The 54,804-nt window shown below is 64.4% G+C and carries 56 protein-coding genes and 2 tRNA genes (1 of these 58 running past the window's edge); 35 read left to right on the top strand and 23 right to left on the bottom strand.

The features are described 5' to 3' along the window. From ASC75_RS05270 to ASC75_RS05255, 4 genes are all read right to left on the bottom strand, one after another. On the bottom strand, nt 1-69 hold the 5' end (the start) of the coding sequence (locus tag ASC75_RS05270) for a hypothetical protein (RefSeq protein WP_055971693.1). Its footprint begins 876 nt before the window's first position; only the first 69 of its 945 coding nucleotides appear in the window; the start codon lies at nt 67-69; its stop codon lies off the left edge, out of view. Between the two features lie 207 nt (nt 70-276). Continuing rightward, nucleotides 277-981, bottom strand: a complete 705-nt coding sequence (locus tag ASC75_RS05265; RefSeq protein ID WP_162244892.1) for a GGDEF domain-containing protein — start codon at nt 979-981, stop codon at nt 277-279. Between the two features lie 288 nt (nt 982-1,269). Further along, nucleotides 1,270-3,687 (bottom strand): EAL domain-containing protein, encoded by a 2,418-nt coding sequence (locus ASC75_RS05260; protein ID WP_055971290.1) that lies wholly within the window; start codon nt 3,685-3,687, stop codon nt 1,270-1,272. A gap of 13 nt (nt 3,688-3,700) precedes the next feature. Then, nucleotides 3,701-4,171, bottom strand: coding sequence for a molybdopterin-dependent oxidoreductase (locus ASC75_RS05255; protein ID WP_082496409.1), 471 nt, complete (start codon nt 4,169-4,171; stop codon nt 3,701-3,703). Nucleotides 4,172-4,428: 257 nt separating this feature from the next. Here ASC75_RS05255 and ASC75_RS05250 point away from each other — a divergent pair, with 257 nt between their 5' ends. After that, the gene (locus ASC75_RS05250; protein ID WP_055971287.1) at nt 4,429-4,788 is read left to right on the top strand and encodes a 6-carboxytetrahydropterin synthase; all 360 of its coding nucleotides are present in this window, start codon (nt 4,429-4,431) and stop codon (nt 4,786-4,788) included. 289 nt (nt 4,789-5,077) lie between these two features. Here ASC75_RS05250 and ASC75_RS05245 read toward each other — a convergent pair. Continuing rightward, nucleotides 5,078-5,153 (bottom strand) — tRNA-Val (locus ASC75_RS05245). A 213-nt stretch (nt 5,154-5,366) separates the two neighbouring features. On the opposite strand from ASC75_RS05245, the gene ASC75_RS05240 reads away from it, so the two are divergent. Continuing rightward, nucleotides 5,367-5,443: transfer RNA gene (locus ASC75_RS05240), tRNA-Asp, on the top strand. Nucleotides 5,444-5,693: 250 nt separating this feature from the next. On the opposite strand, the gene ASC75_RS05235 is transcribed toward ASC75_RS05240, so the two are convergent. Further along, entirely contained in the window at nt 5,694-6,962 is a 1,269-nt protein-coding gene (locus ASC75_RS05235) for a M23 family metallopeptidase (RefSeq protein ID WP_055971284.1), read from the bottom strand. A 383-nt stretch (nt 6,963-7,345) separates the two neighbouring features. Continuing rightward, on the bottom strand, nt 7,346-7,813 hold the full coding sequence (gene bcp / locus ASC75_RS05230) for a thioredoxin-dependent thiol peroxidase (RefSeq protein WP_055971281.1): 468 nt from the start codon (nt 7,811-7,813) through the stop codon (nt 7,346-7,348). Nucleotides 7,814-7,915: 102 nt separating this feature from the next. Here bcp and ASC75_RS05225 point away from each other — a divergent pair, with 102 nt between their 5' ends. Continuing rightward, nucleotides 7,916-11,320, top strand: a complete 3,405-nt coding sequence (locus ASC75_RS05225) for a DUF3971 domain-containing protein (RefSeq protein WP_055971278.1) — start codon at nt 7,916-7,918, stop codon at nt 11,318-11,320. A gap of 63 nt (nt 11,321-11,383) precedes the next feature. Here the strand turns inward: ASC75_RS05225 and tyrS are convergent, their stop codons facing one another. Then, a complete protein-coding gene (tyrS, locus tag ASC75_RS05220; protein ID WP_055971275.1) occupies nt 11,384-12,637 on the bottom strand; it encodes a tyrosine--tRNA ligase in 1,254 nt (417 codons plus the stop codon). 106 nt (nt 12,638-12,743) lie between these two features. Here tyrS and ASC75_RS05215 point away from each other — a divergent pair, with 106 nt between their 5' ends. Both ASC75_RS05215 and ASC75_RS05210 read left to right on the top strand, forming a co-directional pair. Next, entirely contained in the window at nt 12,744-13,868 is a 1,125-nt protein-coding gene (locus ASC75_RS05215) for an anhydro-N-acetylmuramic acid kinase (RefSeq protein ID WP_055971272.1), read from the top strand. A gap of 97 nt (nt 13,869-13,965) precedes the next feature. Continuing rightward, the gene (locus tag ASC75_RS05210; RefSeq protein ID WP_055971269.1) at nt 13,966-15,324 is read left to right on the top strand and encodes an esterase-like activity of phytase family protein; all 1,359 of its coding nucleotides are present in this window, start codon (nt 13,966-13,968) and stop codon (nt 15,322-15,324) included. A 91-nt stretch (nt 15,325-15,415) separates the two neighbouring features. Here ASC75_RS05210 and ASC75_RS05205 read toward each other — a convergent pair whose 3' ends face one another. Continuing rightward, nucleotides 15,416-16,063 (bottom strand): FMN-binding negative transcriptional regulator, encoded by a 648-nt coding sequence (locus ASC75_RS05205; RefSeq protein WP_055971266.1) that lies wholly within the window; start codon nt 16,061-16,063, stop codon nt 15,416-15,418. Nucleotides 16,064-16,077: 14 nt separating this feature from the next. Continuing rightward, nucleotides 16,078-16,752, bottom strand: coding sequence for an alpha/beta hydrolase (locus ASC75_RS05200; RefSeq protein WP_055971263.1), 675 nt, complete (start codon nt 16,750-16,752; stop codon nt 16,078-16,080). Between the two features lie 217 nt (nt 16,753-16,969). Here ASC75_RS05200 and ASC75_RS05195 point away from each other — a divergent pair, with 217 nt between their 5' ends. From ASC75_RS05195 to ASC75_RS05155, 10 genes are all read left to right on the top strand, one after another. Beyond that, nucleotides 16,970-18,133: a cysteine desulfurase family protein gene (locus tag ASC75_RS05195; protein ID WP_055971260.1), complete on the top strand. Its 1,164-nt coding sequence runs from the start codon at nt 16,970-16,972 to the stop codon at nt 18,131-18,133. A 173-nt stretch (nt 18,134-18,306) separates the two neighbouring features. Continuing rightward, nucleotides 18,307-19,836, top strand: a complete 1,530-nt coding sequence (gene sufB, locus ASC75_RS05190) for a Fe-S cluster assembly protein SufB (protein ID WP_055971257.1) — start codon at nt 18,307-18,309, stop codon at nt 19,834-19,836. Further along, the gene (locus tag ASC75_RS26365) at nt 19,836-19,997 is read left to right on the top strand and encodes a hypothetical protein (RefSeq protein ID WP_184117326.1); all 162 of its coding nucleotides are present in this window, start codon (nt 19,836-19,838) and stop codon (nt 19,995-19,997) included. Before sufB ends, ASC75_RS26365 begins: the two co-directional genes overlap by 1 nt. 82 nt (nt 19,998-20,079) lie before the next feature. Then, entirely contained in the window at nt 20,080-20,835 is a 756-nt protein-coding gene (gene sufC, locus ASC75_RS05185) for a Fe-S cluster assembly ATPase SufC (RefSeq protein WP_055971255.1), read from the top strand. Nucleotides 20,836-20,845: 10 nt separating this feature from the next. Further along, nucleotides 20,846-22,111, top strand: a complete 1,266-nt coding sequence (sufD, locus tag ASC75_RS05180) for a Fe-S cluster assembly protein SufD (protein ID WP_055971687.1) — start codon at nt 20,846-20,848, stop codon at nt 22,109-22,111. A gap of 175 nt (nt 22,112-22,286) precedes the next feature. Further along, a complete protein-coding gene (locus ASC75_RS05175) occupies nt 22,287-23,528 on the top strand; it encodes a cysteine desulfurase (protein WP_055971252.1) in 1,242 nt (413 codons plus the stop codon). A gap of 5 nt (nt 23,529-23,533) precedes the next feature. Further along, nucleotides 23,534-23,932: an SUF system Fe-S cluster assembly protein gene (locus tag ASC75_RS05170; RefSeq protein WP_055971249.1), complete on the top strand. Its 399-nt coding sequence runs from the start codon at nt 23,534-23,536 to the stop codon at nt 23,930-23,932. A 103-nt stretch (nt 23,933-24,035) separates the two neighbouring features. Further along, entirely contained in the window at nt 24,036-24,422 is a 387-nt protein-coding gene (sufA, locus tag ASC75_RS05165; RefSeq protein WP_055971247.1) for a Fe-S cluster assembly scaffold SufA, read from the top strand. 10 nt (nt 24,423-24,432) lie between these two features. Then, nucleotides 24,433-24,972: a DUF2199 domain-containing protein gene (locus ASC75_RS05160; protein ID WP_082496401.1), complete on the top strand. Its 540-nt coding sequence runs from the start codon at nt 24,433-24,435 to the stop codon at nt 24,970-24,972. Beyond that, complete coding sequence (locus tag ASC75_RS05155) at nt 24,969-25,283, top strand: TfoX/Sxy family protein (RefSeq protein ID WP_055971242.1); 315 nt, start codon at nt 24,969-24,971, stop codon at nt 25,281-25,283. Before ASC75_RS05160 ends, ASC75_RS05155 begins: the two co-directional genes overlap by 4 nt. On the opposite strand, the gene ASC75_RS26620 is transcribed toward ASC75_RS05155, so the two are convergent. The 3 genes from ASC75_RS26620 to ASC75_RS05140 all read right to left on the bottom strand — a co-directional run bounded on the left by ASC75_RS26620 (nt 25,284) and on the right by ASC75_RS05140 (nt 27,682). After that, nucleotides 25,284-25,472 carry a hypothetical protein gene (locus ASC75_RS26620; protein ID WP_244487756.1) on the bottom strand — a complete coding sequence of 63 codons (189 nt, stop codon included), beginning with the start codon at nt 25,470-25,472 and terminating at the stop codon, nt 25,284-25,286. Between the two features lie 321 nt (nt 25,473-25,793). After that, the gene (locus tag ASC75_RS05145; protein ID WP_055971675.1) at nt 25,794-26,720 is read right to left on the bottom strand and encodes a pseudouridine-5'-phosphate glycosidase; all 927 of its coding nucleotides are present in this window, start codon (nt 26,718-26,720) and stop codon (nt 25,794-25,796) included. 20 nt (nt 26,721-26,740) lie between these two features. Then, nucleotides 26,741-27,682, bottom strand: coding sequence for a carbohydrate kinase family protein (locus tag ASC75_RS05140; protein ID WP_055971240.1), 942 nt, complete (start codon nt 27,680-27,682; stop codon nt 26,741-26,743). On the opposite strand from ASC75_RS05140, the gene ASC75_RS26255 reads away from it, so the two are divergent. From ASC75_RS26255 to ASC75_RS05125, 4 genes are all read left to right on the top strand, one after another. Next, a complete protein-coding gene (locus ASC75_RS26255) occupies nt 27,681-28,016 on the top strand; it encodes a hypothetical protein (protein ID WP_162244891.1) in 336 nt (111 codons plus the stop codon). The genes ASC75_RS05140 and ASC75_RS26255 overlap by 2 nt on opposite strands. After that, nucleotides 27,964-29,052, top strand: coding sequence for a recombinase RecA (gene recA / locus ASC75_RS05135; protein ID WP_055971237.1), 1,089 nt, complete (start codon nt 27,964-27,966; stop codon nt 29,050-29,052). Before ASC75_RS26255 ends, recA begins: the two co-directional genes overlap by 53 nt. Nucleotides 29,053-29,303: 251 nt before the next feature. Then, a complete protein-coding gene (gene alaS, locus ASC75_RS05130; protein WP_055971234.1) occupies nt 29,304-31,970 on the top strand; it encodes an alanine--tRNA ligase in 2,667 nt (888 codons plus the stop codon). Between the two features lie 139 nt (nt 31,971-32,109). After that, nucleotides 32,110-32,961: an AraC family transcriptional regulator gene (locus ASC75_RS05125; RefSeq protein WP_055971231.1), complete on the top strand. Its 852-nt coding sequence runs from the start codon at nt 32,110-32,112 to the stop codon at nt 32,959-32,961. Between the two features lie 161 nt (nt 32,962-33,122). On the opposite strand, the gene ASC75_RS05120 is transcribed toward ASC75_RS05125, so the two are convergent. After that, nucleotides 33,123-34,334, bottom strand: a complete 1,212-nt coding sequence (locus ASC75_RS05120; protein ID WP_055971228.1) for an NADP-dependent isocitrate dehydrogenase — start codon at nt 34,332-34,334, stop codon at nt 33,123-33,125. 328 nt (nt 34,335-34,662) lie between these two features. On the opposite strand from ASC75_RS05120, the gene ASC75_RS05115 reads away from it, so the two are divergent. Genes ASC75_RS05115 through ASC75_RS05105 form a run of 3 tightly spaced genes read left to right on the top strand, consistent with a single transcriptional unit; the run spans nt 34,663 to nt 36,563 of the window. Next, on the top strand, nt 34,663-35,538 hold the full coding sequence (locus tag ASC75_RS05115; protein ID WP_055971225.1) for an RNA methyltransferase: 876 nt from the start codon (nt 34,663-34,665) through the stop codon (nt 35,536-35,538). Next, nucleotides 35,531-36,316: a glutamate racemase gene (gene murI, locus ASC75_RS05110; protein WP_055971672.1), complete on the top strand. Its 786-nt coding sequence runs from the start codon at nt 35,531-35,533 to the stop codon at nt 36,314-36,316. The genes ASC75_RS05115 and murI overlap by 8 nt, the downstream gene beginning before the upstream one ends. A 58-nt stretch (nt 36,317-36,374) precedes the next feature. After that, nucleotides 36,375-36,563 carry a DUF3008 family protein gene (locus ASC75_RS05105; RefSeq protein WP_055971669.1) on the top strand — a complete coding sequence of 63 codons (189 nt, stop codon included), beginning with the start codon at nt 36,375-36,377 and terminating at the stop codon, nt 36,561-36,563. A gap of 20 nt (nt 36,564-36,583) precedes the next feature. On the opposite strand, the gene ASC75_RS05100 is transcribed toward ASC75_RS05105, so the two are convergent. Then, complete coding sequence (locus tag ASC75_RS05100) at nt 36,584-37,219, bottom strand: NAD(P)H-binding protein (RefSeq protein WP_055971222.1); 636 nt, start codon at nt 37,217-37,219, stop codon at nt 36,584-36,586. Nucleotides 37,220-37,368: 149 nt separating this feature from the next. Between ASC75_RS05100 and ASC75_RS05095 the strand changes: the two genes are divergently transcribed. From ASC75_RS05095 to rpsD, 3 genes are all read left to right on the top strand, one after another. Next, a complete protein-coding gene (locus ASC75_RS05095) occupies nt 37,369-37,779 on the top strand; it encodes a helix-turn-helix domain-containing protein (protein WP_055971219.1) in 411 nt (136 codons plus the stop codon). Nucleotides 37,780-37,854: 75 nt separating this feature from the next. Beyond that, nucleotides 37,855-38,562 (top strand): 2OG-Fe(II) oxygenase, encoded by a 708-nt coding sequence (locus ASC75_RS05090; RefSeq protein ID WP_055971216.1) that lies wholly within the window; start codon nt 37,855-37,857, stop codon nt 38,560-38,562. Nucleotides 38,563-38,776: 214 nt separating this feature from the next. Next, nucleotides 38,777-39,394 (top strand): 30S ribosomal protein S4, encoded by a 618-nt coding sequence (gene rpsD / locus ASC75_RS05085; protein ID WP_055971213.1) that lies wholly within the window; start codon nt 38,777-38,779, stop codon nt 39,392-39,394. Between the two features lie 198 nt (nt 39,395-39,592). Here the strand turns inward: rpsD and purB are convergent, their stop codons facing one another. From purB to ASC75_RS05060, 5 genes are all read right to left on the bottom strand, one after another. After that, nucleotides 39,593-40,891 carry an adenylosuccinate lyase gene (gene purB, locus ASC75_RS05080; RefSeq protein WP_055971210.1) on the bottom strand — a complete coding sequence of 433 codons (1,299 nt, stop codon included), beginning with the start codon at nt 40,889-40,891 and terminating at the stop codon, nt 39,593-39,595. Nucleotides 40,892-40,951: 60 nt separating this feature from the next. Continuing rightward, entirely contained in the window at nt 40,952-41,446 is a 495-nt protein-coding gene (locus ASC75_RS05075; protein WP_055971207.1) for a hypothetical protein, read from the bottom strand. A 53-nt stretch (nt 41,447-41,499) separates the two neighbouring features. Continuing rightward, nucleotides 41,500-42,222 carry a DUF2259 domain-containing protein gene (locus tag ASC75_RS05070; RefSeq protein ID WP_055971204.1) on the bottom strand — a complete coding sequence of 241 codons (723 nt, stop codon included), beginning with the start codon at nt 42,220-42,222 and terminating at the stop codon, nt 41,500-41,502. Between the two features lie 75 nt (nt 42,223-42,297). Continuing rightward, nucleotides 42,298-43,308, bottom strand: coding sequence for a P1 family peptidase (locus ASC75_RS05065; RefSeq protein WP_055971666.1), 1,011 nt, complete (start codon nt 43,306-43,308; stop codon nt 42,298-42,300). After that, nucleotides 43,308-44,381 carry a branched-chain amino acid ABC transporter substrate-binding protein gene (locus ASC75_RS05060; RefSeq protein WP_055971201.1) on the bottom strand — a complete coding sequence of 358 codons (1,074 nt, stop codon included), beginning with the start codon at nt 44,379-44,381 and terminating at the stop codon, nt 43,308-43,310. The genes ASC75_RS05065 and ASC75_RS05060 overlap by 1 nt, the downstream gene beginning before the upstream one ends. Before the next feature lie 153 nt (nt 44,382-44,534). On the opposite strand from ASC75_RS05060, the gene ASC75_RS05055 reads away from it, so the two are divergent. Both ASC75_RS05055 and ASC75_RS05050 read left to right on the top strand, forming a co-directional pair. Beyond that, entirely contained in the window at nt 44,535-45,029 is a 495-nt protein-coding gene (locus ASC75_RS05055; protein ID WP_055971198.1) for a flavin reductase family protein, read from the top strand. Between the two features lie 20 nt (nt 45,030-45,049). After that, a complete protein-coding gene (locus ASC75_RS05050; protein WP_055971196.1) occupies nt 45,050-45,979 on the top strand; it encodes a MoxR family ATPase in 930 nt (309 codons plus the stop codon). A 96-nt stretch (nt 45,980-46,075) separates the two neighbouring features. On the opposite strand, the gene ASC75_RS25865 is transcribed toward ASC75_RS05050, so the two are convergent. Beyond that, complete coding sequence (locus ASC75_RS25865; protein ID WP_156381111.1) at nt 46,076-46,219, bottom strand: hypothetical protein; 144 nt, start codon at nt 46,217-46,219, stop codon at nt 46,076-46,078. Nucleotides 46,220-46,405: 186 nt separating this feature from the next. Between ASC75_RS25865 and ASC75_RS05045 the strand changes: the two genes are divergently transcribed. The 5 genes from ASC75_RS05045 to ASC75_RS05025 all read left to right on the top strand — a co-directional run bounded on the left by ASC75_RS05045 (nt 46,406) and on the right by ASC75_RS05025 (nt 51,429). Continuing rightward, a complete protein-coding gene (locus ASC75_RS05045; protein ID WP_055971193.1) occupies nt 46,406-47,641 on the top strand; it encodes a VWA domain-containing protein in 1,236 nt (411 codons plus the stop codon). Nucleotides 47,642-47,659: 18 nt separating this feature from the next. Next, nucleotides 47,660-47,995 (top strand): XdhC family protein, encoded by a 336-nt coding sequence (locus ASC75_RS05040; RefSeq protein WP_055971191.1) that lies wholly within the window; start codon nt 47,660-47,662, stop codon nt 47,993-47,995. Between the two features lie 4 nt (nt 47,996-47,999). Continuing rightward, nucleotides 48,000-48,710, top strand: a complete 711-nt coding sequence (locus ASC75_RS05035) for an XdhC family protein (protein WP_055971188.1) — start codon at nt 48,000-48,002, stop codon at nt 48,708-48,710. After that, on the top strand, nt 48,707-50,317 hold the full coding sequence (locus ASC75_RS05030; protein ID WP_055971184.1) for a molybdopterin-binding/glycosyltransferase family 2 protein: 1,611 nt from the start codon (nt 48,707-48,709) through the stop codon (nt 50,315-50,317). Before ASC75_RS05035 ends, ASC75_RS05030 begins: the two co-directional genes overlap by 4 nt. A 269-nt stretch (nt 50,318-50,586) precedes the next feature. After that, nucleotides 50,587-51,429 carry an alpha/beta fold hydrolase gene (locus ASC75_RS05025; RefSeq protein ID WP_055971180.1) on the top strand — a complete coding sequence of 281 codons (843 nt, stop codon included), beginning with the start codon at nt 50,587-50,589 and terminating at the stop codon, nt 51,427-51,429. Nucleotide 51,430: 1 nt separating this feature from the next. On the opposite strand, the gene ASC75_RS05020 is transcribed toward ASC75_RS05025, so the two are convergent. Then, a complete protein-coding gene (locus ASC75_RS05020) occupies nt 51,431-52,471 on the bottom strand; it encodes a DUF1176 domain-containing protein (protein ID WP_055971177.1) in 1,041 nt (346 codons plus the stop codon). A gap of 66 nt (nt 52,472-52,537) precedes the next feature. Next, nucleotides 52,538-52,708 (bottom strand): hypothetical protein, encoded by a 171-nt coding sequence (locus tag ASC75_RS26360; protein WP_156381110.1) that lies wholly within the window; start codon nt 52,706-52,708, stop codon nt 52,538-52,540. A gap of 331 nt (nt 52,709-53,039) precedes the next feature. Here ASC75_RS26360 and ASC75_RS05015 point away from each other — a divergent pair, with 331 nt between their 5' ends. The 3 genes from ASC75_RS05015 to ASC75_RS05005 all read left to right on the top strand — a co-directional run bounded on the left by ASC75_RS05015 (nt 53,040) and on the right by ASC75_RS05005 (nt 54,423). Further along, complete coding sequence (locus tag ASC75_RS05015) at nt 53,040-53,519, top strand: hypothetical protein (protein ID WP_055971175.1); 480 nt, start codon at nt 53,040-53,042, stop codon at nt 53,517-53,519. Nucleotides 53,520-53,619: 100 nt separating this feature from the next. Then, on the top strand, nt 53,620-53,868 hold the full coding sequence (locus ASC75_RS05010; RefSeq protein WP_055971171.1) for a ParB N-terminal domain-containing protein: 249 nt from the start codon (nt 53,620-53,622) through the stop codon (nt 53,866-53,868). Between the two features lie 87 nt (nt 53,869-53,955). Then, the gene (locus ASC75_RS05005; protein WP_055971168.1) at nt 53,956-54,423 is read left to right on the top strand and encodes an SRPBCC family protein; all 468 of its coding nucleotides are present in this window, start codon (nt 53,956-53,958) and stop codon (nt 54,421-54,423) included. Nucleotides 54,424-54,804: the final 381 nt, after the last annotated feature.

Here is a 54,804-nt window from a genome sequence, read left to right as displayed (position 1 = left end):
GATCAGGTCTGCACTGATCGCGTGACGCTCCGCGGCACTTTCCCTGGTCAACCCTGATGTATTCCGCATTTCGCCCTGGTTGGATTCTTCTGGCGGTGATCGGAAGGCCAGACGGATCAAAGGTCAACACCCCATCGCCTGCAGCAGGCAATGTCATGCTCAACTATTGGCCTGCAGGAGCAAGAAAATCCACACCGCCTGCGAGATTCGCCGATGACGCTGGGGCAGGAGTGCTTTGTCTCAGGGGACAGAAAAAGCCGGCACTTCGGCGGGATGTCAGTGAAGCGAAGGTCGGGAGGGCCAACGACCGTCCGAGAGGCGGGTCGATTCGATGCGGTTGCGGCCTTTTTCCTTGGCGATCTGGATCTGGTGTTCGGCCGCAACAAGCAGGTCGTCGGCGGTAGCCTCCGTCTCGAACAGCACGGCGCCGACGCTGACCGTCAGCGGCCAGTTCGATCCGCTGGGTTCGAAGAGCACTTCGGATACGGCATGCCGGATGCGTTCGGCGACCTTCTCGGCGTTTTCCTTGCTTGCGCCAGGCAGGTAGACGCCGAATTCGTCGCCGCCGATGCGGCCGACCAGGTCACCGCTCCGGACCGTGCTGCGGATGATGCCCGCGATGACGCTGATCGCCTGGTTTCCCGCGCTGTAGCCGATGTGCTCGTTGATCCTTTTCAGATGGTCGATGTCGACCATCAGCAGCGCGCCCTTCCGCCGGCCGGTTCCCGTCGCGAAGACGTCGATCGCAGCCGAGAAAAGCGTTCCGTTGAGACAGGAGGTCAGGCTGTCATGCGCAAGCTCCTGCGCGTATTTCTGCTTCAGCAATGCATTCTCGTGCAGTTTCACGCCCAGCAGGGCAAGCAGCGGCGCGATGAACAGAAGCGGGAGGACGTAGCCGCTCAACAGGCCCGGTCGACCTGCATTGGCATCGCCGGCGAACAATGCCTGCACCGCCCAGGAAATGGCTATGAATGCGAGCATGCCGGCCACCGTCAGGAGTGTGACCTGGAACCACTTCTGGTTTGGAAATGCACTGAGTTTGCTGAACATCAGTCCCCGCGACTCAAGCTTCTGCTGCCCGATCTCTTCGGCATATCCGACCCGGCAACCCAGAGACAGGCGCATCGGTCATGCATCACAGCTAAGAAGCGGTAAGGTTAACGATTGGTCAATGCCAGCCTGTAACGCGTAGCAAGCACCACGATCGCGGCAGAAGGGTGGAGGCGAGGGAGGGACATAGCCGCCGTCCTCGCGGGCATGCCCTCCAGCCTAGGCCAGGGTCAGCCTGTCATGTGGCTTTTCGAGATATTTGCGGATCTGGGCTGCCGGCTTCGGCGCGCTGAAAAAGTGTCCCTGAACCGCGTCGCATCCGGTGGCCCGAACGATCAGGAGCTGCTCTTCGGTTTCGACGCCCTCGGCGATGGTGGTGATTTCCAGCGCATGAGCAAGGTTCACGATCGCACTGACGATGGCCATGTGATCCCTGTTGCCGGCGATCTCCGCGATGAACGATCGGTCGATCTTGACCTTGTCGACCGGAAAATTCCTGAGATAGCTGAGCGAGGAATAGCCGGTTCCGAAATCGTCGAGCGAGATCAGGACGCCCAGCGAATGCAGCCGGTTCAGTGCAAGCAGGGTTTCCTTGCTGTCGTCGAGCAACAGCGATTCCGTGATCTCGAGTTCGAGGCGCTCGGCCGGAAGGCCCGTCATCGCAAGCACGGTGGAAACGGTGTCGACGATGTTTCCCCTCCGGAACTGGCTCGGCGACAGATTGACGGCGACGTTCACATTGCCAGGCAGGCTCATGGCTTGCCGGCAGGCGCCCTCCAGCACCCAGGCGCCGAGCTGCACGATCAGGCCGGTGCTTTCGGCGATGGGGATGAATTCGTCCGGCGAGACGTGGCCGCGCTGGCAGCCGGGCCAGCGCAGCAGGGCTTCCACCGCGGTCACTGCCTTGCTTTGGAGATTGATGATCGGCTGGAAGGCGAGTTCGAACTCCTTGTCGAAATCGGCCGCTCTCAGGTCGAGTTCGAGCATGCGGCGGCGCTGCAGCCGGTCATCCATCTCCGGCTTGTAGAACTGATAGGTCCCGCGCCCGTCGCTCTTGGCGCGATAGAGCGCAAGGTCCGCGTTCTTCACCAAATCGTCGGGGCCGGTCTTGGTTTCCGATTCGAGCGCGATGCCGATGCTCGCGCCGACCACCACCAGATGCCCGTCGAGCTGGTAAGGCTGTTCGAGTGCCTCGATGAGCCGCCGCGCCACGCGGCCTGCCTCGTCGCGTCCGACCGCCGGCTGGACGATGAGGAACTCGTCGCCGCCAAGGCGGGCCACCACGTCGTCTTCGCGCACGAGGCCTGAAACGCGGGACGCGACCTCGCGCAGCAATGCGTCGCCGATCGGGTGGCCGAGCGTGTCGTTGACGTTCTTGAAATTGTCCAGATCGAGGCAGAGGACGGCAGTGTCCTTCTGGTGGCCATGACTTTGCATGAGGATTTGTTCGAGCCGCTCGCGCAGCAGCAGGCGGTTGGGGAGCCCGGTCAGCGGATCGTGGCGCGCCATGTGGGCGATGCGCTCTTCCGCCTGGTGGCGTTCGGTGATGTCCTCATATGTCGCAACCCAGCCGCCTCGCTCCATCGGCTGGTGGCTCACCGAGATGATGCGGCCATCGGTCAGCTTCTGCAGCAGGATGCCGGGCTTGCGGTTGTCGATCAGCTGCTGCTGCTTCCAATAGGCCAGTTCGGCGCTCTGTTGCGTCGAGCTTCCCGCCTTGATCGAGCTCAGCTTGAGCTCTTCCGGCGTCGTTCCGGGCGGCAGGCTTTCCGGCGGGACGCCATACATGGTGGCGAACTTGCCATTGCTGACGATCAGCCGCTGGTCGGCATCGAACATGCAAAGCCCGTGCGACATGTTGCTCAAGGCCGCGTCGAACAGGCCGTTCTGGGTCGCCAGCGCATGGTTGGCTTCAAGAACCGCGGCGTTCGCACCCTCCAGGTCCTTTGAAGTGCGGCGCAGGTCGGCGTTCACAGTGTTGAGCGCGTCGTAAGTATGGGTCAGCAGGCGATTGTGCCATCCGAGCAGGCCGATAAAGGCCAGGCTGCACAGGAAGAAGCCGACCGCGACGGCGGAGAAATTGCCGTGCAGCCGCAGCAGTTCGTTGTCGACTTTGGCCATCTGGATGGCGCTGTACTGGTTGGCCTCGGAGGCGAGGCCGATGAGGTCCGTTTCCAGCGGTGCCATCGAACGCACCGCCGATCGCGCGACCTCTGGCTCGCCGATGCGGGCCATCATGGCGTCCAGTTCCTTGAGCAATTCGGACAGCCGCCTGACCGTATCCTCCCGCTCGGGCGCCTCACTCACGAAGGTCTGGAATTGACCGCTGGTGAACAGGTTGAGCCGGCTCTTGAGGATGTCGAACCGAAGTTGCACGTCGGCTTTGAGAGGTTCGCCCCCGGACGCCGCGAGCGCGGTGAGGCGCTGCGACAGCCGCAGATATTCGTTCATCCCCTGGCTCGCGCTCCACGCCACATCATATCGCGAGATCTTGCCGATCGATGCCTGGCGTTCGTAGATCACGAGCGACAGATATGCTGCGGCAATGGCGAAGGCGGCGATGGTTCCGATCAGGAGTGTCTTGAGCAGGTGAAATGCGAACGCGCGGCGGGAACCAGGCGCAAACAAGGAACCCATGGCATTGGGTTCCCTACCGCACGATCAGGCGGGCAAGCTGCCATACCGAGCGCGAATAGAATTGCTGGCTCTGCAGCTCGGGATTGCTGTCGTAGGGGTAGACGATGAAGAGCGGGCCCTTGTCGCTGACGGGCATGTACTGACCGTCGCGCTTGAGCGCGAGCAGCACGCCATGTTCGGCGAAATCCTTGAGCGGCAGCGTCGTGCTGTAGTCGTTGAGCGCCACAGCGACGACCTCGTTGCCGTCGGCCCCGACCAGCTTCATGATCTTGTCGAGCGGCACGCCTTCGAATTTCACCTTGCCGGTAAACCACGGTGTCATCGTCTCGAATGACGTGACGCCGAGCTCCTCGAGCATTTCGCGGTCGAACTGGGCCTTGCCGTCGGCATTGGTCACGCTGATCTTGCCTTCGATGGTCAGGATCGGGGTGCCTTTGGGAGCGGCCAGTTTTCCGTCTTGGGCGAGGGCGGGCGAGAGCGCCATGAGCATGATCGACGACGCGACCGCCAGGGCGCGGATGAGTGAAGACGGAACGTGGTACATGGCGCGCTTTCCTTGGTGCTGTCGTGCTGTCCAGATGGTGCCTGAGCGCGCTGAACAACGTATTAATAGAATGCGAATTTCCTAATGTGCCGCAACCCGGAAGTCGAGGCATGCGCTTTATCCGGTTTGACCGGTAGGGCGTCCGGTGGCAGATTGCGCGCGAGCTTAAAATAGAATTCAGATGGATACGACTGCCAATGGTTGAGACGTTCAAGGAGTTTACTTTCGAGGCAGCGCATCAATTGCCGCCATTTTCAGGGCTCCACGGTCATTCGTTTCGGGTCAGCATCCATTTGGTTGGCGCTCCCGATCCGGTTTTCGGCTGGCCGGCCAATCTCTACGAGGTGGAAAAGCGAATCGAAATCGTTCGCAAGACCCTCGACCACACCTATCTCAATGACATCGAGGGGCTTGCCGTCCCGTCGATCGAGAACATAGCGCGCTGGATCTGGGAGCAGATGGAGAATCACTTCCCGCAGCTCGATCGCGTCGCCGTCGCGCGCGGCGCGGACGGCCAGGCCGAAGGCACCGTCTATCGCGGCAGGCTGGCGAACTAAGGATCGCGCATTGCGAAGCGCCGTCTTGCGGCGGCAGCCTTGATCAAGGCACACATGGCAGGCCGCTCCTTGTCGGCCTGCCATGGCTCTTTCCGGCCGTCGCACGGCGGTGGGTGCCATCAGGTGCTATTGCGGCTGCAGCGGCCGCCAATCGAACTCACCCTTGAACAGTATTGAACGTGTCTGGCGGATCGCGTCCGCGACCGCATCTTGCGCAGTATTGCCCATGGCAGTTTGCCGAACGTCTCGCTCGGCTGCTCCGAAAACAGCAGCAATTTCAGGGGAGGTATGGTGGGCGATGACGGGCTCGAACCGCCGACATCTTCGGTGTAAACGAAGCGCTCTACCAACTGAGCTAATCGCCCCAACCGCGCGGAGCAATAAGCGGTTCATCCTTGATCTGCAAGTTCAAATGCATGCCGCAAGGGCAGGCAAGTGCGTCCAGAAGCCGGGTTTCCGGTGTCTTGAAAAATAGACGGCGAAGATTGTCGATTATCTCTTCGATGTCGCTTGACACCTAACAGCGAACGCCGTAATTCACCGCCAACGACGCGGCGCCCAGCGCCAACGTCCAGAGCGCGGGTGTAGCTCAGTCGGTTAGAGTGCCGGCCTGTCACGCCGGAGGTCGCGGGTTCGAGCCCCGTCACTCGCGCCAGTTTTTCAAGGACTTCGGTCCTTTTCCTAATCCTCCGTATTGACCGACTTTGAGCCCTGGTGATGCAGGGCACGCATGGCGACGCAAGCTGCAAGGCGCCGCTTCTGGCGACCATTCAGCCGCGAATCGCAGCCACGAAAACCCATCCGATGGTTTTGTAAGAGAGCGCCGCCCGTTCGCGCAGGGTGCGACGCAGCTTGGTGCCTCAGGAGTCGGCTACCCTCGAATCGGATTCGATTCGCGCTCTCGATCAGAGATACTGGCCGAGCTTCTTGCCTGCCTTGATGAAACGCAGCGGATCGATGGCATCGCCGCCGCGGCGCACTTCATAATGCAGGTGCGGGCCGGTCGAGCGGCCGCTGCTGCCGACTTCGCCGATCTCGTCGCCGGCGACGACCTTCTGGTCGGGCGCCACCAGCACCTTGCTCAGATGCGCGTAGCGCGTGACGAAGCCGTCGCCATGGTCGATCTCGACCATGCGCCCGTAGCCGCCGTTCCAGCCGGCCTTGGTGACGACGCCGGCGGCCGTGGCGCGTGCCTGTGAGCCGTAGGGCGCGCGAAAGTCCATGCCCGAATGCAACGCCGGCGTGCCGATCAGCGGATCCTTGCGGACGCCGAAGCTGCTCGAGATCGAATAGCCGGGGGCGGGGTTGGCCAGCGGCAGCTTGCGCGCCTGCGTCTTGATCCGGTCGAGCGTATCGAGGGCTTCGTCGAGTTCCTTGACCTTGCTGTCGAACGCCATCGGATTGTCGAGCGCGACGAGCGGGCCTCCGACGCCCGATTGTCCAAGATCGGCATCGACCGGCAGTCCGGCCCCTTCCAGCGTTTCTGAAATGGCGTCGGCCGTCTGGTAGGCATTCTCGGCCAGCGTGCCGATGCGCTGGACCTGCTCGTCCTCGATGCTGCGCAGCGATTTGTTGATGGCGACGAACAGCTTGTCAGCCCGGTCGGCGCGGCTTTCGCTGTCGGGTGTGATCGACCTCGTCGACCAGAAAGAGAAGGGGCGCATCGCTTCGCTTGTGGCGGCGAGGGCCAACGTGTCGGCTGCTTCGATCGTCTTGCCGGTCAGGCTCGCCCGTTCGTCCGGTGTCTTGGCGGGCGCCACGGGCTCGGCCACCACGGATGCCCGATCCAGGACCTGTCCCAGCCGCCCGTTGCGCTCGCTGAGCTGCGACTGCCGCGCCATCAGTTCGCTGACCTTCGTTTCCATCAGTTGCTGGTCGAGCAACTGCCGGCTGGTGATGCGGTCGACCTGGGCGCGAAGCGCCGAGATTCGGTCCTCATAGGCATGCTGCATGCGCGCCTGGCGGGCCGTGGTGGCGCCGATGAGATCGTCGCGCAAGACGAGATAGGATGTCGCAAGGAGATAGCCGACCGCGACTGCGGCCAGCGCCGAGCCTGCGGCCGCGGCGACCCAGGGGCGCACCGTGAAATGCCGGATCTCGTTGCCGCGCGCGATGATGACCGTGTGCGGTTCCTTGCGCCGGCCAAAAACGGCGGCCTGATTTGCTGCTTTCACCGGACCGAACTCTCATTAAGAGACAGTGACGGTCTGATTACACATTATTAGGGTTAACAAAGCTTTGCGCGCATGGCGCCCGGTCGACCGCGTTCGCAGAAAGACAAATCAAGCCCGCCTGCAAATGCAGGCGGGCTTTCGAGATTTATCAAAGATAGAAGAGGCACATTGGCGCCGTCATGGCCGCGATACAAAGAATTGACACGTACTAACGCCGGATGTTCATTTGCTTTAGCGCAGGAAGAGCCAAAGCAGGATGATGATGGGGATCGGAATACCGATCATCCAGAGGATGATGCTGCGGAACATCTTGTTTCTCCCGTCGATTGCGTCCTGTCTGCAACGCCGGGAGAAGGGATCGGTTCCGCAGCAGGCGATATTCGCTAGAGCGCCTTCACCGCATCGAGAACCTCTGCGGCATGGCCCGGCACCTTCACCTTGCGCCAGATGCGCGCGATCTTGCCATCAGCACCAATCAGGAAGGTCGAGCGCTCGACGCCCATGTATTTGCGGCCATACATGCTCTTTTCGGTCCACACGCCATAGGCTTCGAGCGCCTTTCGCTCTTCGTCGGCCACCAGGTCGATGCCAATTTGGTGCTTGGCCTTGAATTTGTCGTGTTTCTTGGCGCTGTCGGGCGACATGCCGATGACGACCGCTCCGGCCTTCTCGAACTGCGGCTTGAGCTGGGTGAAATCGATGGCCTGGGCCGTGCAGCCGCTCGTATCGTCCTTGGGGTAGAAATAAAGGACAACCGGTTTGCCGGGGAAGTCGGAAAGCGTCAGAATACCGCCGCCGTCGCGCGGCAGAGCGAATTGCGGGGCGGTTTGGCCGGTCTCGAGTTCAGACATATCGATACCCTTGTTTGAAGTTACGGGTGAGCTCGCAAGGATGTCAGGTTATTAATGCCGGACGTGGATTCGTCCACGACCGAAACGACTACGGGACATCGCGTGGTTCAGGAAGTGCCCCGGCACGAGAAAATCCGGTTCAGGCGCGACGAGATCACCGATCTCGGCGCAATGCCTTCGGCTGCCGGCCAGGAGCTGGCTCGCGAGCGTCCTTCGTTGCGGCGCCGCGCCGGCCATTGCCTGTTTGCCGCGGTGGCCGTGCTTGGCTCGCTGATCCTGCTCGTCATCATTGCCATCGAAGCCCTCAGCTATTCCGGCGTCGGCCAGGATAGGATGCGGGCCGAGGCGGAGCGGGCGATCGAAGGTCTGGCCGGGGTCGATGTCGATGTCTCGATGGGCCAGGTGCGGCTGGCGCTCGACGGATTCAGGCTGATTGCGGTCGAGGTTCCCGATGTTCGCCTGAAGCGCGCCGACGGCAAGCCGATGGCCGAAGCCGGCATGATGCGGTTTGGCATACGGTTGTTGCCGCTGCTGTCGGGCGACGTGCGCCTCGGCAACGCCATGATCTCCGAGGCCCGCATCGTTGTCGACGCCATGCCGGAGACCGGCGGCACCGATTGGAGCGCCGTGCTGCGCAATCGGGACGGGCTGATCGATCCGCAGAAACTGTTGGACGAGACCTTCCACGGCGTGCGTCGCGGCTTCGAGGCGGTTCAGTACGACGCTATGCGCGAGATCGCGCTGGCCGATGTCGAATTCGTGCTGCCCTCGGGCGGGGAGGTCAATGTCGTTCGCGTCGTTGACGCCTCGCTCGCCAAGACGCGATCGGGCGAGCTGAGGATCGGCGCCAATTTTGACGTCGACGGTCGCGATGTCGCGCTTTCGGCGGCAGCCACGCGCGCAGCCGGCGCCGATCGCATCGCGGCCCTCGACGCCACCGTATCGATGATCGACCCCTATGCCGGAAAGACCGACATACCCGCTGCCAAGGCGAGCCGCATCGGCTCCGCCGATCTTGTCATCACCGGCAGCGAAGGGGCGGGCGACGACGTTTCCGAGCTGGTCGCCAAGGGCTCGATCGGCAAGTCGACGCTCGACCTCAAGGAGCGCGGCCAGCTTGTCGGCGACATTGCCATCGATCTGCGGCTGGCCGACGGACTGGACAAGCTCGACATTCGCCGCCTGCTCGTCACCACCGACCGCTCGACCTTCGATTTCAACGGCGGTCTCGGGCCGCGCCCGGCGACGGGCAAGGTCGGCGACAACCCTGCCTATCGCTTCGAACTGATGAGCCGGGAGTCGCGGCTGGCGCCGGGCGAATCGCCTGAGCCTGCCGTAAGCTTCCTGGCCCGCGTCGCCGGCAGCTATGACATCGTGACCAGGACGCTCGCTGCCGAGCAGATCGGTTTGAAGTCGGGTCCCGGCGGCGAGGCGATCGGCAAGGCGTCGGTGCAGTTCGTGGAGGGCAAGGCGCCGGGCATCTTCCTCGCATTCAATGTCCACGACATGTCGGTCGCCCATGTGAAGCAGCTTTGGCCGTGGTTTTCGGCGCGCAATGCCCGGCTTTGGGTGCTGCAGAACCTGTTCGGCGGGCGTGTCGTCGACGGTAACGTCCAGTTCAGCGTGCGGCCCGACCGTCTCGGCAATGGCGTGCCGCTCACTTCCCGGGAAGTCTTCGGCCGCTTCGAGATCGATGGCTCGCGTTTCGACACCGCAGGCCTCATTCCGCCGATCCGCGATGCGAAGGGCGTCGTCGAGTTCCATGGCAACGACGTCGACGTGGCGCTGTCCTCGGGCACGGTCTTCATGCCCAGCGGTCGCACGGTGGCGGCGAGCAATGGCACGCTGAAGGTCGTCAAGGCCAATGTCATGCCGGTGATCGGCTCGCTCGACATCGATGTCGCCGGCAGCGCGGATGCCGTTGCCGAACTCGCCTCTTACGAGCCGATAAACGCCATGCGCCATGTCGGCATCCTGCCGGAAGAACTGACGGGCGACGTCACCGGCAACGTCAAGGCCGACATTCCGCTGACCAAGGGCATCGACACCGACACGCTCGATTGGACCGTGGCGCTGGACTACGAGGACCTGTCGGTCGCCAAGCCGCTCGACGGCCAGAAGCTTTCGGACGCGAAGGGCACGATCACGGTCACGCCCAGCAAGGCCGTCATCGCCGCCGACGGCAAGCTCAATGGCATCCCTGCCGAACTGAATCTCGTCGAGCCGCTGCGCGACAAGGACATCGAGAAGGAGCGCAACGTCCAGTTCGTGCTCGACGACAAGGCGCGCAACGCGCTCGTTCCCGGCCTGTCGGACATGCTGTCGGGCACCATCAAGGTCGACGTCGAGCAACTGGACAAGGGCAGGCGCAACATCGATGCCGACCTGACCGCCGCGCGGCTGGACCTCCCCTGGGTCGGCTGGAGCAAGGGGCCGGGCATTCCGGCCAAGGTTTCGTTCACGATGGATACCGAGGGCGAGCGCTCGACGCTGTCCGACTTCCGCCTGACCGGAAAGACCTTCAGCATCAGCGGCGACGTCTCGCTCGCCAATGGCAGCTTGACCTCGGCGCGCTTCGGCCAGGCGCGGCTCAATCGCGGCGACGATGTCGACGTCAGCATCAAGCGGTCCGGCAAGGGTTTTGCGGTTCAGGTGAAGGGCAATTCGCTCGATGCGCGCGCCTTGATCAAGCAGTTCATGTCCGACACCGACTCGGCCACCAAATCGGCGGGAACGGGCGCCGTGTCGGTCACGGCGAATGTCGGAACGCTGGTCGGTTTCAGCGGCGAGAAGCTGTCCAACGTCACGCTCGAATATTCCGGCTCGGGGTCCAAGGTCGGTGGCCTGAAGGTCAATGCGACGGCAAATTCGGGCGGTCTGATCACCGTCAGCAACGTCCTGCAGGGCCAGGGCAGGCGGCTCGATGTCCGTTCGGCCGATGCCGGTGCCATCCTGCGCTTCCTCGACGTCTATGCGCGCATGCAGGGCGGCAGCCTGGCGCTGGCGCTCGAGTCGTCGGGCAATGGCCCGCTCAAGGGCCAGGTCGACGTGCGCGAGTTCTGGGTCGTCGACGAGCCGCGTCTCGCCTCCATCGTTTCCAGCAAGCCTGCCGGCGACAACCGCAGCCTCAACCAGGCGGTGCGCAAGGACATCGATACCTCGCGCGTCAAGTTCGAGCGCGGTTTCGCCCAGATCGACAAGCGCGAGAAATACCTGGCGCTGGAAAACGGCGTGCTGCGCGGGCCGCTGATCGGCACCACCTTCCAGGGCGTGCTCTACGACCAGCAGGGACAGATGAACATGACCGGCACCTTCATGCCGGCCTATGGCCTCAACCGCCTGTTTGGCGAGCTGCCGCTGGTCGGCGTCATCCTCGGCAATGGCCGCGACCGCGGCCTGATCGGCGTCACATACAAGCTCTCTGGCGACGCCAACACGCCCAAGCTGCACGTCAATCCGCTGTCGGTGATCGCCCCCGGCATCTTCCGGGCCATCTTCGAGTACTGAGCACCTGCGGACATGAAAATGGCCGGCAATGCCGGCCATTTCTGTTCCATGACGTGCGGACGGTCAGGCCGGGCGCACCAGGATGTGCTTCTTCTTGCCGAGCGACAGCTTGACCACGGCCTCCGGCGTCAGGTCGGCGGTAGTGACTGCGCGGCGCTCGTCATTGACCGGCTGGTCGTTGATGCGCACGGCACCGCCCTGGACGTGCCGGCGGGCCTCGCCGTTCGACGCGGCAAGCCCGGCACGCACCACCAGTGACAAAAGGCCGATGCCGGCCTTCAGCTCGTCGCCCCCAACCTCCACCGTCGGCAGGGTCTCGGCCAACGCGCCTTCCTCGAAGGTTTTCCGCGCTGTCTCGGCAGACTGCTCGGCGGCTTCGCGGCCGTGCAGCATCGCCGTCACCTCGGTCGCCAGCACCTTCTTGGCGTCGTTGATCTCCGAACCGCCCAGCGCTGCCAGCCGTGCGATCTCGTCCATCGGCATCGCCGTGTAGAGCTTCAGGAAACGCTCGACGTCGGCGTCCTCGGTGTTGCGCCAGTACTGCCAGAAATCATACGGGCTCAGCATGTCGGCATTGAGCCACACCGCGCCATTCATCGACTTGCCCATCTTGGCGCCCGACGAGGTGGTCAGGAGCGGCGAGGTCAGCGCATAGAGCTGCGGCGTGCCGAGGCGGTGGCCAAGGTCGATGCCGTTGACGATGTTGCCCCACTGGTCGGAGCCGCCCATCTGCAGGCGCAGGCCGTAGCGCTTGTTGAGTTCGACGAAGTCGTAGGCCTGCAGGATCATGTAGTTGAATTCGAGGAACGACAGCGATTGCTCGCGGTCCAGGCGCTGCTTGACGGAATCGAAGCTCAGCATCCGGTTGACCGAGAAGTGCTGGCCGACGTCGCGCAGGAACTCGAGATAGTTGAGCGGCAAAAGCCACTCGGCATTGTTGACCATCATCGCATCGCGGGGGCCGTCGCCGAAGGTCAGGTAGTTGGAAAACACCCGCTTGATGCCGTCGATGTTCGACTGGATCGTCTCGGGCGTCATAAGCTTGCGCGCCTCGTCCTTGAACGAGGGATCGCCGACCATGCCGGTGCCGCCGCCCATCAGCGGGACGGGGCGATGGCCTGTCTTCTGCATCCAGTACAACATCATGATCTGGATCAGGCCGCCGGCATGCAGGCTCGATGCCGTTGGATCGAAGCCGATATAGGCCGACACGGTTTCCTTGCAGAACAGGTCGTCGAGGCCGGCGTCATCCGAAGTCTGGTGGATGAAGCCGCGCTCGGAAAGGGTGCGCAGGAAATCGGATTTGAAGCCGGACATGGTGCTTTCTCTTGGCGGACGATTGGGATCGGACGATCCGGCATTGGATCGGCGAAGCTGGGGCTTTAGCATCTGAAGCCTTGGAATCACAAGGACGGCGGACCTCATGGCGCTTCTGACAGCCATTGGATTGATGAGCGGCACCTCGATGGACGGCATCGACCTCGCCATACTGCGCAGCGACGGCGCCAATGTGCTTGAATTCGGCCCGTCCATGGCGGTGGCCTACGATGCCGCCTTTCGTCGCCGCATCGAGGCTTCGCTGGAAACGGCAAAGGCGATCGTCCGCCGCGAGGACCGCCCCGGCGACCTTCGCGATCTCGAACGCGAAATCACCATGCGCCACGCCGCGGCGGTCAAGGATTTCATCCGTTCTCTGCCCGCCAAATGGCAAGAACCGGACCTCATCGGCTTCCACGGCCAGACCGTGCTGCATCGTCCGCATCTCGGCCTCACCGTCCAGCTTGGCGACGGTGCGCTGCTTGCCCGCGAGGCCGGTTTCCCTGTCGTCTACGACATGCGCGCCAACGACATGATCCATGGCGGGCAGGGTGCGCCGCTGGTTCCTGCCTATCACGCAGCGCTCGCCCGGTCGCTGCCCGAGCCCTACGCCACGATGAAGCCTGCCGTGTTCGTCAATGTCGGCGGCATCTCCAACATCACCTATGTGCCTGCGTCGGGCGACCCCGTCGCTTTCGACACCGGTCCCGGCAACACGCTGATCGACCAGTGGGTCAGCCGCGAGGGCGGCGTACCCTACGATGCCGGTGGCACCATCGCCAGCGAGGGCGGCGTGGTGGCCGAGGTCGTCGCGCGCTATCTCGACAATCCGTTCTTCGGTAAATCGGGGCCGAAATCGCTCGACCGCAACGATTTCACGCTCGCCCTGGCCGAAGGCCTGGAACTGGCCGACGGCGCCCGCACGCTGGCCAATGTCTCGGCCGAGGCGATCCTGAAGTCTGTCGAACATTTGCCGGAACCGCCAAGGCTCTGGATCGTCTGCGGCGGCGGCCGCAAGAACCCGCACATCGTCGGCGATCTTCGTCTGGGCGCCGAAAAGGCCGCAGCCGAGGTGATCGTCGCCGAGGATGCCGGTCTCGACGGCGATGCGACGGAAGCCGAGGCCTGGGCCTATCTGGCTGTTCGCTCGGCTCTGGGGCTGCCCTTGACCTTCCCGACGACGACCGGCTGCCGCGCCCCCGTCAGTGGCGGCGTCCGCGCCGACCCCTGATCCGGGCGGGCTTCATCAAAGTTTCATTCAGGCGTCACCGGGCCGACATGGCGCGCTCCTAGCAGGGGCACGTCAGTTCAACCAACCGGGGTCCACCATGCGACGCTCTCTCCATCTGGCTGCAGCCGTTCTCGCGATTTCCACCGCCGCCGCCCTCGCGGACGGCACGGAGTTCAAGGCAACGCTTGCCGGCCATGCGATCCTGCCCGCCAACACCATCATAGCGGCGCCCGAAAACGCGCCCGAGCACCTGCGCACCTCGGGCAAGTTCACAACGCCGGACCGCAAGCGCGCCGAAGGCCTGGGCACGGTTCCGGGCAAGGATGGCGTGCGCACGACAGGTCTGTCGCTGCCCTTCGACGGCCAGCCGGTGCAGGGCTTTTCCGGCATCAAGGCGGTTGGCGACGGCACGTTCTGGTCGCTGTCCGACAACGGCTTCGGCGCCAAGCTCAATTCGACCGACGCGGCCCTGATGCTGCACCACATCTCGTTCGACTGGGACAAGGGTACGATGAACCGCATCAAGACCCTGTTCCTCACCGATCCGGACCGCAAGGCGCCGTTCCCGATCGTGCTCGAAGGCTCCGACACCCGCTTTCTCACCGGTGCCGATTTCGACGTCGAATCGATCCAGCCGGTCGCCGACGGATTCTGGGTCGGCGAGGAATTCGGTCCGTACCTGTTGAAATTCGACCTCGACGGCAGGCTGACCGATGTCGTTGCAACTACCGTCGACGGCGAGGCGGTGATTTCGCCCGATCACCCGACGCTGACGCTGCCTGGCAACCCCACCGCCAGGAACCCCACCTTCAACCTCAAGCGCTCGGGCGGCTATGAAGGCCTGGCGATGTCGAAGGACGGCGCCAGGCTCTACGGCCTTCTCGAAGGCCCGCGCTACATGGCCGATGGTTCCGTCGAGACGGTTGATGGCAAGACCGCGCTTCGCGTCATCGAGTTTGACGCCGCCAGGAAAGAGTGGACCGGTCGCAGCTGGCTCTACCCGCTGGCCGACGGTGGCGAGGCCATCGGCGACTTCAACATGATCAGCGAAACCGAAGCGCTGGTCATCGAGCGCGACAACGGTGCCGGGACCGCGAACAAGGCTTGCACCGATGCCAACGATCCCAAGCCGGATTGTTTCGCCAGGCCGGCCAAGGTCAAGCGCATCTACAAGATCGAGATGACCGACGACAACGTCGGCAAGGCCGTGCGCAAGGTCGGCTATATCGACCTGATGAAGATCGCCGATCCCGACAACAAGAAGCGCCAGGGCGGCGGCGAGGGCTTCTACGACATGCCCTTCGTCACCATCGAAAATGTCGACCTCGTCGACGACAGCCACATCGTCGTCGGCAACGACAACAACCTGCCGTTCTCGGCCGGCCGTTCCCTGGTCAAGGCTGACGACAATGAGTTCGTGCTGCTGGAAGTCGGCGCGTTCCTGAAGGCCAGGTAAGGGACGTCTCGACGTGGCGGGCGGCCACCGGCCGTCCGTCATTTCTGAATGAGGTCGCTGCAGCTGAAGTCACGTTGTTCGAGACCAGCGGCTATTCGCCCGTCAGCCCGCCATATTGCCGGACCAGTTGCGCCATGCCGTCGTCGGTGCCCTGGTCCGCTTCCAGTCCCGTGGCCACGCCTGCGCGGTCGCCTACCGGCCGGTTCTGGCTGACCTTCCATTTGCCGTCGATGCTGGCAATGTCGATCTCGAGCCCGACGATACCCTTGATCTGGGCGTCGATGTAGGCCTGGGGCGCGTCGGTCACCTGCCAGGGCTCGGCGCGGCCGGCCTCGTGCGTCGCCGTGAGCTTGGCAACCTGGGCGGCGAGCCAGTCCTTGTCCTCGATCACCCGCACCGTGCCGCGCACCTGGACCATGGCGTAGTTCCAGGTCGGCACCACCTTGCCGGTGTCGCGCTTGGTCTCGTACCAGGATGGCGTGATGTAGCTTTCAGCACCCTGGAACACCACCAGCACAGGCTCGGCCATCTCGGCCAGCAGCCGCCATTGCGGGTTGGCGCGCGCCAGGTGGGCCTGCAGCCTGCCGTTCGGCCCGACATCGGCGTCGAGCAGGAACGGCAGCGGGTTGGCGACCGGGCCGTCCGATCCGTTGCAGACCAGAAGGCCGAGCGGGTGGCTGCGGATCAGCGCATGCAGCACGTCCAGCCTGGTCTCGCGAAACAGGGGCGGCTGGTACATGCGGGCTGGTCCTTTTAGCGGAGGCGCTTCGGACGCGGATCCGAAAGCTCGCCGGCGAGGCGCCGGTCGAGATATTCGGCGCATTCGTCGATCACCACCTCCGGATCGTTGCCGAAGAAGTGGTTGGCGCCGGTCAGCGTCTTCTGGGTGATGGTGATGCCCTTCTGCGTATGCAGCTTGTCGACCAGGCCCTGCACGTCCTTGGGCGGGGCCACCTTGTCGGCGTCGCCATGGATGATCAGGCCGGACGAAGGGCAGGGCGCCAGGAACGAGAAGTCATAGGTGTTGGGCTGCGGTGCCACCGAGATGAAGCCCTCGATCTCCGGGCGGCGCATCAGCAGCTGCATGCCGATCCAGGCACCGAAGGAATAGCCGGCGACCCAGCAGCTCTTCGAATCGGGATGCAGCGACTGCACCCAGTCGAGCGCGGCTGCCGCGTCCGACAACTCGCCGGTGCCGTGGTCGAATTCGCCCTGGCTGCGGCCGATGCCGCGGAAATTGAAGCGCAGCGTGGTGAAGTCGCGCTTCTGGAACATATAGAAGAGGTCGTACACGATCTTGTTGTTCATCGTGCCGCCGAACTGGGGGTGCGGGTGCAGGATGATGGCGATCGGCGCGTTCTTTTCCTTGGACGGCTGGTAACGACCTTCCAGGCGACCCGCCGGACCGGTGAAAATGACCTCTGGCATAGAATACTCCACTTGACGCAAAGCCGATGAAACAATCCTGTTCCAGCCTTGACGCGGGGGACGCGTCTTCATAGAAGCTAGTTTAGAACTGTTCAAAACTGGGTGGCGAGGCCACCTGTTTGGCAAAGCGGGTAGATAGGACGGCTCGCCTTGGAATTTCAAGGAAATTGCGCGTCCCCACACCCAAACGTGATTTGACAGGGCAGATTGTACGGAAATGGCCGGATCGCGCGCCTATCTCGACCACAACGCCAGTGCGCCGCTGCTGCCCGCAGCGCGTGCGGCCGTGGTCGCAGCGCTCGATGTCGCCGCCAATCCGTCGTCCGTGCACAGTGAAGGCCGGACCGCCCGCAGGATCGTCGAGGATGCCAGGCGCGATGTCGCCACGCTCGTCGGCGCCCAGCCCGGGCATGTCGTCTTCACCTCGGGCGCTACAGAGGCTGCAACGACGCTGCTTTCGCCGGACTGGCGCATGGGCCGTGGTGCGGTCCGCATGTCGCGTCTCTTCGTCACCGAAGCCGACCATCCTTGCGTGCTGAACGGTGGGCGCTTTCCCGCCGAGCGGATCGCGCGGCTGGGTGTCGACGCCAACGGCATCATCGATCTTGTTGCCTTGCAGGCAGCACTTGCCGCCCACGACAAGTCCGAGGGCCTGCCGCTGGTGGCGATCCATGCCGCCAACAACGAGACCGGCGTCATCCAGCCCGTTCGTGCCATTTCCGAACTGGTCAAGGCTGCCGGCGGCGTGCTGGTGCTCGATGCGGTCCAGGCGGCCGGGCGCATTCCTCTCGACATGTCAGAGGGTTACGCCGACTACCTGATTCTCTCCTCGCACAAGATCGGCGGTCCCAAGGGCGCCGGTGCGATCGTCGCCTTCGCCGACCTGATGATGCCGGCGCCGCTCGTCACCGGTGGCGGCCAGGAGAAGGGCCATCGCGGCGGCACCGAAAACCTGCCGGCCATCGCCGGCTTTGGTGCTGCTGCGCGCGAAGCGCTGGCGGGCCTTGCCGAAATCGAGCGGGTGCGCACCCTGCGCGACGGCATCGAGGCAGCGATCATGCGGCTTGCCCCCGATGCCGAAATCTTCGGAAAGGCCGTCGAACGGCTTGCCAATACGACATTCTTCGCTATTCCGGGCGTCAAGGCCGAGACGGCGCAGATCGCCTTCGATCTCGCGGGCGTCGCGCTCTCGGCCGGCTCCGCCTGCTCGTCGGGCAAGGTCGGTCCCAGCCATGTGCTGAAAGCCATGGGCTATGCCGACAATCTCGGTGCCCTGCGTGTCTCGATCGGAAGGCAGACGACCGAGGCGGACGTGGAAAAATTCGAAACGGCCCTTGCCGCGCTCCTGGCGCGCCGCACGGATCGTACGCAGGCCGCCTGAAAGGGTGGCAAATTTGGCCCAAGGGCCAGTGAACGGGTGTGTCAGGGGCGCCGCAAGGCGGCCTTCCGGGTGAATTCCCGGACGGAATGCACTATATGGAACTTACGCCGCTCCAGCGGTGCCATAGTTTGAAAACTGTCGGGCCTTGACCCCGGCGTGGATGGAGAACGCTTATGCCTGCTGTGCAGGAAACGATCGAGCAGGTCCGCAAGATCGATGTGGACCAATACAAATACGGATTCGAGACCGAGATCGAGACTGAAAAGGCTCCCAAGGGCCTGAACGAAGACATCATTCGTTTCATCTCGAACAAGAAGAACGAACCGGAATGGATGCTCGAATGGCGCCTGGAAGCGTTCCGCCGCTGGCTGACGCTCGAAGAGCCGACATGGGCGCGCGTCGACTATCCCAAGATCGACTTCCAGGACATCTACTATTACGCCGCGCCGAAGAACCAGTCGGGCCCCAAGTCGCTCGACGAGGTCGATCCCGAGATTCTCAAGGTCTATGAGAAGCTCGGCATCCCGCTGCGCGAGCAGGAAATCCTCGCCGGCGTCCAGAAGGAAGCGGCACCTGTCGACGACCTGTCCGAAGACGAGCCGGGCGACAACGTCTACAAGTCGGGCCGCGTCGCCGTCGACGCCGTGTTCGACTCGATCTCGGTCGTCACCACCTTCAAGGAAGAGCTGGCCAAGGCCGGCGTCATGTTCTGCTCGATCTCGGAAGCCATCCGCGAGCATCCCGAGCTGATCAAGAAGTACCTCGGCTCGGTCGTGCCGACTTCCGACAACTATTATGCGACGCTGAATTCGGCCGTATTCACCGATGGCTCCTTCGTCTTCGTGCCCAAGGGCGTGCGTTGCCCGATGGAACTGTCGACCTATTTCCGCATCAACGAGAAGAACACCGGCCAGTTCGAGCGCACGCTGATCATCGCCGAGGAGGGGGCCTACGTCTCTTATCTCGAGGGCTGCACCGCACCCCAGCGCGACGAGAACCAACTCCACGCCGCCGTGGTCGAGCTGGTCGCGCTCGACGATGCCGAGATCAAGTATTCAACCGTCCAGAACTGGTACCCGGGCGATGCCCAGGGCAAGGGCGGCATCTACAACTTCGTCACCAAGCGCGGCGACTGCCGTGGCGACCGGTCGAAGATCTCTTGGACCCAGGTCGAGACCGGTTCGGCCATCACCTGGAAGTACCCGTCCTGCATCCTGCGCGGCGACGACAGCCGCGGCGAGTTCTACTCGATCGCCGTGTCCAACGGCTACCAGCAGATCGATTCGGGCACCAAGATGATCCACCTCGGCAAGAACACGTCGAGCCGCATCATCTCCAAGGGCATTGCTGCCGGCAATTCGCAAAACACCTATCGCGGCCAGGTCTCGGCTCACCGCAAGGCGACCAACGCCCGTAACTTCACCCAGTGCGACTCGTTGCTGATCGGCAACCAGTGCGGCGCGCACACCGTGCCTTACATCGAAGCCAAGAACGCCACGGCCCAGTTCGAGCACGAGGCGACGACCTCGAAGATCTCCGACGACCAGAAGTTCTACGTCATGCAGCGCGGCATTCCCGAGGAGGAAGCCATCGCGCTGATCGTCAACGGCTTCGTCAAGGAAGTCATCCAGGAACTGCCGATGGAGTTTGCCGTCGAGGCGCAGAAGCTCATCGGCATCAGCCTCGAGGGGAGCGTCGGCTGATGGATCCGGTCACGATGGTCTTCTACGCGGTCGTCTGCGGCGGACTTGCGGCGGCTGCGCCGTCGTTTCAGTCGCGTGCTGCACGGCTTGTCGTGGGAACCATCACCGGCATCGTTGCCGCAAGCCTTTTGCCGCTGCTGCGCCGTGTGTTCGGGATCTGAGAATTCCGTGCCGCGCCGGCAACGTCATTGACAGGAATTGCGCCGCCCGCTCGGCGCCAGATGTGAAGAAAGCTGAAGAAAAATGCTTGAGATCAAGAACCTGCATGCCCGCATCGCCGAGAGCGGCACCGAGATCATCCGCGGCCTCAACCTGACCGTGAAGGCCGGCGAAGTCGCTGCCATCATGGGCCCTAACGGCTCGGGCAAGTCGACGCTGTCCTACATCCTCGCCGGCCGCGACGACTACGAGGTCACCGAGGGCGACATTCTCTACAACGGCGAGTCGATCCTTGAGATGGACCCCGCCGAGCGCGCCGCCAAGGGCCTGTTCCTGGCCTTCCAGTATCCGATGGAGATACCGGGCGTCGCCACCATGGAGTTCCTCAAGGTCGCGATGAACTCGCAGCGCAAGGCGCGTGGCGAGGAGCCGCTCAAGGTGCCTGAATTCATCAAGCGCGTGAAGGACGCCGCCGGCACGCTCGAGATGGACTTCAACATGCTCAAGCGTCCGGTCAATGTCGGCTTCTCCGGCGGCGAAAAGAAGCGCGCCGAGATCCTGCAGATGAAGCTGCTGGAGCCGAAGCTGTGCGTCCTCGACGAGACCGACTCCGGCCTCGACATCGACGCGCTCAAGATCGTCTCCGACGGCGTCAACGCCCTGCGTTCGCCCGACCGCGCCATCATCGTCATCACCCACTACCAGCGCCTGCTCGACCACATCGTGCCGGATACCGTCCACGTCCTCTACAAGGGCCAGGTCATCAAGTCGGGCGACAAGTCGCTGGCGCTCGAACTCGAAGAGAACGGCTACGCCGGGATCATCGAAGAGGCTGCTTGAGGTGTCGGTCATGAACATGCGAGCTGAAATACAGCGGACCCCGGCGGAGGCGGCGATCGTCGATGCCTTCGGCGAGCGGCTGTCGCTGCTGCCCGGCGACGGAGCGATCATGGTCAAGCGCGACGATGCGATCGAGCAGATCAAGGCAGGCCTGCCGACCCGCCGGGTCGAATCCTGGCACTACACCGACCTGCGTCGCCTTCTGGCTTCCGTGCCGGCCTTCGATGCCAGCGCCGAAGCCAAGGCGATTGCGCCCCTGCTCGAAGGCTCGACCCTGCTTTCGATCGTCAACGGCGTTTCGTCGGCCACGCCGGATCTGGAAGGCGTGTCGTTCCAGCGCCTCGGTGACAAGCTCGTCGATGGCAGCTACGCGCCGGCACTGGTCACCTATGGCAGCGACGACGCTGTCGGTGCGCTCAATACGGCCTTCGTTGCAGACGGCTACTTCGTCGACATCGAAGCGGGTACTCAGCTTGAGAAGCCGATCGAGCTGCAGAACATCCAGGCCGGTGGCCAGAGCCATGTGCGTCTGCCGGTGCGTGTCGGCGCCGGCTCCAAGGCCATCATCGTCGAACGCCAGACGGGCGAGGGCGCAGGCCTTGTCAGTTCCGTCAGCCAGTTGCTGCTCGGCGATGATGCCGAAGTGCTGTGGCTGATCGTCCAGGACCAGCCGGAGACGGCGACCCATCTCGCCCAGTTCAAGGCCGAACTCGGCAAGAACGCCAGGCTCACGCTGTTCGTCATGAACGCCGGCGGCAAGCTCGTGCGCCAGGAGGTCATCGTCAAGGCCAATGGCGAAGGCGCCGACTTCAAGCTGCGCGGCGTCAACCTGCTCGCCGGCGACAGCCATGTCGACGTCACCATGGTGCTCGACCATGCGGTGCCGCACACCACCTCGACCGAAGTCGTGCGCAACGTCGTCACCGGCCGCGCCAAGGGTGTGTTCCAGGGCCGCATCAACGTGCACCAGATCGCCCAGAAGACCGACGCCCGCATGGCCTGCAACACGCTGCTGCTGTCTGACGACGGCGAGTTCTCGACCAAGCCGGAGCTGGAGATTTTCGCCGACGACGTCGCCTGCGGCCATGGCGCCACCGTCACCGAGATCGACCGCAACCACCTGTTCTACCTGATGGCGCGCGGCGTCGACGAAAAGACAGCCCGCGGCCTTCTGGTGCGGGCGTTCCTGGCCGAAGTCATCGAGGAGCTCGAGGACGAAACGGTCGTCGATCCGCTGGAAGAGCTGCTGGGCAACTGGTTTGCGACGCATGGGTAACGGTTGAGGGGCGCGAGCAGCACCCCTCAACCAACCTCGCTCCGCTCGGCCACCTTCTCCCACAGGGGAGAAGGGACCGCGCCCGACCTTCTCCCCTTGTGGGAGAAGGTGGATTGGCTCCAAGCGCCAAGACGGATGAGGGGTGTTGGAAGAAACGTGGCTTAGAGAAGACGCGATGGACAAGAAAGTCGAAGACAGCACCTATGACGTCGAGGCGATCCGCCGTGACTTCCCGATCCTGTCGCGCGAGGTCTACGGCAAGCCGCTCGTCTATCTCGACAACGGCGCCTCGGCCCAGAAGCCGCAGGTCGTCATCGACACCATCAACCACGCCTATTCCAACGAATACGCCAACGTACACCGTGGCCTGCATTTCCTGTCCAACGCCGCGACAGACGCTTATGAGAAGGCGCGCGAGAGCGTGCGCCGCTTCCTCAACGCGCCCAACGTCGACCAGATCGTCTTCACCTCCAATGCCACGTCGGCGATCAATACCGTCGCCTATGGCTACGGCATGCCGAACATCGGTGAGGGCGACGAGATCGTGCTGTCGATCATGGAGCACCACTCCAACATCGTGCCGTGGCACTTCATCAGGGAGCGCCAGGGCGCCAGGCTGGTCTGGGTACCGGTCGACGATCTCGGCGCCTTCCACATCGAGGAATTCGAAAAGCGCCTGACCGGTCGCACGAAACTGGTCGCCGTCACGCACATGTCGAACGCACTCGGCACCGTCACGCCGATCAAGGAAATCTGCCGCATCGCGCATGCGCGTGGCATCCCGGTCCTGGTCGATGGCAGCCAGAGCGCCGTCCACATGCCGATCGACGTGCAGGACCTTGATTGCGACTTCTTCGTCATGACCGGCCACAAGCTCTACGGCCCCTCGGGCATCGGCGTGCTCTACGGCAAGCGCGAGCTGCTCGAGCGCATGCGCCCCTTCCAGGGCGGCGGCGAGATGATCGTCGAGGTCACCGAGGACATCGTCACCTACAACGAGCCGCCCCACCGCTTCGAGGCCGGCACGCCGCCGATCGTCCAGGCGATCGGACTTGGCGCGGCGCTCGACTACATGGACAGCATCGGCCGCGAGCGCATCGCGGCGCACGAGGAGATGCTGCGCGACTATGCCCATGAACGACTGCGCGCCATCAATTCGCTGCGCATCTTCGGCGACGCGCCCGGCAAGGGTGCCATCGTCTCGTTCGAGCTGCAGGGCATCCATGCCCATGACGTGTCGATGGTCATCGACCGCCAGGGCGTCGCCGTGCGCGCCGGCACGCATTGCGCCCAGCCGCTGTTGAAACGCTTCGGCGTAACCTCCACATGCAGGGCGTCCTTTGCCATGTACAATACGAAGGCCGAGATCGACGTCCTGGCCGAAGCGCTTGAAAAAGCGCGCAAATTCTTCGGGTGAGCACCATGGAAGACGTTATCGCCGCCACAGTTGACGACACCGCGCCGGAAACGGCCGGTAAGGGCATCGTTTCAGCCTCGGCCATTCCGGCTGATGAGCTGGCGCGCCTGACCGACGACATCGTTTCGGCGTTGAAAACGGTCTACGACCCGGAAATCCCCGCCGACATCTACGAGCTCGGTCTCATCTACAAGATCGACATCGAGGACGACCGCACCGTCAAGATCGACATGACGCTGACAGCCCCCGGCTGCCCGGTAGCAGGCGAAATGCCGGGCTGGGTGCAGAACGCCGTCGGTGCCGTCGAAGGCGTGTCGGGCGTCGAGGTCACCATGACCTTCGACCCGCCATGGACCCCCGACCGCATGTCGGAAGAGGCCCAGGTCGCGGTGGGCTGGTACTAGGCCACTGTTTGGTGAGGCTTGCACGAAGAAGCAATCTTCACCATCTTAGCTTTGGAATGAGTCATTCCGCGGGCCTTGAACCCGTCGACGAATGGAGACTGGAATGGGACGCTTCGCCGTCATCTCAATGACCGACAGGGCCGCCGAGCGCGTACGCGAGATCATGGCCACCCGCGAGAATGCGCGAGGGATTCGCCTCGGCATCAAGAAGGGTGGCTGCGCGGGCATGGAATACACGGTCGACCTGGTGACCGAGCCGAACCCCAAGGACGACCACATTGAGCGCGACGGAGCTCATGTCTATGTCGCACCCGAGGCGGCACTGTTCCTGTTCGGCACGCAGATGGATTTCGAGGTCACGACGCTGCGCACCGGCTTCACCTTTTCCAACCCGAACCAGAGTTCTGCCTGCGGTTGCGGCGAATCCGTCGAACTGAAGCCCGCCGATCTCAAGGCGCTCGCCGAAGCACGCGCGCAAAGCCCGGCCTAGAAGCAGGCCGATGAGCGCCGAAGCCTATCGCTGGCGGTGCTCATGTTGCAGCGAAGAACATGTCGGCCTGCCGATGGACATGATGTTCGGCGAGCCTGTCGACTGGGACTCGCTTGACGATGCGACGCGGGCGGCGTCGAACCTCGATGATGATTTCTGCGAGGTGCGCTATTCGACCGGCGAGGTCGATCGCTTCATCCGCTGCCTTCTGCCGTTGCCAGTGCCGAACCTGTCGACAGAATTCCGCCTCGGCGTCTGGATGTCGTTGTCGGAGCGCAGTTGGGATATCTACAGAGAGGGTTTTGTCTCCGGCGCCTATGCCGAGGAAGGCTGCTTCGGCTACCTCATGCACGACGTGCCGGGGTTTCCCAGTTCGCTGTTTCTCAACGCCGATGTCTGGTTCCAGCCGGAGCGGCTTCGCCCGCGCGTCGCGCTTCATGAAACGCATCATCCGCTGTACATGGCTCAGTGTGTCGGTATCTCGCCATCGCAGGTCAAGCGTTGGGCGATGTTGATGCACGAGACACATGGCAAGGAGGATCGCCAATGAGCGACGAAGCCATCCGCGAGAGCTTCTCCGGCCTTGGCGAGGTCACCATCCGCAAAATGTTCGGCGGCAAGGGTATCTACCATGATGGCCTGATCGTCGGCGTCGAGGTGCGCGGCGAAATCCTGCTCAAGGCGGACGCCGTGAGCGCGCCCGATTTCGAGGCGGCTGGTGCTGCGCGCTGGACCGATGCCGGTGGGCGGCCGGTCAACATGCCCTACTGGACCATCCCCGAAAGCGCTGTCGACGACCCCGACGAAATGGCCGGGTGGGCGCGCAAGGCCTTCGAGGCGGCACTGCGCAGCAAGAAGTAGTCACATCGCGCCGGGCGGCACGAAGAAGCAGTTCTCGTGCTCTTCGGTCGGATGCAGGCAGATATGATAGTCGCCGTCGCCCGAGGGTATTTCCGAGCCGTAAGGTACGAAATAGCGGTTGCGGTGCGTCACCTTGGGGTGATCGCCAGGTTCCAGCACGATAGACCAGCCGCCGCCATTCTCCTTCACCGCCCTTTCGGGAATGGTCCGGCACTCGCCATGTTCGACGTCGCCATGGCAGCAGGCCGGCGGATAAGTCCAGCCGGTAGCCGCCCTGTGCGCCGATGAAGGGGCGATTGTGATGAAAAATGCCGGCAGTGCGAGCAGGGTCGCGCAACAGCATGCGGCTGGCTGCAACCTGGCATATCGGCAACGCCCGCCAATGCCGGACATCACTCAGCTCCGATGATGCCGCCGGTCAATTCCGGACGGCTGGCCGCGCTGCAGCTTATGCCTGCCTGTCCGGAATGCATATTATGTAATGCTAATATTGAGGCGTCTTACGGCCGCTCACGCCTTGGCAAGCGCGATTGCCACCTTTGCCGCAAGCCGTGCGTTGTTTTCCACCAGCGCGATGTTGGTCTTGAGGCTGGCGCCATTGGTCAGCTCGAGAATCTTCGCCAGCAGGAACGGCGTCACCGCCTTGCCCGAGATGTTCTGGGCTTCGGCTGCCTTCTGCGCCGCCTCGATGTAGCCGGCCATCTTGTCAGCGGGGATCTCGTCGCTCTCCGGCACCGGGTTCGCCACCAGCAGACCGCCGTCGAGGCCAAGCGCACCACGGGTCGCGTGCAGGCGGGCGATCTTCTCGGGAGCATCGAGCCTGAGCGGCGCCGCATAGGGCGATTTGCGCGACCAGAACGCCGGCACGATGTCGGAGCCAAAGGCGACGACGGGCACGCCGCGCGTCTCCAGCACTTCGAGCGTCTTTTCGATGTCGAGGATGGCCTTGGCCCCGGCCGACACCACGATGACGGGCGTGCGCGCCAGCTCGTCGAGGTCGGCGGAGATGTCGAAGCTCTTCTCGGCGCCCTTGTGAACGCCGCCGATGCCGCCGGTGGCGAACACCTTGATGCCGGCGAGATGGGCCGCGATCATCGTCGCTGCCACCGTCGTGCCGCCGGTGCGCCCTTCCGCGACCGCATAGGCGATGTCGGCGCGCGACAGCTTCATGGCGCCGCCGGTCATCGCCAGCGACTCGCGCTCGCCGTCGGACAGGCCGATCTTGATGCGGCCGTTGATGACCGCGATCGTTGCCGGCACCGCACCTTCGTCGGAGATGATCTTCTCGACATTCGCCGCCATCGCGCTGTTGTCGGGATAGGGCATGCCGTGGGTGATGATGGTGCTTTCGAGCGCCACGACCGGCTTGCCTGCGGCGAGCGCGGCCGCGACGGGAGCGTGGATGTCGATGAAGGGGCGGGCGGTTTCTGGCGTCATGGTGATCTCCTTGGTCCGCGTCATGCCATTTCCCGGGCTTGCGGCACAAGGGCCAGCACCTCGTCGAAGGCTGCCTGGCCGAGTTCCGGTACGGCGGATGGGCTCTCGATGGCCAGCACCGCGGCGGCGATTCCTTGCCTCAATGCGTTTGCCAGCCCTTCGCCGCGCAGCAAGGCGACCGTGGTCGTGCCCGCCAGCGCGTCGCCGGCGCCGGTGACGTCGACGACCTGGCGCGGCGCCGGCGGGGCGATCATCGATAGCCCTTCGGCGTCAAAGGCGAAGACCGCGCTGCCGCCGGCGGTGACGACGCCACGCTTGAGCCCTGCGGCGCGCAGCCCGCGCGCGATCTCGCTGGCGTCGGCTTCGGCATTGGTTCCGGCCAGCACTGCGGCCTCGCGCCGGTTCATGAACAGGCATGACAGCCTGTCGAGGATCGGCACCATGCGCACCGCCTTGGCCGGCGATATGGCGATGGCAAACAGCGGCACAGTGCCGGCCGCTTCCGCCAGCCGCCAAAGTGCCGTCTCCGGCAGGTTGGCGTCGCACAGCACGGCATCGGCTGCCGCGATCGCCTCGCGCATCTTGGCGCGCCGCATCTGTTTCGGAAACGCCAGCTCATACAGTCCCATGTCGGCAAGCGCCGCCACCACGTCGCCGCCGCGGTCGAGCAGGGCCGTGTAGCTTGGCGTCGCGCGGTCGAGAAACACCGCCGACAGGTCCGAGATGCCGTTGGATGCGATTTCCGCCGCCACCGTCTCGCCGGCGGCATCGCCGCCGCGCACCGACATCAGCGAACCTGCCGCGCCCCGCCGGACCGCACCGCGCAGCGCGTTGAAAGCCCCGCCGCCGACCTCTTCGCTCATGGCCCCGGGGATCGAGGCCCCGGGCACGAAGGGAGCCGACATCCGCCCGCGTCGGTCGACATGGGCGCCGCCGATGGCAAGGATTCTGGGTGACTTCATGCTGCTGCTGTCCGTTGGCGTTTCAGGCGGCGAACTTAGTGTTCCGCGCGGAGGGCGGCAACCGCCGCCGAATCGCGATGACGGGCTTTTCCGGGCGAGGGGCTTTCGGCTCGATGCGACATCGGATCACGCGTGGTGCAAAAACAAAAAAAGAACACGATGCAGATTTGCATTCAATATCAATAATTTGGCTGCTCTTGCCAAATGTGAACAAAACCGGTACAAATTTGTATCGGCATCGGATAGACCGGCCTTCATTGATGACCACGGGGTGATGTATCATGGCTCAAAATTCATTGCGGCTTGTAGAGGAAAATTCGGTGGACAAATCTAAGGCTCTGGACGCGGCGCTGTCGCAGATCGAACGCGCCTTCGGCAAGGGCTCGATCATGCGGCTCGGCGCCAACGAGCAGGTCGTCGAGATCGGCACCGTCTCCACAGGCTCGCTCGGCCTCGACATCGCGCTCGGCGTCGGCGGCCTGCCGCGCGGCCGCATCATCGAGATCTACGGTCCGGAAAGCTCGGGCAAGACGACGCTTGCCCTGCACACCGTTGCCGAAGCCCAGAAGAAGGGCGGCATCTGCGCCTTCGTCGACGCCGAACATGCGCTCGACCCGGTCTATGCCCGCAAGCTTGGTGTCGATCTCGAAAACCTGCTGATCTCGCAGCCCGACACCGGCGAGCAGGCGCTGGAGATCTGCGACACGCTGGTCCGCTCGGGTGCCATCGACGTCCTGGTCGTCGACTCTGTGGCGGCTTTGACGCCGCGCGCTGAAATCGAAGGCGAGATGGGCGAGTCGCTGCCCGGCCTGCAGGCCCGCCTGATGAGCCAGGCGCTGCGCAAGCTGACCGCGTCGATCTCGCGCTCCAACACCATGGTCATCTTCATCAACCAGATCCGCATGAAGATCGGCGTCATGTACGGTTCGCCCGAAACGACGACGGGCGGCAACGCGCTCAAGTTCTATGCTTCGGTTCGTCTCGACATCCGCCGCATCGGCTCGGTCAAGGACCGCGACGAGGTCGTCGGCAACCAGACCCGCGTCAAGGTGGTCAAGAACAAGCTGGCTCCGCCCTTCAAGCAGGTCGAGTTCGACATCATGTATGGCGAAGGCGTGTCCAAGACCGGCGAGCTCGTCGACCTCGGCGTCAAGGCCGGCGTGGTCGAGAAGTCCGGTGCCTGGTTCTCCTACAATTCCCAGCGCCTCGGCCAGGGCCGCGAGAACGCAAAGCTGTTCCTGCGCAACAATCCGGACGCGGCGCGTGAGATCGAGACCCTGCTCAGGCAGAATGCCGGCCTGATCGCCGAGAAGTTCCTCGAGAACGGCTCGCGCGAGGAAGACGACGGCGACGAAGCCGGCGCGATGTAAAAGTGCCGGCGGCTGGCCTGCCGGTGTGGCGTGGCCAGCTTTGGGAATGACGATCTGGGCGACCGCCGGCCATTGTGCCGGCGGTTTGCGTTTGCGCTGCCGGCGCCTTTCATCGGAGCGGCGGATTTCCGGGTTTTCGCGCGTCCAGTGTTTCTGGACAGGGGTGGGGCGGACCGCTAAAAGGCCAGTTCCATTCCCGCCCGCATGCGGCGGCGAAACATCTGTTCAGGGCGGCGATCAAAGGCGGCAATATGAGTGGCGTGAACGAGATCCGGTCGACATTTCTCGACTACTTCAAGAAGAACGGACACGAGGTCGTGGCCTCCAGTCCGCTCGTCCCGCGCAATGATCCGACCTTGATGTTCACCAATGCCGGCATGGTGCAATTCAAGAACGTCTTCACCGGCCTTGAGACCCGCCCCTATTCGCGCGCCGCGACCGCGCAGAAGAGCGTGCGCGCCGGCGGCAAGCACAACGACCTCGACAATGTCGGCTACACCGCGCGCCATCTCACCTTTTTCGAGATGCTCGGCAACTTCTCCTTCGGCGACTATTTCAAGGAGCAGGCGATCGAGCTCGCCTGGAACCTGATCACCAAGGAATATGGGCTCAAGAAGGACAAGCTGCTCGTCACCGTCTACCACACCGACGACGAGGCGGCCGAACACTGGAAGAAGATCGCCGGCTTCTCAGACGACCGCATCATCCGCATCGCCACCTCCGATAATTTCTGGGCGATGGGCGACACCGGCCCCTGCGGCCCGTGCTCGGAGATCTTCATCGACCGCGGCGAGCACATCTGGGGCGGCCCTCCCGGCAGCCCGGAGGAGGATGGCGACCGCTTCCTCGAGTTCTGGAATCTCGTCTTCATGCAATACGAGCAGGTGACGAAAGAGGAGCGCATCGACCTGCCGCGCCCGTCCATCGACACCGGCATGGGCCTCGAGCGCATGGCCTCGATCCTGCAAGGCGTCGAGACCGTGTTCGAGACCGACCTGTTCCGCACCTTGATCGACGCGGCGTCATCGGCGATCGGCCGCGGCCCGGATGAGAGCAATGTCGCGTCCTACCGCGTCATGGCTGATCACCTGCGTTCGTCCTGCTTCCTCGTCGCCGATGGCGTGCTGCCCTCCAACGAAGGCCGTGGCTATGTGCTGCGCCGCATCATGCGCCGTGCCATGCGCCACGCGCAGCTTCTCGGCGCGCAGGAGCCGATGATGTGGAAGCTGGTGCCCGCGCTCATCCGCGAGATGGGACAGGCCTATCCCGAGCTCGTCCGTGGCGAAGCGCTCATCACCGAGACGCTCAAGCTGGAAGAGACTCGTTTCCGCAAGACGCTCGCCCGCGGCCTCGGCCTGCTGGCCGATGCGACCGAGACGCTGGGTGCCGGCGACATGCTCGACGGCGAAACCGCCTTCAAGCTCTACGACACCTATGGCTTCCCGCTCGACCTGACGCAGGATGCGCTGCGCCAGCGCAACATTTCGGTCAATCTTGCTGGCTTCACCGAGGCCATGGAGCGCCAGAAGGCCGAGGCGCGCGCCAATTGGGCCGGCTCTGGCGAGGCTGCGACCGAGGTCGTCTGGTTCTCCGTTCGTGAGAAGGCCGGCGCCACCGAGTTCCTTGGTTACGAGACAGAGCAGGCCGAGGGTGTGATCCTTTCCCTGATCAAGGACGGAGCTGTCGTCGATGCTGTGAACGAGGGGGAAACCGTTGCCATCGTCGTCAACCAGACCCCGTTCTACGGCGAGTCGGGCGGCCAGATGGGCGACACCGGCACCATCTCGGGCGAGGGCTTTGCCGTCGAGGTGACCGACACCCAGAAAAAGGCCGACGGCCTGTTCGTCCATTATGGCAAGGTCACCAGGGGCAAGCTCAAGACTGGCGCGGCCGTCGAGCTCAAGGTCGACCACCACAGGCGCACGCGCCTGCGCTCGAACCACTCGGCCACCCACCTGATCCACGAGGCGCTGCGCGAGGTGCTCGGCACCCACGTCGCCCAGAAGGGGTCGCTGGTCGCGCCCGAGCGCCTGCGCTTCGACATCTCGCACAACAAGCCGATCTCTTCGGAAGAGCTTGAAGAAGTCGAGCGCATGTCGAACGAGATCGTGGTGCAGAACAGCCCTGTCTCCACGCGCCTGATGAGCGTCGACGATGCCATTGCCGAGGGCGCGATGGCGCTGTTCGGCGAAAAATACGGCGATGAGGTCCGCGTCGTCTCCATGGGAACCGGCGTTCATGGCGCCAAGGCCAACCGGCCCTATTCGGTCGAGCTTTGCGGCGGTACGCATGTCCGCTCCACCGGCGACATCGGCCTGATCCGCATCGTCTCCGACGGCGCGGTCGCTGCCGGTGTCCGTCGTATCGAGGCGCTGACGGGCGATGCCGCCCGTCGCTATCTCGACGAGCAGGAGCGCCGCCTCAAGTCGGTCGCGGCCACGCTCAAGGTAGCACCCGGCGATGTCCTGGCCCGCGTCGAAGCGCTGGTCGAGGAACGCAAGAAGCTGGAGCGCGAACTCACCGAGGCGCGCAAGAAGCTCGCGCTTGGCGGCTCCGGCAGTGGCGCCGCCGCCGACGAAGGCGAGACTGTCGCCGGCGTCAGCTTCCTCGGCAAGGTGGTGTCCGGCGTGTCGCCGAAGGACCTCAAGCCGCTCGCCGATTCCGGCAAGGCCTCGCTCGGTTCGGGCGTGGTGGTGTTCGTCGGTGCGGGCGATGATGGCAAGGCGAGCGTCGTCGTCGCGGTCACCGACGACCTGACCAATCGCTTCAGCGCGGTCGACCTGGTGCGCGTGGCCTCCGCGGCCCTTGGCGGCCAGGGCGGTGGCGGCCGTGCCGACATGGCCCAGGCCGGCGGACCAGATGCCACCAAGGCAGCCGAGGCGGTTGCCGCGGTCAAGGCGGCGATGGCTGCAGCCTGACCGGTCCTGTCGAAAGTTGACATGAAAAAGGCTCGCTCCGGCGGGCCTTTTTTTGTTGCAGCCACGCGGTCGCAAGTCAGCAGGATTTGTCAAATCCATCTATGTTCCGTCCAGCCGATCGAATTGCATGAGGCTAGGCATGAACGGTGAGACGGCATGGGCGGTCTATGAAGACCGCCTGAAAAGGGTATCGAACCATATCTACGCTCACCTCGACGAGGGGCTGGACATGGAGCGCCTTGCCCAGATCGCCTGCCTGTCGAGCTATCACTGGCATCGGATCTATCGCGCCATCTACGGCGAAACGGCTGCCGCCACGGTCAAGCGCCTCCGGCTGCACCGCGCCGCAGGCGATATCGTGGCGACGGATCTGAGTGTCGGCGAGATCGCAAGGCGATCTGGCTATCCCAACGTCCAGTCGTTCAACCGTATCTTCAAGGCAGCCTATGGCATGCCGCCGGCGCGCTACCGGAAACAGGGAAGCCACACGCACTTTGACCTGCAATCAAACGGAAAGGCTTCCCACATGTTCGACGTGGCAATTCGCAAGATACCTGAGCAGCACTTGGTCGGTGTCGCGCACACCGGCTCCTACATGCAGATCGGCAAGGCGTTCGAGGAGCTGTTCGGCACGCTCTATGCCCGGGGCCGCGCCCGGCCCGAAATGCGCATGATCGGTGTCTATCTCGACGATCCCGACATCGTCGCGGCCGACGAGCTGCGTTCCTATGCCTGCGTCACCGCCGAAGCCACGATCCCGGTGGAGACGCCTCTCGAACGCCGGACCGTCGACGGCGGCGATTATGCCGTGCTGCGCCACAAGGGCCCCTATGCCGAGATGCACAAGGCCTACCAGTGGCTCTATGCCGAATGGCTGCCGAAGTCGGGCCGCGAACTGCGCGATGCGGTGATGTTCGAGGAATACGTCAACAACCCGCGCGACGTGGCGCCGGCCGAACTGCTCACCGACATCCATTTGCCACTGGTCTGAGGGGGGCTGCGACCGCCTCTGTCTCCGACGCAGGCGCGCCAGCCTGCCTTATCCTGAGCAGCCGCGCAACACGCCGCGACGGACCCACCGCAGCGCGCGCGCCCGAAAGAAAAAAGCCCCGGGATCGCTCCGGGGCTTTTTTGGTGGGCCTGGAGTGGGGCTCAGCCCACGGCCTTCTGCAGGTTCTCGTCGATCTTGTCGAGGAAGCCGGTGGTCGACAGCCATGGCTGGTCCGGGCCGATCAGCAGCGAAAGGTCCTTGGTCATGAAGCCGCTCTCCACGGTCTGGATGCAGACGCGCTCCAGCGTCTCGGCGAACTTCTTGAGCTCGGCGTTGTCGTCGAGCTTGGCGCGGTGCGCGAGACCGCGGGTCCAGGCGAAGATCGAGGCGATCGAGTTGGTCGAGGTTTCCTCGCCCTTCTGGTGCTGGCGATAGTGGCGCGTCACGGTGCCGTGGGCGGCTTCCGCTTCCACCGTCTTGCCATCCGGCGTCATCAGCACGGAGGTCATCAGGCCGAGCGAGCCGAAGCCCTGGGCGACCGTATCCGACTGCACGTCGCCGTCATAGTTCTTGCATGCCCAGACATAGCCACCCGACCACTTCAGGCTCGAGGCCACCATGTCGTCGATCAGGCGGTGTTCGTACCACAGCTTGCGTGCCTTGAACTCGGCCTCGAATTCCTTCTCGTAGACGTCCTGGAAGATGTCCTTGAAGCGGCCGTCATAGGCCTTGAGGATGGTGTTTTTGGTCGACAGGTAGACCGGATAGTTGCGCAGCAGGCCGTAGTTCAGCGAGGCGCGGGCAAATTCGCGGATCGACTCGTCGAGGTTGTACATGGCCATCGCCACGCCGGCGCCCGGCGCGTCGAACACGTCGTGCTCGATCACCTGGCCGTCGTCGCCGACGAACTTGATCGACAGCTTGCCCTTGCCGGGGAACTTGAAATCGGTCGCCTTGTACTGGTCGCCGAAGGCGTGGCGGCCGACGATGATCGGCTTGGTCCAGCCCGGCACCAGACGCGGCACGTTCTTCATGATGATCGGTTCGCGGAAGATAGTGCCGCCCAGGATGTTGCGGATCGTGCCGTTGGGCGACTTCCACATCTTCTTGAGCTTGAATTCCTCGACGCGCTGCTCGTCTGGCGTGATGGTGGCGCACTTCACGCCGACGCCGTGCTTGTTGATGGCGTTGGCGGCGTCGATCGTCACCTGGTCGTTGGTGGCGTCGCGGTGCTCGATGCCGAGGTCGTAATATTCCAGGTCGAGATCGAGATAGGGGTGGATCAGCTTGTCCTTGATGAACTGCCAGATGATGCGGGTCATCTCGTCGCCGTCGAGTTCGACGACGGGCTTGGCCACCTTGATCTTCGCCATTTGGAAAAAGCCTCTTCTTGCCTGGAACCAGCCGGTCCCGGAGGTTCACGATTGGGAGTGCGGCCCCTATACCAAAGCGAATCGGACCGCGCAAATGATTGCGATTGCGACCTTGGGTCTGTCTGCTGACATTGTATGAACTGCACCGCATGCGACCTCCGCGGTCGCAGACGCCATGGTTATTTTCTTGGTGGCGTCAGGCGTTTTCGGCGGCCGCCTCCCGCTGGGCGAAGTCGCCTGCCGTGGCCGGCACTTACCGGAACTTCATTTTCGCGCGCAAATATGTCAGGGACGCGCAAAAGGCGCAATTTTCGGTTCAATCGCAGCAATGTCAGAAACTCCCACCCAGACCCAGGCACCCGTCATCGTCCTCGTCGAGCCCCAGCTCGGCGAGAACATCGGCATGGTAGCGCGCGCCATGGCCAATTTCGGTCTCGCCGAATTGCGCCTGGTCAATCCGCGCGACGGCTGGCCGAGCGAAAAGGCGAGGGCGGCCGCCAGCAATGCCGATCACGTCATCGACGGCGTCGTGGTCTATCCCGACCTCGCATCGGCCATTGCCGATCTCAATTTCGTCTTCGCCACCACGGCGCGGGAACGCGACGGCTTCAAGCGTGTCGCCGGCCCGGTCGAAGCCGGGCGCACCTTGCGCGGGCACGCCCTGTCGGGGCTTCGCACCGGCATCCTGTTCGGGCGCGAGCGTTTTGGCCTCTACAACGAGGAAGTGAGCCTTGCCGACGAGATCGTCACCTTTCCGGTAGATCCCAAATTCGCCTCGCTCAACATCGCCCAGGCCGTGCTGTTGATGTCTTACGAATGGATGAAATCCGGCCTGGAGGACGAGACCCAGACCAATTTCACCGGTCCCGAAATGGCGCCGGCGACCAAGGACCAGTTGCACGGGCTGCTCAACCACCTGGAAGCTGCTCTCGATGCGCGCGGCTATTTTCGTCCCGCCGCCAAGAAGCCCAAGATGGTCGACAACCTGCGCTCGGTGCTGACGCGGCCCGGCTTCTTCGCCCCCGAGCTCAAGGTTCTGCGTGGCGTCGTCGCATCGCTCGACTATTTCTCGCCGAAGGAACCGCGTGGCGCTGGCTACCCCGATCGCAAGGCCAAGGTCGATCACGCCGCCCACTCAGGCAGAGTGAGCACCGATGAAGACGACACGCCGCCGCTTGGCGGCCGAGGGCTCGACAATGACTGACCGTCCGGTCCTGATGTTCGATTCGGGCATCGGCGGACTGACCGTGCTGCGCGAGGCACGCGTGCTGATGCCCGAGCGCCGCTTCGTCTATGTCGCCGACGACGCCGCCTTTCCCTATGGCGCCTGGGAAGAGCCGGCGCTCAAGGCCCGCATCCTCGATCTGTTCGGCGGCCTGCTGCAGCGCTTCGATCCCGAGATCTCGGTTATCCCGTGCAACACCGCCTCGACGCTGGTCATCGATGCGCTCAGGGAGGCGTTTCCTGGCCATCCGTTCGTCGGCACCGTGCCGGCGATCAAGCCGGCGGCCGAACGCACGCGTTCTGGTCTTGTGTCGGTGCTGGCGACGCCGGGCACGGTCAAGCGGCAATACACCCGCGACCTGATCACCCAGTGGGCGACGAAGTGCCATGTCCGCCTCGTCGGTAGCGACAGGCTGGCGCAGATGGCCGAAACCTACATGCGCGACGGCTTCGTCGACGAGCAGGCGGTGAAGGACGAGATCGCGCCCTGCTTCATCGAGCAGGATGGCCGGCGTACCGACATCGTCGTGCTCGCCTGCACGCATTATCCGTTCCTGGTTAACCGCATGCGCAAGACCGCACCCTGGCCGGTCGACTGGATCGATCCGGCCGAGGCCATCGCGCGCCGGGCGCAGTCACTGCTCGAAGGCTCGCGTGGCAACCGCGACATGGCCGGGCCCGATCTTGCCGTGTTCACCTCGCAGCGGTCGGATTTCGCCACGCGCCGGCTGATGCAGGGCTTCGGGCTGACGGTCTGATTGGAACATCGCCGGGCAGCAGGCGTTTCCCAAACCCGCAATGGTCAGGAGAAACGACATGCCAGCCACATCGAGAGCCCAGCAAAAGGCCGCCGGCGCGGCCCTTGCCGCCAAGCGCGGCGAAATCAAGAAGAGCGAACTCGTCGGCGCATCGAAGGAAATGTACGAATCGATGACCGAGAAGGAACTCGAGGAGTTCGCCGAGACCAAGCACAAGGGCCTGCCGGAGCACAAGACGAAGCACTGAGCCCCGGCAGGGATGCTTGATCAGTATCCGGCGGTAAAGCGTTTGCCGCTGTGCTTGGGCGTTGCGGCCTCATCCAGGATGGCCACAGCCAGGTCCTCGACCGATATGCGGCTTTCGCCCTTGGCATCGAACACCGGCTGGTCCGTGCCGAGCCGGAACTTGCCGGTGCGCTCGCCCGGTGCGAGGAGGATCGCAGGCGAGACGAATGACCAGTCGAGCCCGCTTTCCTTGCGCAGCGCGGCAAGTGCGTCCCGCGCCGCCAGCGCCCCGTCCTTGTAGGCCGCCGGGAAGTCGGGAGCATCGACGAGCTGCTTGCCGTCAATTTCCAGGCTGCCGGCGCCGCCGACGATGATCACCCGCTTGCCCGCTGCCTTGGCGGCCGCCGCGATGGCCTTCGAGCCGGCGAGGTGCTTGGCGTAGATGTCGGGGTCGCCCCAGCCGCCGTTGAAGGCAGAGATGACGATGTCGCTGTCCGCGATCGCCGCTTTCAGCGCGCCTGCGTCGGTGACGTCGGCCTTGACCGCTGTGACGCCGTCGAGCGGAGCCACCTTCTCGGGCGAACGCACGATGGCCGAAACGGCGTGGCCGCGTGAGGTTGCTTCCTTGAGCACGGCGCCGCCGACGAAGCCCGATGCACCGATGAGAGCGATTTTCATGACTGTTCTCCTTGTTCGGCCTGTTTTGCCAATTCGGGCAAAAGCAGGTATGATCTGTAATCAGGTTACCAACGATAACCATATAGCTCGGCCGGCCGGACGCGAAAAGAACGCATGATTTCGTGCCCAGGTTACTTCAGGAGAACCGCATGAACGCGTCAGCGAAGGCAGCGGCAGTGGCGCCGCTGCTGCACACCACCCCGGGCTTCGAGACCGACGGCCGCGACACCTGTCCCATCCGCGAGGTGCTCGACCGTGTCGGCGATACCTGGAGCATCCTCGTCATCATCAACCTCCAGGAGCAGCCGGTGCGCTTCAACGCGTTGAAGCGGTCGATCGAGGGCATTTCGCAGCGCATGCTGACGGTCACCTTGCGTTCGCTCGAGCGTGACGGGCTGGTCACGCGCACGGTGCGGCCGACCACGCCGCCGGAGGTCGAGTACGGGCTGACCGAACTCGGCCAGTCGATTGCCGTGCCGATCGCCGCTCTCGGCGACTGGGCGGCGGCCAATCGCGATCAGATGCGCTGCGCCCGAGGCACGTTCGACGCCGGATCGTGACCCGCGCAGGAATCGGAATGCGGCACGCCTGGTGACAGCCTAGATTCGGCGCCGAACCCGACACGGAGCGCCGCAATGAATGTCCAGGATGTGGTTTCGAAAGTGAACTGGGAGGCCGTTCTCGGCGAACTCGACGAGTTCGGCATGGCGCCGACCGGCCGGTTACTCGATGGCCAGGCCTGTCTCGAACTGCGCAAGCTCTACGATCAGGAAGCGCATTTCCGCAGCCGCATCGTCATGCAGCGCCACGGCTTCGGAGCGGGCGAGTACAAGTACTTCGCCAACCCGCTTCCCCACATCATTGCCGGCCTTCGCCAGGGCTTCTACCAACGTCTCGCTCCCTTCGCCAATGGCTGGAACGAGCGCATGGGGCTCGACCGGCGCTATCCGCCCGATCTTGATGCCTTCCTTGCCGAGTGCCATGCGGACGGGCAGGCGAAGCCGACGCCGCTTCTGTTGAAGTACGGCCCGGGCGACTACAACTGCCTGCACCAGGACGTCTACGGCGCCCATCTCTTTCCGGTGCAATTGGTGATTCTGCTCAGCGAGCCGGCAAAGGAGTTCGAGGGTGGCGAGTTCGTCATGACCGAGCAGCGGCCGCGCATGCAGTCCCGCGCCGAAGTCGTGCCGTTGGCAATGGGCGAGGGCGCGCTGTTTGCCGTCAACGACCGGCCAAGGGCGGGAGCGCGGGGTGACTACCGGGTCAAGATGCGCCATGGTGTCAGCCGTATCCGCCATGGCGAGCGTTTCACCCTCGGCATCATCTTCCACGATGCCAAATGAGCCGGCCTTGCGTTGACATTCCCCGATGTTTCGCCTAGTTAGCCGCCAACGCCGGGCCGAAACGCCCGGTGTTTCATTTGACGTGTCCCGTGGGTCTTTCCGCAAAGCGTGCGTGGAAGATCCTGTCAGGTCTCGACAACGGAGGCCAGAGGAGGGCGCGTTTCCTTCACTCGAAACGTGAGGTTTCGGGTGTATTGTTTTGAAAGGGAATGCGATGAGCAAGCGCGAATCCGCGAAATACAAGATCGACCGCCGTCTTGGCGAGAACATCTGGGGCCGCCCGAAGTCCCCGGTCAACAAGCGTGAATACGGCCCCGGCCAGCACGGCCAGCGTCGCAAGGGCAAGCTCTCGGACTTCGGTCTGCAGCTGCGCGCCAAGCAGAAGCTGAAGGGTCACTACGGTGACATCTCGGAAAAGCAGTTCCGCAAGACCTACGAAGAGGCCAACCGCCGCAGGGGCGATACGCCGGAGAACCTGATCGGTCTGCTCGAGTCGCGTCTCGACGCGGTCGTCTACCGCGCCAAGTTCGTGCCGACCATTTTCGCGGCCCGTCAGTTCGTCAACCACGGCCACGTCAACGTCAACGGCAAGCGTACCAACATCAGCTCGTACCGCTGCAAGGCCGGCGACGTGATCGAGGTCCGCGAGAAGTCGAAGCAGCTGGTCATCGTGCTTGAGGCCGTTGCCCTCGCCGAGCGCGACGTGCCGGACTACATCGAAGTCGACCACAACAAGATGGTTGCGACCTTCGCTCGCGTTCCCGGCCTGTCGGACGTTCCGTTCGCCGTCCAGATGGAACCGAACCTCGTCGTCGAATTCTACTCGCGCTAATCCCTTCGGATCGGCGCCAGCCGGCTACGGCCGCCAAGCATTGCAAGGACCCCGTCGATTTTCGGCGGGGTTTTTTGTTGTTTGGGTGATGCCGGCCACGAAGCACAAGGGCCTGCACAGCACGGCCCATGAAAAAACCCCGGCTTGCACCGGGGTTCTGCAATCTCAAGGCCCGCGATCCAGCGGGCCTTTATCGTTTCAGAACACGCGCTTGAAGATCGTGTCGACATGCTTGGTGTGATAGCCGAGGTCGAACTTCTCGCGGATCTCGTTCTCGGGCAGGGCGGCCGTCACTTCCTTGTCGGCCAGCAGTTCCTCGAGGAAGTCCTTGCCCTCTTCCCACACCTTCATGGCGTTGCGCTGCACCAGCCGGTAGGCGTCCTCGCGGGAAACGCCTGCCTGCGTCAGCGCCAGCAGCACGCGCTGCGAGTGCACCAGACCGCGGAACTTGTTCATGTTCTTGAGCATGTTGTCGGGATAGACGACCAGCTTGTCGATGACGCCGGTGAGGCGTGCCAGCGCGAAATCGAGCGTCACGGTCGCGTCTGGGCCGATCATGCGCTCGACCGACGAGTGCGAGATGTCGCGCTCGTGCCACAGCGCCACGTTCTCCATTGCCGGCGCCGCATAGGAGCGGACCATGCGGGCGAGGCCGGTCAGGTTTTCGGTCAGCACCGGGTTGCGCTTGTGCGGCATTGCCGACGAGCCTTTCTGGCCCGGCGAGAAATACTCTTCCGCTTCCAGCACCTCGGTGCGTTGCAGATGGCGGATTTCGGTCGCCAGGCGCTCGATCGACGAGGCGATGACGCCGAGCGTCGCGAAGAACATGGCGTGGCGGTCGCGCGGGATGACCTGCGTCGACACCGGCTCCGGCTTGAGGCCGAGCTTGGCTGCGACATGCTCCTCGACGCGCGGGTCGATGTTGGCGAAGGTGCCGACGGCGCCCGAGATGGCGCAGGTGGCGATGTCCTCGCGGGCATGCACCAGACGCTCGCGGCAGCGCGAGAACTCGGCATAGGCCAGCGCCAGCTTGACGCCGAACGTCGTCGGCTCGGCATGGATGCCGTGGCTGCGGCCGATGGTGACGGTGTCCTTGTGCTCGAAGGCGCGGCGCTTCAGCGCCTCGAGCAGGCCGTCGAGATCGGCAAGCAGGATGTCGGTGGCGCGAACGAGCTGCACCGACAGGCAGGTGTCGAGCACGTCCGACGAGGTCATGCCCTGGTGGATGAAGCGCGAATCCGGGCCGACGAACTCGGCCAGATGCGTCAGGAAGGCGATGACGTCATGCTTGGTCACGCGTTCGATCTCGTCGATGCGCTCGACGTCGAATTGTGCGGCGCCGCCCTTTTCCCAGATCGTCCTTGCCGCTTCCTTGGGGATGACGCCGATTTCGGCCAGCGCGTCGCAGGCATGGGCTTCGATCTCGAACCAGATGCGGAAGCGCGTTTCGGGCGACCAGATGGCGACCATCTCGGGCCGCGAATAACGAGGGATCATGGCGGGGCTCTTCCAGCTGAGGTTTCGTCGCCGCTCCCCTAACAGAGGTAGGCCCAATGCTCAACGCGAACGGTAGGCAAACCACGATGCTGTGGCGAAAAGGGCAACAAAACCGCCGGGAAAATAGAGCCTGACGCCCAGGACGGCAAACTGGTAGAGCGCGACCAGCCCCGTGAAGACGACCTGGAACGCCCACGTCAGGGTGAATGGCTCGGCATGCCATTCGGCATAGTAGCTGCGATATTGCAGTGCATAGAACAGCGTCGTCAGGCCGACCGTCGTCGCAGCGAGCGCAACGAAGGCGGCGGCGAACGCCGTCTCGGCGCGACGGCCGTGTGACAGCAATCCTGCCAGCGTCCAGCCGATGGGAAAGGCAACGGCCCCGCCGAGCGCGAAAAGCACCACGACCGCGCGGACCCGGAGCGGCGTCTCCCAATGGTCGAGAAGCAGCGAGAAGAACGCCGTCGCGCCCATCGCAAAGCCCCACAGCGCCGAACCGGCCAGCGCAAGGCGCAGCGACGGCAGGGACTGGCGCAATCTTTGACGTGCGCGCATCGCACCCGGCCCTTCGGTGGGGCTTGGGTCGCCGGCGATAGCGGGGCTGTCGCTCACATCCGTCCCGTCACCGCAAGCCAGCGGTGGTCCGGCCCCTCGAAACCATGGCGGACGACGGTGATCAGCACCGCGTAGGACATCGCGCCGCCTTCGCCGAAAAAGGTCTGCACGCCGCCGATTCGATAGCCCGTCGGGCACCCGCGGCTGAGCGGCACGTCCTTGTCTTCCTGCATGACCGTGGTCTTGCCGCCTTCGCCGACCTGCACCAGCTTGAAGCCCTTGACCGGACCGATGCCGGGGCAGCGTTCGATCTCGCCGAGCGAAATCTCTTCGAGGCGGAATTCGAGCGGCGCATCGATGGGCGGAAACACCGGCCGTGGATTGACCACCATGCGCTGCGCGTCGGCGCTGGTCTCGGTCACGGCATTGAACCCGGCGAGGCGGCCGCGATTGGCGGACAGCACCGCTTCGGCAATGATCTTGTCGCCGCGTTTGCGGGCCTCGTCGCGCGCCACCTGCAGGCCGACGCTCTCGTCCTCCATCTGCACCCGCACCGGCGTGTTGGGCAGGAACTTGTCGGTGGTGGTGTCGATGTAGAAACGGTGGGCATAGGCAAAACCCGAGCCATCCTGGATGCCGTATTCCTCGAACGCGAACACCTTGCCGTCGGCGCTGAAGCCGAGCACGTTGAGTTCGGCGGCGTCGCCGGCCTGGGCAACTTGCGAAACGGCCAGCAGCGACAGGCCTGCGAGGCAAAGAAGCTTCATCATTTTCATGGCAGTGGCCCCCTTTGCGATTGAATCAGTTTTTCAGGCGAATGCGCTAAGATACCGTCAACAAAGGATTTTGGGTCAGCCTTTGCGTGCCGACCACACAGGCATTATGTCGCCGGGCGCAGCCGATGCGGCCTGCACCCCCCGCGCGATCGCCCGGGCCATTGTCGAGGCCGCGGCGGCGTAGAAATCGACGACATCGGCCTGTCCGACCTCGATCCCGCTCGCCCCCGTCGCCAGCGCAAACACCAGGTCGCCGTCGAACGGCGTGTGCACCGGCCAGATGGCGCGGGTGAAGCCGTCATGCGCCGCGATCGCCAGCCGCTTGGCGGCGGCCTTGGTCAACACCGCGTCGGTGGCGACGATAGCGATGGTGGTGTTGGCCATGGCACTGTTTTCTTCCTCGTACTTCTTGAACACGCGGGAAGCGTCGGCAGGCATCGGCGAGGGGTAGCCGAGGCCGCCGAACTCGGCGTCCAGTTCGAAGGGAGCGGCCCAGAAGTGCCTGGAGCGCCCCACCGTCACCGAACCGGTGGCATTGACGGCGACCAGCGCGCCGACCGTCACGCCATTCGGCAGCACGGTCGAGGCCGAACCCAGCCCGCCCTTGAGCCCGGCCGTCAGCGCGCCCGTGCCGGCGCCTATGGTGCCAAGGGCGAATTCGCGGCCGGCAGCCTGCGCGGCGTCATATCCCAGCTCGCGATAGGGCGGGTAACGGCCCCAGTCCTTGTCGCCGCCGTTGAGCATGTCGAACAGGATCGCCGCCGGCATGATCGGGATGATCTGGTCCCGAACGGCAAAGCCGATGCCTCTCTCGCGCAGTGCCGCCTGCACGCCCGAAGCGGCATCGAGGCCGAAGGCCGAGCCGCCGGCAAGCGCTATCGCATTGACGGTCTCGACCGTGTTGTGCGCGTCGAGCAGGTCGGTCTCGCGTGTTCCCGGCGCGCCGCCCAGCACTTGCACGGCGGCCGTCGCCGGTGTGTCGCACAGGACCACCGTCACGCCCGATTTCGCCTTTCCGTCGGCGGCATTGCCGACCCGCAGGCCGGCCACGTCGGTGATCAGGCTGAGCGGCCCGGCTTTCAGCATCATTCGGCCTCTGCGGGCTGGTAGGTTGCGCCGTCGAAGCGGAACAGGCGCAACGGGGTCTCGGCGAGGTCCCCCCTGGCGTCGAAGCGGATTTTTCCGATGGCCGTATCGAATTCGGTACCGGCCAGCACGTCCGCGACTGGCTTGCCGCCCGTTATTGCGAGATCGGCTGCGGCGCGCGCGACTTCCACCGCCGCATAGGCGGGCAGGGCGTAGCCGTCCGTCACCGCCTTTGCCGTCTCGAACGCCGCCAGCACATCGGGGCTCGCCAGGCTCGACCACTCCGGAGCCGCGATCATCAGCGTGCCCTCGGCGGGCGGGACGGTCCGGTCGGCCACGCGAAGCGTATCGCCGCCGGCAAACACGATGCCGACGCCCAGCGATGCCGCGTCGCGGCCCATCACCGCGACATCCTCGCCGTCACCGCCGACGAACACATGCGTGGCGCCGGCCTTGCGCAGCCGGCCGATTAGCGCCACCTGGTTGTCGAGCTGCGGCCTGAACGTGTCCAGGAACACCGGCTTCAACCCGGCTTGTTCCGCGCTCGCCCGGACGCTCTCGGCGAGTTCGCGGCCATAGATCGTGCCGTCGTCGACGATGGCGAACAGCTTGTCGGCCCACAGCCGCGTCAGGATCGAAGCTGCCGCCTCGCGCTCGCCGTCGCCGCGCGGTCCAAGCCTGAACACCTGCCAGCCGGTCTTGTCGCGCCGGTCGGTCAGGCTGTCGGTGCGCACGCCGACCGTGATGACGGGTATTCGTGCATCCTTGAGCACGGGCAGTGCGGCCTCGATCGCTTCGGTGCAGAGAAAGCCGGTGACGACGGCGACCTTGGCATCGACGAAGCGCTTCGCGGCATCGGCCCCGCCCTCGGCCGTGCACTGGTCGTCGGCAATCTCGAGTGCTACGCCGTCACGCGCGGCAGCCAGCGCCGCGCCGGTCCTGATCTGCTCGCCGAGAATGGCCGACGGGCCGGAAAGCGGCGCAGCAACGCCGATCTTCAACGGTTCGGCCTGGGCGGCCAGCGCCACGAGCGATGCGGCCAGGGCAGTGGCGATGGCAGTTGCGGATCGCATTCGGTCCAACAAAATCCTCTGCGCGCACAAGTTTACGCGATGTCTTTGACCTACTGCCTGGCCCATGCAAGCGCAATGTGCTTGTGCCCACTTGCTTGTGAGCCCAATGATGCGGGCATATATAGCGCTCAGGGTTCATTGCAGGAAAATCCGTTGCTGAAGAAGTTTGAAGTCGGGCCGCAGGCCTATCGCGACGCCATGAGCCACTTTGCCGGCGCCGTTCATCTGGTGACGACCGACGGTGCAGCCGGCAGGCGCGGCGCAACCATCATCGCCGCCTGCTCGGTCTCCGACACCCCGCCGATGGTCCTGGTCTGCGTCAATCGCGAGAATCCCAAGAACGACGCCTTCGTCGAAAACGGCAATTTTGCCCTCAACACGCTGGCCGCCAGACACGAGCCGCTCGCCGTCGCCTTTTCCGGCGTCACCGGCCTGCCGCCGGAGGAGCGCTTCGCCCTTGGCGATTGGGAGGTCCTGGCCTCCGGCGCGCCGGCGCTGATCGGCGCGGTCGCGGTGTTCGACTGCGAACTGGTCGACAGCAAGGAACTGGCCACCCATCGCGTCATGTTTGGCAAGGTGACAGGCCTGCGCATCGGCGATAACCTCCGCCCGCTGATCTATCACGGCCGCAGCTACCACGTGCTGTAGGCCGTTTTCCCGGAATCGCCATGACCGACCGCACGCCTCGTCCCATCCCGCAAACGATCGACGAGACGCTCGATCTGCTGACCGGAGCCGACTACGTCGCCGACCGGGCCCTGGCGACGGTGCTGTTTCTGTCCCTGTGCATGAACCGGCCGCTGTTTCTCGAAGGCGAGGCCGGCGTCGGCAAGACCGAGATCGCCAAGGTTCTGGCCAGCGCGCTCGGGCGCCGGCTGATCCGGCTGCAATGCTACGAGGGCCTCGACGTCTCGTCCGCCGTCTACGAATGGAACTATGCGGCGCAGATGATCGAGATCCGCATGGAGGAGGCGACAGGCAAGGTCGACCGCTCCGACATGGAAAAGAACGTCTTCTCCGAGAAATACCTGATCCGACGTCCGGTGCTCGACGCGCTCACCGGCACGCAGGGTGCGGCCCCCGTCTTCCTCATCGACGAACTCGACCGCACCGACGAGGCCTTCGAAGCCTTCCTGCTCGAAATCCTTTCCGACTACCAGGTCACGGTGCCCGAGCTCGGCACGATCAAGGCCGAGGAGCCGCCGATCGTCATCATTACGACCAACCGCACCCGCGAGATCCATGACGCCCTCAAGCGCCGCTGCCTCTATCATTGGGTCGACTATCCCAATGCCGAGCGTGAGCTCGAGATCGTCCGCCGCAAGGTGCCGCAGGCCAACCAGCGTCTTTCCCATGAGGTCGTGCGTTTCATCCAGAGGCTGCGCGAGATCGAATTGTTCAAGGTGCCCGGCGTCGCCGAAACCATCGACTGGGCCAGCGCGCTCACCGAACTCGACAAGGTGGCGCTCGATCCCGAGACGATTTCCGACACGATCGGCGTGCTGCTCAAATACCAGGACGACATTGCGCGCATCGAACAGGGCGAAGGCCGCCGCATCCTCAACGAGGTGAAGGCGGAGCTGGCGGCGGCGGAGTAGGTCTGATGGTGCTCCACTCGCCCGCTTCATCCGGCCGTCAGCTGGTTGAACGCGTTGGCGTGAGCCCCGTCTCGGTTCGCATTCGGTTTGGAAAAGTCAGTCCTGGGCCGGATTCGATGTCTTCGCCGTCACGGCATGGATTCCCGACACTCTCCGCTCGCTTTGCTCGCTCACGAGGTCGGGAATGACGACCTTCATGACCGTCACCGCCATTCGCCGGCGCATGCCCTTGGCAGCCAATCGCAGGCGTCTGCGATTTGCGAAAACGCTTCCTCTCGCTTGTCATTCCCGACCTCGTGAGCGAGCAAAGCGAGCGGAGAGTGTCGGGAATCCATGCCGTGATCTGAATGAAGTCCAGTCGGGTCCAATGATGATCCCATTCAGTGGCTTCGACCAGGCGGCAGCTGCAACCGGGGGCATCGCGACATGACGCCCCGTAGTGCCACCCCCGACGGCCGCATCGCCGACAATATCGTCTATTTCGCCCGCGCCTTGCGCAAGGCCGGCATGCGCGTCGGCCCGGCTTCGGTCAAGGATGCCATCGAGGCGGTGCTGGCGGCAGGCATCGGGTCGCGCGACGATTTTTACTGGACGCTGCATGCCGTTCTGGTCACCCGGCACGAGGATCACCCGACCTTCGACGAGGCCTTCCGCCTGTTCTGGAAATCGCGTGAGCTGATCGAAAAGCTGCTGGCGATGTTTTCGCCTGTCGCGCCCGACCATCGCGAAAGGCAAAAGCCGCGCGCTGCCGAAAACCGCGTTAGCCAGGCAATGTTCGAGGGTCACCAGAAAAACCAGCCGCCACGCGAAATCCCCGAGATCGAGGTCGACGCCCGCTTCACCGTCTCCGGCAACGAAATGTTGCGCGCCAAGGACTTCGCCCAGATGAGCGCCGACGAGATCACGCAGGCGCGGCGCGAGATCGCAGCGCTTCGGCTGCCTTTCGACACCGTGCGCACCCGCCGCTTCAAGCCCGACCCGCATGGCGGCAAGGTCGATCCGCGCGCCATGATGCGTGCCGCCGCCCGCACCGGCGGCCAGTTGATCCTGCCAAGATTCCGGTCGGTGCGCGAAGTGCACCCGCCTCTGGTAGTGCTGGCCGACATCTCCGGTTCGATGAGCCAGTACACACGCATCTTCCTGCATTTCCTGCACGCCCTGACCGAGAAGCGGCGGCGCGTCCACACCTTCGTCTTCGGCACCAGGCTGACCAACCTGACCCGCCAGATGCGCCACCGCGACCCCGATGCGGCGCTTGCCGACTGTTCCGCCGCGGTCAAGGACTGGTCGGGCGGCACCCGCATCGGCGACACGCTCGGCGAGTTCAACCGGCTGTGGTCGCGCCGCGTGCTCGGGCAGGGTGCCGTCGTGCTGCTGATCACCGACGGGCTCGAGCGAGACGATGTGGCCGGCCTTTCCGAGGAGATGGAGCGGCTGAAGAAATCCTGCCGCCGGCTGATCTGGCTCAATCCGCTATTGCGTTTCGACGGCTTCGAGGCGCGCGCCCGCGGCGTTCGCGCCATGCTGCCCTATGTCGACGAGTTCCGCCCGGTGCACAATCTCAATGCGCTCGGCGACCTTTGCGCGTCGCTCGGCGCGCCCGCATCGCGCCAAAGCGACCCCAGATTGTGGATGATCGACGGCCAGCGCCGGGCGGCGTAAGGTCATGAGGGAGGTTCCATGCCAAGCAAGTTTCTCGACGAAGCCCGCGATCCGCTGATCATCGCCGAAGGCTGGATGAAGGACGGCAAGGATGTCGCCATTGCCACCGTGGTCGAGACCTGGGGCTCGGCGCCGCGTCCGGTGGGCAGCCATCTCGTCATCGATGCCGAGGGCACCTTTCACGGCTCCGTTTCCGGCGGCTGTGTCGAGGGCGCGGTCATCTCCGAAGCGCTCGAAGTGATCGGCAGCGGCCAGGCGAAGATGCTTGAGTTCGGCGTTGCCGACGAGACGGCCTGGCAGGTCGGCCTGTCGTGCGGCGGCCGCATCCGCGTTTATGTCGAGCGGTTGGGCTAGAGCGATGGATCCGTTTGCACTGAAGACGCTGAACGCCGAGCGCCGCGCGCGCCGTGCCGCCATCCTGGTCACCGACATCGGGGATGGCCGCGATCGTGTCGTCAAGGAGGGCGATGTTGTCGCCGGCGATCTCGGCGAGGCGATCTCCAGGGCCTTCCGCACCGGCCTTTCCGGCACCGCCGAGGCCGAAGGCCGCCAGTTCTTCCTCAACGTTCACCTGCCGCAGCCCCGGCTGGTGGTGGTCGGCGCCGTCCATATCAGCCAGGCGCTGGCGCCCATGGCCAGGATCGCCGGCTTCCCGCTCCAGATCATCGATCCGCGCACCGCGTTTGCCAGCGACGAGCGCTTTCCCGATGTCGAACTTCGCGCCGAATGGCCCGAGGATGTGCTGACGCACTGCCCGCTCGACCGCTATGCGGCGCTGGCGGCCGTCACCCATGATCCCAAGATCGACGATTTCGCGCTCAAGGCGGCACTCGACGCCGACTGTTTCTATGTCGGCGCGCTCGGCAGCCGCAAGACCCACGCCAAGCGTGTCGAGCGGCTCCTCAGCATGGGCGCGACGGCGGCGCAGATCGAGCGTATCAATGCGCCCATCGGCCTCGACATCGGTGCCGCCAACCCGGCCGAGATCGCGGTCGCGGTCCTGGCTCAGGTCATCGCGGCTTTCCGTTCGCGCGGCCTGGGTGCCAAAACGACAAGCGAGGCGGCGTGAAATTCGGCACGATACCTGTCGGACAGGCAGTCGGCGCGGTGCTGGCGCATTCCACCAGCGCCGACGACCGCCGCTACCGCAAGGCCCATGTCCTTGCTGCCGAAGACATCGCCATCCTTGAGGCCGCCGGCCTGACGGAGATCGTCGTTGCGGTGCTGGACCCGGGCGACCTCGGCGAGGACGAGGCCGCAGAGGCGATCGCGGCGAGCATGCGCCATCGCCACATCGAGGTGAAGCCGGCGGCGACGGGCCGGGTCAATCTGCACGCGCTTGAAGCCGGCGTTTTCACCGTCGATGCCGGCTTGGTCGACGCCATCAACGCCATCGATCCGTCGATCACAATTGCCACGCTTGCCCGGCATGCCACCGTTGAAAAGGGCCAGATGATCGCGACCGTGAAGATCATTCCTTTCGCCGTGTCCGGCGACCTCGTGCGCCAGGCAACGGATATTTGCGCGCGCAGCGAGATCTTCGCCGTCAATCCGTTCGTGCCCAGACGCGTCGGCGTCATCCAGACGGTGCTGCCAAGCGTCAAGCCAAGCGTGCTCGACAAGACGGCGCGGCAGACCGAGCACCGGTTGGCCCGCTCGGGCAGCCGCCTGACGGCCGAGCGCCGTACCCCCCACGAAGCTTCGGCTGTCGCCGAGGCGGCGAGGGCGCTGGCCCGCGAGCACGACATGGTCGTTATCTTCGGCGCCTCGGCCCTTGCCGATTTCGACGATGTGATTCCCGCTGCCATCCGGGCGGCCGGCGGCACGGTTGTCCGTTCGGGCATGCCGGTCGATCCCGGCAATCTGCTGGTGCTCGGTCATATCGGCAACACGGCGGTCATCGGCGCGCCCGGCTGCGCCCGCAGCCCCAGGGAGAACGGCTTCGACTGGGTGCTCGACCGGCTGATTGCCGGGCTGGAGGTCACCGCTGCCGACATTGGCGGCATGGGCGTCGGCGGGCTCTTGATGGAAATCCCGACGCGTCCGCAGCCGCGCGAGGCACCGGCCGTGCCGGTCGCGCCGAAAGTCCATGCCGTGCTGCTCGCCGCCGGCCGCTCCAGCCGCATGGGAGGGCCCAACAAGCTGCTGGCGCTGTTCCAGGGCAAGCCGCTGGTGCGTCGCACTGCCGAGCGGGTGCTTGCCTCCAGGGCCGAAGGCACTGTCGTTGTGACCGGCCACCAGGCCGCTCGCATCCGTGAGGCCATCGCCGGGCTCGACATTCCCATAGCGCACAATGCCGACTTCGCTTCCGGCCTCGCCGGTTCGCTCAAGGCGGGCGTGTCGGCACTTCCCGAGGATGCCGCCGGCGCGCTGGTCGTGCTTGGCGACATGCCCGAAGTGCTGGCGACCGACCTCGACCGGCTGATCGAGGCGTTCGAGCGGGCAGGCGGCCGTGCCGTCGTCCGCGCCACCCACGACGGCAAGCGCGGCAACCCCGTCATCCTGCCGCGGTCGCTGTTCCCTGCCGTCGCCCATCTCGAAGGCGACACCGGCGCGCGGCACCTGATCGAGAGCGAGGGTGTCGATGTCATCGACATCGAGATCGGGGCAGGGGCCGCCGTCGACGTCGACACGCCCGAGGCGCTCGAAGGTGCTGGCGGGGTGCTGCAGGATTGAGGCTGTTGACAAACCGCCTGTCGGCTAGCCAACCCTGCGTCATGTCGATCGATTCAGCCTTGCATTCCTTCGCGCCCCCCTCTGTCCTGCTGGACATCTCCCCCTCAAGGGGGGAGATCAGCAGTTGCGCGGGTGTTGCTTTCCCGACGTTGCCGAAGGGCGCGGATGCCGATGACAGCCAATCTCCCCCCTTGAGGGGGAGATTGCCGGCAGGCCAGAGGGGGGCGTCGGGCGCAAGGCTTCGCCGGCTTGCGTTGGGCGTTATCTCGATGGCGTGCGCAACGCTCGCCTTTCCCGCCTCGGCCCAAACCCTTGCCCCCTACAAGGACGACCTTTTCGCCTATCCCGCGATCCTCTCGTCCGAGGGCGACACCTACCGCGTCGTCGACTACCAGGAGATGCGCGATATCAACGCGCGCGACCAGGTGCCGGAGCGACGGGTCCAGGGCAAGTATGTCTCGACCGGCGTTCGTAAGGTCCAGCAGGATCTGGTGCTGAAGCTTGACGTCGGCGACATCAGGCATTTCGCCGTCGGCAAGGCCGAAGGTGCTTCGGTCATCGTGCTTTATCTCCACGGCCAGGGCGGCAGCCGCAAGCAGGGCGTCGACGACTTCACCTTCGGCGGCAATTTCAACCGCATCAAGAACCTCATGGCCGCCAATGGCGGGCTCTATCTCTCGCCCGATTTTTCAGACTTCGGCGACAAGGGCGTGGCCGAAGTGGCAGCCCTGATCGACCACTACGCTGCGCAATCACCGGGCGCGAAGATCGTCGTCGCCTGCGGTTCGATGGGCGGGGCACTGTGCTGGGGGCTCGCGCGCGATGCCCGGGCTGCCAAGCGGTTGAGCGGGCTGATGTTGCTCGGCTCGCTCTGGGACGACGGCTTTCTCAAGTCACCCGCCTTCAAGGCCGGGGTGCCCGTGTTCTTCGGCCAAGGCAGCAAGGACCCGGTTTTCCCAGTCGACAAGCAGCAGGCGTTCTTCCGCTCGATCCTGGCAAAGAACAAGGGTTACCCCGCGCGCTTCGTCCGCTTCGAGACCGGCACTCATGGCACGCCGATCCGCATGACCGACTGGCGCGACACGCTCAACTGGATGCTTCAGGCGAAATAGCTCATGGCCCGGTGTTGTAGTCGAGCATGCTCTCCGGGTTGATCTCGCCGTCATAGGACGCATCGACGTCGTATTTGACCAGCGTGAAGGCGCCGTCGCGGAAGATCCAGACGCCGTCGGACGAGGCATCGCCGACACCGCGCCACTTGGCATGCGACATCAGCGTCATGGTCTTTTCGTCATAGTCCGAGTTCACCAGCTGCGTCTCGGCGCGGTAGCCGATCACGCTCAGGCTCTCGAGCTTGCCTTCGCTGTCGTCGTTTTCGTAGCGGATGTCGAGTTCGGGCGTGGCGAAATGCTGCTGGTTGAGCCCGTTGAGCTCGTTCCACAGGTAGTAGACGTGGGTCTCGTTGTAGGCGCCCATCGAGCAGAAAAAGCGGAACAGCCTTGCTTCATTCGGCTTGGCGTCGGGCGCATCCGACTTGTTGACGTAGCTGATCTTGTAGCTCCTGGCGGCGCCTTCGCCCTCGCGGCTGGCGTCGCACTGGCCCTTGTAGTCGGCGGCAAACAGCTTCGTCGCCTGGTCGAACAGGGCGTCGGTCTCGGGCGGCGGGGTGTCGCCGCATTGTTTCGGCAGGGCGCCGGCAAGGTCGCCTTCGGCCGGCTTGAGGCTACCCTTTTCGAGCAGGATCGGCTTGAACGGCGGCTCCTGCGCCGCCGCGTTGACCTGGCGGGCGGTGTAGCAGCCGGCAAAGACCTTCTCCGTGCCGTCGCCGGCGACGGCGCGGATCGCCACCGGGATGTTGTAGAAGATGCTGCCTGCAGCACCTTCGGAGCTGACGGTGCCGGTCTCGACATCGACGCGTTCGGTCGTCTCATATCCCTTGGCGAATTCGGCAAAGTCCTTGGCGGGCTTGGTTTCGCCGAAATAGTCCCAGGCGCGGGCATATTCCTTGCGGCTCACCGCATTGTAGAGCGAGCGGACGACGGCGGCCGCGTCGGACCGGTCATCGAGATAGGGCAGTTCGGCTGCGAAGGCCTGGACGGGCCACAGCGCCGAAAGGGCCAGCATGGCGGCGGCTGTCTTGGAAACGGTTTTCATCGCGAATCTCCTGCCTGCCGCAATGATGCATGATCGATTGCGGCAGCGCAGTGACGCGCGGGACCATCAAGCCTGGCGCGTCGACATTTCGCGGGCGATGCGCGGGAAGTCGGCGGGCTTGATGCCGATGTCGGAGCGGTCGGCATTGCTCATCGCATTGAGCAGCGCCAGCGCTGCGCGATAACCTGCCTGTTCCTTGGGGCGCGGGCGGGCGAACAGTTCGGTGTAGAAACCCATCTTTCAGGCTCCTGTTGGTCCTCCCATGGGTACATATAGGCGATGCCATCGCGATTGTGCAGTGCAGCATCGGCATGGCTGCCATGCAGTCCGCCAGATTTTTTCCCGGTTGGATGAAACAAGGTCCGGTCCGGCTGCGTAATTGCACATGCCGGCGCTGCCGGCTTTCCTCGCCGTATGGCGTTTCCGGGCCGCCGGTCCTCGAGCGGCCCGGCTTTTTCTCGCAGGGTTGCGTAAGATGCGGACGAAGCATCGAAGCGATTTTTAACCCGCCGCCCTTATGGTTCGGCCAGATATTGCGTATCATTTGTTTTCGCGCGGAGGGCCTCGGATGGGGACCGGGATCAACAGGGACTTCGCATCGTTGCTCGACGACCTGTTCGTCGCGTCCGAGCCCGGCGAAGTCGCGCCCGCGCCGACGATCCCCTTCGACTATCTCGCGGTCGCCGATGAGCTGCATTCGGGCCGTATCCGCGTCGCCGGGGAGACGGTGGCCGCAGAGTACCGCGAAGCAGGGGCCGCCCTTGAGGACGAGTTCGTCTCGCTGCTCGACATGGTCAAGGCCGACGCCAAGGCGGCTGCCGTCCAGGAGCCCGAGCCGCCTTCGATCGACCCCGAGGTGATCGCCGCCGAACTGGGGCTGGCCGATGCCAAGCCCGCCGACCTCGCCAGGATGCGCCGCATCTTCGCGCTGGCCAATCATCCCGACCGGGTGGCGCCGCATCTGCGCCAGCGCGCCATGGTGCGCATGCAACTGGCCAACATGATGATCGACGACGCCAAGCGGCGCGGCGCCAAGAAAAAGAGCTGACGCCGCAGGGCGGCTGGTTGCTGTCGTCGGCGGCTGCCTTGGCCAGCCCGGCAAAACACCCTATCTACGGCTAGCTGTACTTCCACAGCCGGAAGCCACCATGCTCAGAGTCCAGAAGATACCGCTCAACGACATCTATGTGCCTTCCGCGCGCAAGAAGACGCTGCATCCCGAAACCGTGCGGCACCTCGCCGAGGACATAGTCGAGAACGGCATGAAGACGCCGATCCAGGTGCGCCATGACGGCAAGCGCTATGTGCTGGTCGAGGGCCTGCACCGGCTCGAGGCGGCGCGCTGGCTGGGCGAAACGACGATCGATTCCTATCTCGTCCAGGCGCGCAAGCACTAGCTGCGGATTCTTTTGCGCCGGCCTGTCGGATCGTCCCGTCGGGGTTCGTCCTTGCTTCGAAAGCCAAATTCATCAGGAGACGACGACATGACTGCTGCCAACGACCGCGAACTGGTGCTGACCCGGATCATCGATGCGCCGCGCGAGAAGCTCTATCGCTGCTGGACCGATGCCGAACTGCTGCCGAAATGGTTCGCGCCGCTGCCCTGGACGACGGCCAGCGCCAAGCTCGACGTGCGCGCCGGCGGCACCAGCGCCATCACCATGCGCAGCCCCGAGGGCGTCGACTATCCGAGCTCCGGCGTCTATCTCGAAGTGGTGCCCAACGAGAAGCTGGTGTTCACCGATGCCTTCACCGAGGCCTGGCTGCCGTCTGAAAAGCCGTTCATGGCCGCGACCGTGACCTTCGAGGATGCCGGTGGCGGCAAGACCAAGTACACCGCCATTGCCCGGCACTGGTCGGTCGAGGATCGCGAGGCCCATGAGAAGATGGGTTTCCACGAGGGCTGGGGCCAGTGCGCCGACCAGCTCGAGGCCCTGGCCAAGACGATTTGAGGCAGCGAGCGGTGCTTCTCCCTTGTGGGAGAGGGTGCCCAGTTCCTCGACAAGTCCGGGAGGGCGGATGAGGGGGGCTGGGCGGAGTGCGGCATCTCCGAGTTCCCACCGGCACCATCCATTTCGTCTCATCTTAACGCTGCACCGCTCCAGATCGACGGCAGTTCGTGTTGGCGGCATCACCAGTAGCGCCCGCCATCCCATCCTTCGACAGGCTCAGGATGAGGGCTGCGCAGGGCCGTTGCGCATGCGCGGCCATGCGATGGCCGAACCTCTTTACCGCCACGCTCGCTTTCGCGCCTGGCCATTGTCATCCTTCGACAAGCTCAGGATGAGGAAGTTCGGGAAGCGGGGCGCGAGGCCGTGCCTTCCGATAGTTTT

Source organism: Aminobacter sp. DSM 101952 (assembly GCF_001424795.1).
GTDB classification, from domain to species: domain Bacteria; phylum Pseudomonadota; class Alphaproteobacteria; order Rhizobiales; family Rhizobiaceae; genus Aminobacter; species Aminobacter aganoensis.
The sequence above is the reverse complement of the archived record's forward strand: the minus strand, read 5'-3'. Positions and strand labels throughout refer to the sequence as shown.

Bases quoted from the DNA above. Each gene is read 5' to 3' on its own strand.
- ASC75_RS05265 (WP_162244892.1), bottom strand. From the start codon at position 981: ATGCTCGCATTCATAGCCATTTCCTGGGCGGTGCAGGCATTGTTCGCC.
- ASC75_RS05260 (WP_055971290.1), bottom strand. From the start codon at position 3,687: ATGGGTTCCTTGTTTGCGCCTGGTTCCCGCCGCGCGTTCGCATTTCAC.
- ASC75_RS05255 (WP_082496409.1), bottom strand. From the start codon at position 4,171: ATGGCGCTCTCGCCCGCCCTCGCCCAAGACGGAAAACTGGCCGCTCCC.
- ASC75_RS05250 (WP_055971287.1), top strand. From the start codon at position 4,429: ATGGTTGAGACGTTCAAGGAGTTTACTTTCGAGGCAGCGCATCAATTG.
- bcp (WP_055971281.1), bottom strand. From the start codon at position 7,813: ATGTCTGAACTCGAGACCGGCCAAACCGCCCCGCAATTCGCTCTGCCG.
- tyrS (WP_055971275.1), bottom strand. From the start codon at position 12,637: ATGTCCGGCTTCAAATCCGATTTCCTGCGCACCCTTTCCGAGCGCGGC.
- ASC75_RS05215 (WP_055971272.1), top strand. From the start codon at position 12,744: ATGGCGCTTCTGACAGCCATTGGATTGATGAGCGGCACCTCGATGGAC.
- ASC75_RS05210 (WP_055971269.1), top strand. From the start codon at position 13,966: ATGCGACGCTCTCTCCATCTGGCTGCAGCCGTTCTCGCGATTTCCACC.
- ASC75_RS05205 (WP_055971266.1), bottom strand. From the start codon at position 16,063: ATGTACCAGCCGCCCCTGTTTCGCGAGACCAGGCTGGACGTGCTGCAT.
- ASC75_RS05200 (WP_055971263.1), bottom strand. From the start codon at position 16,752: ATGCCAGAGGTCATTTTCACCGGTCCGGCGGGTCGCCTGGAAGGTCGT.
- ASC75_RS05195 (WP_055971260.1), top strand. From the start codon at position 16,970: ATGGCCGGATCGCGCGCCTATCTCGACCACAACGCCAGTGCGCCGCTG.
- sufB (WP_055971257.1), top strand. From the start codon at position 18,307: ATGCCTGCTGTGCAGGAAACGATCGAGCAGGTCCGCAAGATCGATGTG.
- ASC75_RS26365 (WP_184117326.1), top strand. From the start codon at position 19,836: ATGGATCCGGTCACGATGGTCTTCTACGCGGTCGTCTGCGGCGGACTT.
- sufC (WP_055971255.1), top strand. From the start codon at position 20,080: ATGCTTGAGATCAAGAACCTGCATGCCCGCATCGCCGAGAGCGGCACC.
- sufD (WP_055971687.1), top strand. From the start codon at position 20,846: ATGAACATGCGAGCTGAAATACAGCGGACCCCGGCGGAGGCGGCGATC.
- ASC75_RS05175 (WP_055971252.1), top strand. From the start codon at position 22,287: ATGGACAAGAAAGTCGAAGACAGCACCTATGACGTCGAGGCGATCCGC.
- ASC75_RS05170 (WP_055971249.1), top strand. From the start codon at position 23,534: ATGGAAGACGTTATCGCCGCCACAGTTGACGACACCGCGCCGGAAACG.
- sufA (WP_055971247.1), top strand. From the start codon at position 24,036: ATGGGACGCTTCGCCGTCATCTCAATGACCGACAGGGCCGCCGAGCGC.
- ASC75_RS05160 (WP_082496401.1), top strand. From the start codon at position 24,433: ATGAGCGCCGAAGCCTATCGCTGGCGGTGCTCATGTTGCAGCGAAGAA.
- ASC75_RS05155 (WP_055971242.1), top strand. From the start codon at position 24,969: ATGAGCGACGAAGCCATCCGCGAGAGCTTCTCCGGCCTTGGCGAGGTC.
- ASC75_RS05145 (WP_055971675.1), bottom strand. From the start codon at position 26,720: ATGACGCCAGAAACCGCCCGCCCCTTCATCGACATCCACGCTCCCGTC.
- ASC75_RS26255 (WP_162244891.1), top strand. From the start codon at position 27,681: ATGCTGCTGCTGTCCGTTGGCGTTTCAGGCGGCGAACTTAGTGTTCCG.
- ASC75_RS05140 (WP_055971240.1), bottom strand. From the start codon at position 27,682: ATGAAGTCACCCAGAATCCTTGCCATCGGCGGCGCCCATGTCGACCGA.
- recA (WP_055971237.1), top strand. From the start codon at position 27,964: ATGGCTCAAAATTCATTGCGGCTTGTAGAGGAAAATTCGGTGGACAAA.
- alaS (WP_055971234.1), top strand. From the start codon at position 29,304: ATGAGTGGCGTGAACGAGATCCGGTCGACATTTCTCGACTACTTCAAG.
- ASC75_RS05125 (WP_055971231.1), top strand. From the start codon at position 32,110: ATGAACGGTGAGACGGCATGGGCGGTCTATGAAGACCGCCTGAAAAGG.
- ASC75_RS05120 (WP_055971228.1), bottom strand. From the start codon at position 34,334: ATGGCGAAGATCAAGGTGGCCAAGCCCGTCGTCGAACTCGACGGCGAC.
- ASC75_RS05115 (WP_055971225.1), top strand. From the start codon at position 34,663: ATGTCAGAAACTCCCACCCAGACCCAGGCACCCGTCATCGTCCTCGTC.
- murI (WP_055971672.1), top strand. From the start codon at position 35,531: ATGACTGACCGTCCGGTCCTGATGTTCGATTCGGGCATCGGCGGACTG.
- ASC75_RS05105 (WP_055971669.1), top strand. From the start codon at position 36,375: ATGCCAGCCACATCGAGAGCCCAGCAAAAGGCCGCCGGCGCGGCCCTT.
- ASC75_RS05100 (WP_055971222.1), bottom strand. From the start codon at position 37,219: ATGAAAATCGCTCTCATCGGTGCATCGGGCTTCGTCGGCGGCGCCGTG.
- ASC75_RS05095 (WP_055971219.1), top strand. From the start codon at position 37,369: ATGAACGCGTCAGCGAAGGCAGCGGCAGTGGCGCCGCTGCTGCACACC.
- ASC75_RS05090 (WP_055971216.1), top strand. From the start codon at position 37,855: ATGAATGTCCAGGATGTGGTTTCGAAAGTGAACTGGGAGGCCGTTCTC.
- rpsD (WP_055971213.1), top strand. From the start codon at position 38,777: ATGAGCAAGCGCGAATCCGCGAAATACAAGATCGACCGCCGTCTTGGC.
- purB (WP_055971210.1), bottom strand. From the start codon at position 40,891: ATGATCCCTCGTTATTCGCGGCCCGAGATGGTCGCCATCTGGTCGCCC.
- ASC75_RS05075 (WP_055971207.1), bottom strand. From the start codon at position 41,446: ATGCGCGCACGTCAAAGATTGCGCCAGTCCCTGCCGTCGCTGCGCCTT.
- ASC75_RS05070 (WP_055971204.1), bottom strand. From the start codon at position 42,222: ATGAAAATGATGAAGCTTCTTTGCCTCGCAGGCCTGTCGCTGCTGGCC.
- ASC75_RS05065 (WP_055971666.1), bottom strand. From the start codon at position 43,308: ATGCTGAAAGCCGGGCCGCTCAGCCTGATCACCGACGTGGCCGGCCTG.
- ASC75_RS05060 (WP_055971201.1), bottom strand. From the start codon at position 44,381: ATGCGATCCGCAACTGCCATCGCCACTGCCCTGGCCGCATCGCTCGTG.
- ASC75_RS05050 (WP_055971196.1), top strand. From the start codon at position 45,050: ATGACCGACCGCACGCCTCGTCCCATCCCGCAAACGATCGACGAGACG.
- ASC75_RS05045 (WP_055971193.1), top strand. From the start codon at position 46,406: ATGACGCCCCGTAGTGCCACCCCCGACGGCCGCATCGCCGACAATATC.
- ASC75_RS05040 (WP_055971191.1), top strand. From the start codon at position 47,660: ATGCCAAGCAAGTTTCTCGACGAAGCCCGCGATCCGCTGATCATCGCC.
- ASC75_RS05035 (WP_055971188.1), top strand. From the start codon at position 48,000: ATGGATCCGTTTGCACTGAAGACGCTGAACGCCGAGCGCCGCGCGCGC.
- ASC75_RS05025 (WP_055971180.1), top strand. From the start codon at position 50,587: ATGGCGTGCGCAACGCTCGCCTTTCCCGCCTCGGCCCAAACCCTTGCC.
- ASC75_RS05020 (WP_055971177.1), bottom strand. From the start codon at position 52,471: ATGAAAACCGTTTCCAAGACAGCCGCCGCCATGCTGGCCCTTTCGGCG.
- ASC75_RS26360 (WP_156381110.1), bottom strand. From the start codon at position 52,708: ATGGGTTTCTACACCGAACTGTTCGCCCGCCCGCGCCCCAAGGAACAG.
- ASC75_RS05015 (WP_055971175.1), top strand. From the start codon at position 53,040: ATGGGGACCGGGATCAACAGGGACTTCGCATCGTTGCTCGACGACCTG.
- ASC75_RS05010 (WP_055971171.1), top strand. From the start codon at position 53,620: ATGCTCAGAGTCCAGAAGATACCGCTCAACGACATCTATGTGCCTTCC.
- ASC75_RS05005 (WP_055971168.1), top strand. From the start codon at position 53,956: ATGACTGCTGCCAACGACCGCGAACTGGTGCTGACCCGGATCATCGAT.